Raw genomic sequence first — 55011 nt, 5'->3', positions numbered from 1 at the left:
ACGTGCGGAGCGCCGGCAGTCCGTAGCGTGCTCGTGAGGGAGCGGCAGCAGTTCCGCACCGATCGTCGTCGCACCGACCGGAGGAGCCATGGAGACCGACGCCGCCGTGCTCCCGTCACGTCGCGTCCGCGTGTACGGACGGCCGTTCGACGCGGACTCCTACGCCCTGCGGGACTTCCTGTCGCGCTCCGTGGTGCAGTTCGACTGGTTCCCGGTCGACGTCGACGGTGCCGGGGGCGCCGACCGGGTCGATCCGTCGCGGCTCCCGCTCGTCGTGTTCCCCGACGGCACGGAACTGGTCGCACCCACGCTGCGCGAGGTCGCCGACCGGCTCGGGTGGATCCACGCACCGCGCCGCCAGGAGTACGACCTGTCGATCTACGGCGCCGGTCCCGCCGGGCTGTCCGCGGCCGTGTACGCCGCCTCCGAAGGGCTCGACGTCGTCCTGCTCGAGCGGGACGCCGTGGGCGGGCAGGCCGGGTCGAGCAGCCTCATCGAGAACTACCTGGGGTTCCCCGAGGGGATCGCCGGAGCGGACCTCGCCGAGCGCGCCCGGGAACAGGCCGTCCGGTTCGGCGCCGAACTCCTGGTGATGCGCGAGGGTGTGCGCGGGGTCTTCCACGACGGCCGCATCCACGCCGACCTCGCCGACGGCGGCCACGTCGTCGCCCGTGCGAACATCTGCGCGACCGGTGTCGAGTGGCGTCGGCTCGGGCTGCAGCGCGAGCAGGAGCTGCTCGGCTGCGGTGTCTACTACGGTGCCGGGACGAGCGAGGCGGACGGCTGCGCCGGCGAGCAGGTCTTCGTGGTCGGCGGGGCGAACTCGGCGGGCCAGGCGGCGATGAACCTGTCCCGCTCCGCGGCGCACGTCACGATGCTCGTGCGGGGCGCGTCGCTGTCGGCCACGATGTCGGAGTACCTGAGCGCCAGGATCGCGGCCGCACCGAACGTGACGGTCAGGACGGGCTGCCAGGTCTCGGCGCTGCACGGGGACAGCCGACTCGAGTCGATCGAGGTCACCGACGGCGACGGCGCCACGGTGTCACTGCCGGCCACGCGGTTGTTCATCTGCATCGGCGGACGACCGGACACGAGCTGGGCCGAACAGACACCCATGCTCCGTGACCGGCTCGGGTACCTGGTCACCGGCCCGGACCTCGACGCCGTCGACGGCTCGCTCGAGCACTGGCCGCTCGAGCGGCGTCCCTTCTGGCTCGAGACGAACGTGCCCGGGTCCTTCGCCGCCGGGGACGTCCGCGCCGGGTCCGTCAAACGCGTCGCCGCAGCGGTCGGCGAGGGCGCCATGGCCGTGACCTTCGTCCACCGCCACCTGGCGACGAGCGACTGACCGAGGAGCCCCGTGATGCCCGACGAACCCGACACGACACTGCCGACCGCCGCCGAGTCGATCACCTCCCTGGACCGGCCGACCGCCTTCTTCAACGCCCTGATGACCGAGCACTTCGTCCTCGAGAGCGCGCGGAGCATCACGGTCAGCGAGTCGAGCAGCCGCTCCTCGCTGTACCTCACCACGCTCTCCAGCTCGCTCGTCGCCTTCGGGTTCCTCGCGCACACGCCCTTCGCGCTCGGGTTCCTCGGCGCGATCATCCCGGTGATCGTCCTGCTCGGTGCGTTCACCTACGAACGCCTCGTCGAGACCTCGCTCGAGGACGTCGCGGCACTCGCCGCGATGCAACGCATCCGTCGCTACTACGGCCGCCTGCTGCCCGAGGCCGACACGTACTTCCCGATGCCCCGCGGGCGGCACGCGGCCAACGAGCTGCTCGACATCGGCCGGGCCCCGTCGTGGTACCGGCTCCTGTTCACGATGTCGTCCGCGATCGCGGTGGTGAACTCGATCGTCGCCGGCGCAGGGGTCGCCATCCTGGTCGACCAGCTCGGCTTCGACGACCCGGGTTCGATCGTGTGGGGCGTCGGATCGGCGGTGGTGCTGGCCGTCGCACACCTGTCGTACCAGGTCCGCTCGCACACCACGATGCACGAGGTGATCGCCCGATCGGAAGCGCTCGACAGCGACCGCCGGCTGCCCTGACCGGTCGCGGACGGCCGCGACCGGCCGCGACCGGCCGCGACCGGCGTCAGCGTCGCTCGGCCAGCTGCTCCGACCAGTCGCGGGGGAGTCGGTCGGCCGGACCCGGGACCGACTGGGTCGTCGGGTGCGCCTGCGGGTCGGCGAGGCGGGGTCCGTCCACGAAGTCCTGCGTGACGAAGTCCCAGAACCACCCCTCGCCCGGCTCGAACGACTGCATGACCTCGTGCCCGGTGACCGCGAAGTGCGCGGTGGCGTGACGGTTCAGGGAGTCGTCGCAGCAGCCGACGTGTCCGCAGGCGGCGCACCGACGCAGGTGCACCCACCACGAGCCCGTCGCGTCGCACTCCACGCACCCCGCGCCGGACGGGGGGACGGACGGGGAGACCATGTTCGCGCGTGCACTCATGGTCCAACCGTGCGCCGCGCACCCACCCGGGCGCTTGAGTCAAACGGCGCTGGTACCGCGCGGTCGGAGTTCCTACGGTCGAACCGAGGACGGACGAGGAGCACGGTGCGGGAGACGACGGATGACGGGACCACGTCCCTGGCGACCCTCGCCGCATGGGCGCACCGGGCCGTCGACGATCCTCGACGCGGGCGACCGGCCGTCCACGTCCCGGTCACCGTCGCGGCCCTCGGTCGGCACGGCACCCTCGGACTCGGTGCGCTCGCCGGCGGCGACGCCGGACCCCGCGGCCTGGTCGTGTGCGAGCGCCGGTGCTTCCGGATGCTGCCGGACGGCACCGCGGCGGTCGCGGACGCGGCCGACGCGGTCGCGTTCGCCGTGGTCTCGACGTTCTCGCCCGACCTCGCGGTGACGGTCGCGTCCGTCGCTTCCGTGGCCGACCTGGAGGCCCGGATCACCACGGTCCTGCCGCCGCGCGACTTCGCGGTGGCCGTCTCGGTCGACGGCGTCTTCGACGAGGTCCGGACCGAGGACGGCGCGACCGGGACGACGGTGCACCGCGCGGTCGCGGGTCGCCTCGTCGGCTTCCGGACGCCGGGCCCGGGCGGGACCGGCGCCGACCTGCACCTCGCGTTCCTCGACGCCACCCGCACCCGCGCCGGAGTGCTCGCCGGGTTCGCGGGGTTCTCCGGACGGATCGAGCTCGGGTTCTCCACCGCGCCGCACCTGGCGGTCCGTGCGCTCGGCGCCGGGTTCGACGGCGGACCGGTGTGACCCGAGCGGTGGTCAGCCGGATCGGTGCTGCCGGAACCGTGCCGCGAGCTCCCGGCGAGAGGCGACGCCCCACTTCGCGTAGACGTGCCGGACGTGGCTCGTCACCGTGTGGGTCGAGATGAACAGGTCGGACGCGATCTGCTGCGTCGTCAGGCCGGCTGCGACCCGTTCGACGACCTGCGCCTCGCGGGCGGTGAGGCCCGAGATGCCCGAGATGCCCGGGTCGGCGGGGGTCGCTCGGACGGTGACACCGACGCTGCGCAGGTGCCCCCGCGACCGTTCGGCCTCGCGCAGGGCACCGGCACCGTCGAACAGCTCCGTCGCCTCCCGCCACACCTCGACGGCCGCGGGCACGGAGCGCCGCCGCAGGGCGCACCCGAGGTCCTCGAGCGCTGCGGCCAGCACGAGCCGGCGGTCGACCCGGCGCAGGCGCTCGACCGCGTCGCCGAGGCTCTCCACGGAGTCGTGGACGAGTCCGTGCACGTGCAGCCAGGTCCCGCCGCACAGGTCGTTGTCCGGGTTCGCCGTGGCCCTGCGTCGCGCCACACGTTCGATCCGCTCGAGTCGGTCCTGTCGGCCCCCACGGATCGCGATGCGCGCGAGGTGGACGTCGTCGGCGAAGTCGGCCGGGCTCGACATCGACGCGATCGGTTCCTCCAGGCTCCGCCACGCCACCTCGCTGCGGTCGACGGCGGCTCGGACGTCGCCGTGGGCGTCCGCTTCGAGTGCCAGCAGCCACGATCCCGAGCGCGCCGATGGGGGATCGGCGAGCAGGGCCTCGGCGAAGTGCCGCGTCCGGTCGGCCGCCCTGCGGTCCCCCTGCAGCAGCGCCGTACGGAAGAGGACGGTCCCGGCAGTGAGTGCCGCGAACCGACCGAGTTCCAGGTCCTCGGCCAGGTCGAGGACCGACTCGGCCGACGTCTTGGCGTCTTCCAGCCGGCCCTGGTCGAAGAGCACCCTCGTGCGCAGCATCATCCAGGCGGCGGTCGGGCGGGCCAGGTGGTTGCGCCGGGTCTCGATGGCGTTCGCCTCGGCGATGCGTCCGGCACGGTCGGTGTCGCCGAGTGCCCCCGCGAGGAACGCCACCCAGAGCCCCTCGGGCAACCAGGTGCTCGACGACCCCCCGGTGGCTGCGACCCGGCTCATCGCCGACGTGATCGCCTGCGTCGCGTCCGCGAACCGGCCCTCGTTGAAGGCGAGCACGGAGGCACTGGCCTCGAAGGTGGCGACGGCGACCGGGTCCGCGTCGCCGTCGACCGTCGCCCGGGCCTCCCGCAGTGCGGCGGCGAGGTCCGCGTGCCTTCCCGCCTGGGCGAGGTTCAGCGCGCGCACGGCGAGCAGACGCGACCGCACGCCGGCGCTCACGCCGGGCAGGGCCAGTGCGGTCTCGACCGTCCGCAGTGCTTCCGGCGTCGAGCCCTCGGTCTGCAGCCGCGCCAGGGTCAGGTGCAGGCGTGCGTCGTCCTCCGGAGCGAGGCGGCCCTGCAGGTCGTGGAGCAGCGCGCGGGCCTCGGCCGTCCGGCCGCTGTGCCAGAGCAGCGGCAGGACGTCGACGACGATGCCGGGCAGCGCCGGGGTGCCGTGCGCGAGGTCGGCGGCGCGGAGGGCGAGCGCCCCGGCCTCGGCGGCGTCCGTGCTCGCGAGGTCGATCGCCACCGTGCGCAGGACCTCGGCGGCGCGGACGTCCCCGCGCTGCGCCACCGTGGCGATGCGCGTGGCGATCGAGACCGGTGGGACACCCTGCCGCAGGAGTTCGTCCACCGCTTGCCTGAGCAGGTCGTCGCGGACGGCCGTGGGGATCATCGACTCCGCCGCCTCGCGGAGGACGTCGTGACGGAACGACAGGTCCGTGCCGTCGTCGACGAGCACCCCCGCCTCGATCGCCTCCTGCAGCCCGGGGAGCAGCCGCTGCGCCGGCTGGTCGAGCATCGCCGACAACGACCGCACCGAGAACGAGCGTCCCAGGGTCGCTCCGACCTGCACGAGCTGCTGCGTGGGCTTCGACAGGCGTCGGAGGCCCTCGCGGATCGACGCACCGAACCTCGCAGGCAGCGCGGCGCCCGGCATCGTGGCGACGCCGTCCGCGATCGCCAGCAGGCCTTCGTCGACGAGCCCGCGCACGAGTTCGGCGACGAGGATCGGGATGTGCTCCGTCCGTCGGGCAACACGCAGGACCGAGCCGTCTGGCGTCGCGCCGACCAGGTCGGCGATCATCGCGGCGGTGGCCTCCTCGTCCAGCGGGTCGAGGTCGACGATCCGTCCCGTCGCGGCGAGCTCGTCGACGGTCGCCGTCACCGGCGGGTCCTGGTGCTCGGTCCGGACCGCGACGACCCAGAGCACGGGGACGTCGGCGAGTCGGCGCGACAGCGATCGGAGCACCGCCAGGGACGTCGTGTCGCACCACTGCAGGTCGTCGACGACGACCACGACGCCGTCCGACGCCGCGGCCCGCTCCAGGTCGTCCTGGAGCTGCTGGAGGAGCCAGTACCGTGCCTCCGGGTCGAGCGTCACCGCGCTGAGCCGGACGCGGTCGGAGATCGGCCGGGGCCCGGCGCCGAGCGCGTCCATGATCGGTGCGAGCGGGATCAGGCGTGCGTCGCGGTCCGTGCGACCGACGGCCACGCGGAGGCCGGCCGCGGTCGCCTGGTCGACCACGTCCTCGAGCAGGCGCGACTTGCCGACGCCCGCAGCGCCGCGGACGACGAGCACGTCTCCCGCGCCCCGCGACAGACCGGCCAGGGCATCGGCGGCGACGCCCCGTTCGACGCTCCGGCCGCGGATCGGCAGCCCGTTGCTGGGCACGGCGGACACCGGCGCGGAGAACTCGTCTCCGCGGGGGAGCAACTCCTCGTCCGTCAACACGGCGGCCACCAGTCCTCGTCGGTGGCTGGAGTCTATGAACGGACCGTGCGCGGGCGACGGGCCCTGCCGTTACCCCGGCGGCGGGTTCCGGTGACGCTCCCGGGCCGTCCGCCCGGGGTGTCGCGGGTGGTGGCGGGAGCATCCGGGGTCCATGGGGCGGGCGGCCGGCGAAGGTGTCCCTGACAGGGTCACGTCCGTGCGTCGCCCGACGCGTCGCCTCCCAGTCGCAGGAGTGCATCCCGGAGTCCGGCCCGTGTCGTCACACCGAGCTTCGGGAACAGCCGGTACAGGTGCCCGCTCACGGTGCGCGGGGAGAGGTACAGCTGCCCGGCGATCTGCTTGTTGGTCAGTCCGGCCGCGGCGAGGGACGCCACACGGCGTTCCTGTTCGCTCAGGTCGACCGCCTCCAGCGCCGTCGGCAGCGGACGGGCGGCACCGGCTGCGCGCAGCTCGCGTTCTGCGCGGCCCTGCCAGTCGCCGGCACCGAGCACCTCGAAGGCGCGCGCCGCCAGCCGGAACTGGCCCCGGGCCTCCAGGGCGTGCATCCCACGACGCAACCACTCGCCGTACGCCAGACGGACGCGGGCCACCTCGAACGGCGAGACGTCGCCGTCGACGCTGGCCAACGCGTCCTCGAAGAGGGCGCGGGCACCAGGCGTCTCGTCGACGACCGCTCGGCAGGCGAGCAGCACCAGGGAGCGGCGCGGGGTCGGCTGGTCGGTGAACGCCCGTTCTGCCCGGGCCACCAGCGCGGCCCCGTGGTCGGCCAGGCGGAGCCGCGCAGCCGACTCCACCGCATCGAGCATCTCGATCGGTCCGTAGCTGCTCTCGAGCCACCGCCCCGCCCCGCCCGGTCGCGTCGCCGAGCGGCTGTGGGCCTCCTCGAACCGGCCCGTCGCGACGTCGAGTGCCGAGCGGGCGTGCTCCGCTGCCCGGGCGACCAGCGGCGTGCCGTGCTGCGCCGCCCACCGTGCTGCGCGGTCGGCCTTCCACGCCGCCCGCTCCGGCTCGCCCTGCACCGACAGGACCAGGGCCTGCAGCGCCTCCGTCAGCGCGACGAAGGTCCCCGCCTGCCAGCGCTCCGCTGCTCGGTGCACGTGGTCGAACGCCGCGCCCGCCGCGTCGAGCCGCCCGGCCTGGTAGTGCGTCACGGCGGCACGGCACGAGCTGAAGTAGTCGAGGAGCCCAGCGTGGCCCGCCCCTCGGAGCGCTGCCTCCACGTGGTCCCGGCGCGGATCCGTCGAGTCGAGCAGCGTCCACGCGATGTGCAGTGTTACGGCCTTCCACGGTTGCGTGTCGGCAGCGGATCCCAGCACTTCGCGGTACAGCGCGGCACGCTCGTGCTCGGTCCGGCCGGAGCCGTCCACGCAGTCCTCGACGAGCCGCAGCACCGGGTCGAGGTCTCGGTCCGCGGTCAGCGCCAGCGCCTCGTCCCACCAGGAGTCGTGCCCGCCGAGGTAGCAGAGCACGTGCAGCGTCGCGACCAGGACGTCGTCGGCGCCCGCCCGGTCGGGCTCCCCGAGCGCGGCCAGGACGCTCCGCCTGCCAGCGTGTACATCACCGGACCGGACCGCCCGGACGAACTCGACCGCCGCCACCAGCGACGGATCGGGTCGGGTGCCACGGCGCACGGCCCGTTCGGCTTCGGCGTCGACGAGTCCGAAGTCACCGGTGAAGGCGGCCGTGACGGCGACGGGGACGTCGGCCGACGGCAGCCGGGTGCCCGATCCGGCCCGGCCCTCGCCCACGGCGACCACCACGACCGTCCCGAGGTCCTGCGCCAGCGCGGCGAGCAGGTCGTGCAGCACGGACCTGGCGTCCTCGTCGAGCGCGTCGAAGTCCTCGACGAGGACGATGCTCGGGTCCGGCCGCGGTGCCCCCGCGTCGTGTGCCCGGACGAGCGCGAGCCACGGGGCCAGCGACGCGGCCTCGATGACGGGGTCACCGCCCACCGCGCGCCACCGGACGACCGTGTGGCCGTCCGCCCGGGCAGCGTCGGCGACGTCCGCGAGCGCCCGCGCCCGGGCGGACGCGTCCGGTCCGGTGACCACCACGAAGGGGTCGGTGTCGCCGGACGGCGAGCGCAGCGCTCGCCCGATGCCGTCGCCGTGCGCCGGTCGTGCGTCCGAGATGCTGATCGTCATCGTCGCTCCTGGATCGTCGGTCGTCCGCCGCCCGGGAGGCCCGTGGCGGCTGCTCCGGACGCTAGCGACGACGACGCGGTCACCACATCACCCCGTGGTCGCGCGGGCATCCCCCCTGCCGGAGCGGGTCATCCGACTCAGGCGCGACGAGGCGCCGGGTGGCGATGCTCGACAGGAGACACCCCACGGCACCGAACCGCACCGTCAGGACGGCTGCGGAGGAAAGGCGGACACCATGGCCTCCGTCCACGTCGCAGCCTGATGGTCGGCACACCGGGCAGCCGCGTGCCCATCGACGCGCAGAGCGTCGACGCGCCGCTGTCCCGTTCGGCGGTGTTCCTGACCCTCGACGTCGGCCCGGACGACGACGACCTGGCCGCGGTCCGCGACGTCCTCAGCGACCTCGACGGCCTGTTGAAGACGGTCGGGTTCCGTGCCCTCGACGCGCACCTGTCCTGCGTCGTCGGGATCGGGGCGGTGGCGTGGGACCGTTTCTCGCCGCACGCCCGTCCGGACGCGCTGCAGCCCTTCCCCGCCCTGACCGGGCCGGTCCACTCCGCGCCGTCCACCGGGGGAGACCTGCTCTTCCACATCCGGGGCGAACGCACCGACGTCTGCTTCGAGTTCGAACGCCTGCTGCTCGCCGCGCTCGGGGACCACGTCACCGTGGTCGACGAGGTCAGCGGCTTCCGGTACTTCGACACCCGCGACCTGCTCGGCTTCGTGGACGGCACGGCGAACCCGGTCGCGCAGGACCTGGCAGCCTCCGCACTCGTCGGTGCGGACGACCCGGACTGGGCCGGTGGCAGCTACGTCGTCGTGCAGAAGTACCTGCACGACCTGGCGGAGTGGAACGCCCTCGGGACGGACGCGCAGGAGCGGATCATCGGCCGGTCGAAGTCGGACAACGTGGAGCGTGACAGCGCCACCGAGGTCCGGCCGTCGCACAAGTCGCTCGCGACCATCGTCGACGACGACGGGGTCGAGCACGACGTCCTCCGCGACAACATGCCCTTCGGTCGCCCCGGCAGCGGGGAGTACGGTACCTACTTCATCGGCTACAGCGGTGAGCTCTGGGTGCTCGAACGGATGCTGGAACGGATGTTCGTCGGCGATCCACCCGGGACGTACGACCGGCTGCTCGACTTCTCGCGTGCGATCACCGGAGCGACGTTCTTCGCACCCGCACGCGATCGCCTGGTGGACCTCGCCGCGCTCGCGGCACCACCGTCGCCGTCCGTGGTGGCGGCTCCCGACGCCACCGGTCCCGGTCTCGGCATCGGTTCACTCCGCAGCACGGAAGGGCACACGCCATGAACCACCTCCTCCGCGAACTCGCGCCGTTCGGTGCCGACACCTGGGCGGTGCTCGACGCCGAGGCCCGTGACCGGCTGGTTCCGGCGCTCACCGCGCGGCGCATCGTCGACTTCGACGGACCGCGCGGCTGGCAGTGGTCCTCGGTGGACCTCGGCCGCACCGACGCGGTGACCGGCGGGGTCGCCGACGGCATCACCGCACGGCGCCGCAGGGTCCTGCCGCTCTGCGAGGTCCGTGCGACCTTCACCGTCGCGCTCGAGGAACTCGTGGACTCGTCCCGCGGCGCCACCGACGTCGACCTAAGCGACCTCGACGCGGCCGTGCTGCGGCTCGCGGCCCACGAGAACCGGGCGACGCTCCGGGGGTGGCCGGAGGGCGGCATCACCGGGGCCGGGCAGGCGTCGACCCAGCCCGCACAGTCGCACGACGGCTCACCGGGGTCGTTCCGGGCCGCGGTCACCGCTGCGGTCGCCGCGCTCCGCGACGTCGGGGTCGCCGGGCCGTACGTCCTGGCGTGCAGCCCGCGTGACTGGGCGGACATCGTCGAGACCGACGACGCCGGCACGCCCCTGCGTGAGCAGCTCGAAGGCATCACCGGCGGTCAGGTCGAGCGGGCGCCGGGCATCGACGAGTCGCTGCTGATCAGTCAGCGCGGCGGGGACTTCGTGTTCACCGTCGGCGAGGACCTGGCCCTCGGCTACCTGGGTCACGACGCCGTCGACGTCACGATGTACGTCGAGGAGACCTTCGCGTTCCAGGTGAACACCCCCGAGGCGTCCGTCGTCCTCCGCCGGTCACTCTGACGAGCCGCACTGACGCCCACCGGCGCCCACCTGCGCATCGCGCGGGTGGGCTGGCCGCCACCACACGACGCAACGGGAGGCCCGTGGCGGATCCGCCACGGGCCTCCCGTCCGTCTGCCGGTCGCCTTCGCGACCCGCGCCGATCAGTAGAAGTTGTTCGCCTGCGAGTGCCCCCACGCCGCGCACGGGGTGCCGTACGCCGAGCTGATGTACTGCAGGCCCCAGGTGATCTGGGTGGTGGCGTTGGTGCGCCAGTCCGCGGCGATCGTGGCCATCTTCGAGCCGGGGAGCGCCTGCGGGATGCCGGTCGCGCCACCGTTCGCGTTGACGGCCTGGTAGTTCCAGCCGGACTCCTTGGTCCACAGGTTGTCCAGGCACTGGAACTGGTCGGCACCCCAGCCGTACTCCGACGACGCGAGCGAGGTCGCCGTGGCCTTCGCGCCGGCGACGGTGTTGCCGGCGGCGAGCTTCCGGGCGGCCTCCGCTGCCTCGGCGGCGGCCTTCCGCTCGGCTGCGGCCTTCGCTGCGGCCGCGGCCTTCGCGTCGACGTCCCGCTTGTCCTGCGTGGCGCTCGCCTGCGCGACGTCGGTGGCCGACGCGACCGTCGTCGAGATCCGGTTCGTCAGCGCAGCGCCGGACAGGTCCGGGTAGTCGCTCAGGGCGTCGACACGCTGTTCGAGCGCCGAGGTGTCGACCTTGTCGTTCGCGGTCTGCATGACGGTCTGCGCCGTGGTGATCGTGGCGGCGGCCTGGGCGCGGTCGAGCGCGGTGCCGCGCAGGGCGGGCTCCGCGGTCGCCGAGGCGCTCGCGGTGCCGGTCGGCATGCCGAGGGCCTCACCGATGGCGGGCTGCGTGCCGACGGTCAGGGCGCCACCGGCGACGGCGAGGACCGCCGCGCCGCCGGCGATCAGCGTCGCGCGGTGCCGCAGGGCCCTGCGCATCCGGCGGGTGGGGGTGTTCAGGGCTTCACGTCGGGTCGAGGCCGTCGTGGTGGGGAGCTCAGGGGTGTGTCGCATCGGTTCCGCAGGTCGGCGGCTCGGTGGGGGAGGGACTCCCGCTCGCGCGACCGAGGTCGTACGGGCACGCCGGAGGCTGGCGGTGTCGGTGACACCGTCGGCGACGACGAGGAGTCCTCGAGCCGGTGAGGACCGGACGGTGGTGTGGGGCCCGTCCGTCCGCCTGGAGCAGCCGTGGGGTGGCCGCGGTCAGGCGGAGCCGACACCATGACCGGTCAGACTGGGCAGCGCGTCCAGGAACGCTGGCAGAACGGTCCGTCCACCGCTTGGTAACGGTTCGGTAACGGTCGTGCGGAGCCTAGAAGGTGTGAGGTTCCTGGGCGTGCTCGCCCTGGGCGACACGCTCGAGCGCGGCCAGGGCGCCGGCGATCGCCTGGACGTCCGACTCGTCGAGCTCGGCGATGAGCTCGGCGACGATCCCGGTGCGGTTCGCGCGGGCCCGCTCGACCGCTTCGATGCCCTCCGGCGTGACCGTCACCATGAACGCCCGGCCGTCGCGCGGGTCGGCCTCGCGCTGGATGAAGCCGCGCTGCTCGAGCTCGGTCAGGATGCGGGTCATCGTGGGCTTCGTGACCACCTCGATCCGCGACAGGTCGCCGGGGCGCAGGGGTCCGTGCCGTTGGATCGACGCGAGCGCCGACACGATGCCGTACCCGAGCGAGGCCGAGTCGGTGCGGGCCCGGCGGTTGATCCGACCGACCGCGGCGGCCAGGCGTGCGGCGACCTCGGTACGGTCCGTCGGGCGGGGGTTCATGTGCTGCTCCGGGTGCCTGGTTCAGGTGGTCGCCAGCGATGCTATCGGTCCGCGCGGCCCCGGGACTGGGAGCGTCACGCGCGTGCCCGGGCCACCGACCGGGAGGCCCGTGGAACGTCGACCGCCCGCCTCGCGTCGGCGAGACGGGCGGTTCCTGTACGCGGGTACAGGTGGACTCAGTGCTTCTCGCCCGGCAGCTGGTGGATCGCCTCGGTCGCGAGCTCGGCCGCGACGTTGTCGCCGGACTCGGTCGCCGCCCGGAGGCGCCGGAAGTCCTCGGTCATCCGGTCCCAGTCGACCAGCTCGTCGAGGTTCGGCAGCCGCAACCGGAACGCCAGGCCGTCCATCGTGTCGCGGCAGACACGCTGCAGGTTCTCGTTGCCGCACTCGGCGACGTACAGGGCGAAGACGTCGAGGGCGTCGTGGTTGACCGCGGCGACCTCGTGGGCCTCGAGCTCGGTGATCGTCTTGTCGAGCTGCGCGAGGATCTTCTTCCGGGCCGCCGACCCCAGGCGCGGGACCGCGAGTCGGACGACGCCACCGAACAGCACGCCGAGGGTCTGCATCGCCTCGACGACCTCGGTCGGGTCCGGCGTGGTGACGCGGGTGTACCGGTTCGGGGCCATCTCGATCAGGCCGGCGCGGGACAGCTGGCTGAGGGCCTCGCGGATCGGTGTGCGGGAGACACCGAGCCAGGAGATGAGCTCGTCGTCGTTCAGGCGTTCGCCGGGCAGGAGGGTGCCGTCCATGATCGCGTCGTGGATCTTGTGGCGGACGGTGTCACGGAGCAGCTGGTGCTCGGTCGGGGCGCTGCGGGGGACCGGCATGCGTTCTCCTTCGGGGGCGGTGGCGTCGGGGCGCCGGGCGAACGGGCACGGTCGGCATCGCACGTGCTCGCATCACCGTACCTGATATGACAACGGCGTTCCGATCGGCTCAGGGCGTGTCAGTGTGGACGTTCAGATGCAGGTGATCCGCGTCGCGTACGGCGTGTGCGTCACCCGTGTTCCGAGCGCTCTCCGAGCAAGCGCAGCGTGGCCGGGTCCTTGGCGCCGTCGTACCAGCGCTCGAGCACGGCGACGAACGGCTGCGGGTCGGCCGCGGTCCGGGCGAAGAGCGTCATCGACGACCGGAGCTTCACCGCGTCGATGCCCCCGAGCAGGGAGTCGGCGGAGTGGGCGGGGGCGTGGCGTGCGACGTCGGTCGCCGCGAGCAGACGGGGCCCGAGCACCGGGTGTGCCAGGTAGGCGCGGGCTTCGTCCGTCCCGGCGATCGCGTAGCGCACGGCTGTGGCGCTCCGCCCCAGGCCGGCGAGCTGCGGGAACACGAACCACATCCAGTGCGACGACTTCCGGCCCTGACGGAGTTCGTCGAGCGCGACGTCGTGGACACCCTGCTGGGCCCGGACGAAGCGGTCGAGGTCGAACGGGTCGTCGGCCTGTGCGTCGGAGCGTGCGTCCGTCACCGGACGACCCCGCCCCAGCCGTACCGGACGGTCGTGCCGTCGACCACGAGCAGGGAGTCCGGCGACCGGTCGAACAACCCCGGCATGCCGACGGCGTCGGGCAGGTCACCCTCGAGCCGGTCGAGCGTGGCCGAACGGGTGGTGAGCACCGGGTGCTGTCGCTGCCAGAACAGGGTCTGCGCCAGGTACCGCGCGTGGATGCCGGCGCGGGTAGTGAGCTCGGCGGCCAGCGGGGTGTCGACGACCTCGCCGGCGGTCACCCGCACCGAGGCCGCGTGCTTCGGCCGTGCCGCGCCGGTCGGGCGTTCCTGCCGGAGCGACCGCGCCCACCGCACCGGGTGCAGTGCGCGGGTCGGGTGCCGGACGGATCGGTGCGCCACCGCGTCACCGCGGCGACGGGAACGTGCGTGCGCGAACGTGTACGGCACGCCGAGCAGCGCGTGCGCGGCCACGATGGCGGGCACGTTCGCGGTGTCGACCGTGCGGTAGGTCACCCCGCGCCGCCCCTGGTCGTCCACCGTGAGCACCTCGATCGTGACCTCGGTCATGGTGCCGAGCCGCCCGGCAGACGGGAACGGCGGCACCCGGGTCTCCCGGAACACGTACGCCGACAGCCCCACCCAAGCGCTGCCGTCGACCACGTCCGGACGGGTCCCGCGGGGGACGAGCCGCTGCAGCGACGCCGGGTCGTGCCGCCAGTGCGCGAACACGATGTCCTCCCAGGCGTGCTGGGTGACCGGGCGATGCAGCAACGGCACCGCCGCGCGGGTCCACGACGGCTGGGTCACGGCTTCGGTGCGTGCCGACCGACGCGCACGCCCCACAGCACCAACGGCGCCTGCAGCGGGAGCCGCAGCACCGAGACCAGCCGCATCGCCCGGCTCGAGCGGGGGTGGTCGAGCAGGTCGTTCGCCATCTTCACGTTGGCCGGGAACACCGCCGCGAACAGCGCGGCGGCGGCCCACCCCGAGGCGCGGCGGGTCGCGGGGAACGCGAGCCCGGCGGCGATGCCGAGCTCGGCCACGCCGGAGGCCAGCGTGGTCAGCCGCGGGGGCAGCGCGTCCGGCACGATCCGGTCGAAGTGGGTCGGGCGCAGGAAGTGCATGGCGCCCGCTGCACCGAGGGCCACCGCCAGGATGGTGGCCGTGCGGTTGGCACGTCGGATCCGCTCACGTCGTCGCATGCGCCCCATCGTGCTCGCCGGTCCTCGGAACCACGTCAGTGCCCGTTCACGTCAGTGCCCGTTCACGTCAGTGCGGTCGCGACGAGGTCGAGGACCGCCGTCGCCACCTCGGCCTTCGTGCCGGAGGTCTCGCGGACCACCTCGCCACCGGGCACCAGGACCTCGATCGCGTTCTCCTCGCGCTCGAAGCCGGCCGACCAGCCGACGTGGTTCACGACGAGCAGGTCTGCGGGCTTCCGGCTGATCTTGGCGCGCCCGAGCTCGATCCGCGCGTCGCGGTCGGGTTCGGTCTCGGCGGCGAACCCGACGATGATCTGCCCCGTCCGCCGTGCCGCCACGAGGTCGGCGAGCACGTCCGGGTTCCGAACCAGCTCGAGCGTCATGCGCTCGCCCTGTGCGTCCTTCTTGAGCTTCTCGGTGAGCACCTCGGCCGGACGGTAGTCGGCGACCGCGGCGGTCATCACGACGACGTCGGCTTCGGCGGCGGCGGTGTGCACGGCCTCGGCGAGTTCGAGCGCGGACCCGACGGGCACCACGGTCGCGTCCAGCCCCGCGGTCAGCGAGCCCTCGACGTTCGCGGCGACGAGGGTCACGGATGCCCCACGACGGACGGCATCGGCGGCGATCGCGATGCCCTGGCGGCCGCTCGAGCGGTTGCCGACGAACCGCACCGGGTCGAAGGGCTCGCGGGTGCCGCCCGCGCTGACGACGACGCGGACGCCGGCCAGGTCGCCCTGTTCGCCACGGGCGCCGGTGCCAGCCCCCGAGCCGTCCGCGTCGCGACGGCCGGCCGGTGCGGGGTGCTGGTCGAGCACGGCGAGCGCGGCGGCGACGATGTCCTCGGGCTCCGCCATCCGACCGATGCCCGCATCGTCGCCGGTGAGTGCGCCGACGACCGGGCCGACCAGGTGGACGCCGCGGTCACGCAGCGCGGCGACGTTCGACCGGGTCGCGGGGTGCTCCCACATCTGCGGGTGCATCGCGGGGGCGACCACGACGGGAGCCTCGGTCGCGAGCAGCGTCGTGCCGAGCAGGTCGCTCGCCAGGCCGTGCGCCATCCGGGCGAGCGAGTCCGCGGTGGCGGGCGCGATGACGACCAGGTCCGCCCGGCGACCGAGCGCGACGTGGCGCACCTCGGCGACGTCGTCCCACACGCTCGTGGTGACGGGGTTGCGACTGAGGGCCTCGAGCGTCGGCAGTCCGACGAAGCGCAGGGCGCCCTCGGTCGGGACGACGTGCACGTCGTGGCCGCGCTTGACCAGGTCGCGGACGACCCCGACGGCCTTGTAGGCGGCGATGCCCCCGGTGATCCCCACGATGACGGTCAGGGCGCGCTCTGCTGCTGCGTTCACCTGGCTCACGCTACCGGGGCCACGTGCGAGGATCGACGGCATGTGCACCGTCGTCGTCCGCGTCGACCCCGGGTCCGCGTGGCCCGTCACCGTGCTCGCCCTGCGGGACGAGTCGCCCGAGCGTCCGTGGGACCCGCCCGCTGCCTGGTGGCCGGACCGCGACCCGGACCTCCGTGGTGTCCGTGACCGCTCCGCCGGTGGTGCGTGGCTCGCCGCGTCCGACCGAGCCGGCCTGGCCGTGGTGCTCAACCGCGCCGAACCCGTGACGAGCGTCGACGGCACCTGGACGACTCGTGGCGTGGTGCCGGTGGACGCCGTCGCCGACGACCTGCTGCCCGGTCACGACGGCACGTTGCCGACCACGCGGGCCTTCAACCTGGTGCGCGCCACGGCCGAGGGCGCCTCGGTGCTGACCTGGGACGGCGAACAGGTCCGCGCCACCGACCTCGGCCCCGGCGTCCACATGGTCACGCACGGTGCGGCCGACGACCCCGCAGCGCCACGCATCGGTCGGTGGCTCGAGGCCTTCCGTGCCGTCGACGCCCCGTCCGGCCCGCCGGTGCTCGGATCGTTCGACGAACTCCGCACCGTGGACTCCGGTGGTGACGCCGGGGACGGCTGGGGCGGCTGGTTCGGCGTGCTCGCGGAGTCCGCAGCGCTGCCGAGCGACCACCCCGACGCGATCCTCCGCGACGTGCACGAGGCCGAGGGCCACATGACGACCCTGTCGATCGTCGCCGCAGCGATCGCGCCGGGCCGCACCGTCCTGCAGCACGCCCGCCTGACCGAACCCGGTCGGCTGGACGGGTCGGTGGAGCTGCACCGCGCCTGACGTCGGCGGCGTGCCGGACCCGCCCCGGGCCTCCCGTCCGCGCCCCGCGCCCGCGTCCCGGCGCGCACGACGTCCGAGTGGTGCGAGGTTGCGTCCTCGGTGCGACCCGCGCCCCCTCGCACCACGTCCGGAACCTCGCACGGGTCGCGGCGCCCCTCGCACCGTGCGAGGGGCGCGACCAGCGCGGCTAGCGCGGCCAGCGCGACCCCCGCGGTCGCGGCTAGAGCGGTGGGCGCGTCCCGGTGAGGTCCTCGGCGACGGCCCAGAGCGAGCGGGCGAGGTCGGCGCTCCGCGCGGATCCGGGGATCGACACGGTGGTGGTCGGACCGGTCATGCCGAACGGACCCGAGGGGCCGTAGTACGCGCCGCCCACCGCGTTCGGCCCGACCGCCGCGTACAGCAGCGGCTCGGTGCCCTGCTCGACGGCCTGGGTGAACGGCAGGGCGCGGTTGCTCGACCGCACCGGCTTCGACCGACCGAGCGAGCGTCCCGCGGCCTGCAGGTTCGTCCGGGTGTAGCCGGGGTGGGCGGCGGTGCTGACCAGGGGCACGTCGGCCTCGACCGTCAGGCGGTGCAGGTGCAGCGCGAGCAGCAGGTCGGCGAGCTTCGACTGCGCGTAGGCGCGCCAGCCGTTGTAGCCGCGCTCCCACTGCAGGTCGGCGAAGCGGATCCGGCCGGGGATCGCGGCGAGGCTCGACATCGTGACGACCCGGGGCGCCTCGGCCAGGGGGCCGTCGGTGAGGGGCGTGCGCGCACGCAGCAGGGACGGCAGCAACAGGTTCGTCAGGGCGAACGGGCCGAGGAAGTTCGTGCCGAACTGCAGCTCGAAGCCGTCGACGGTCTCGAAGCGCTCCGGCGGCGCCATCACGCCGGCGTTGTTGACCAGGACGTCGATCGGACGTTCCTCGTCGACGATGCCGCTGGCGAAGCGGCGGACGCTCGCCAGGTCGGCGAGGTCGAGTTCGCGGACCTCCACGTCGGCTGCGGGGTGGGCGGCGCGGATGCCGGCGGCGGCGGTCTCGCCCTTCTCGGTGCTGCGGACGGCGAGCACGACGCTGGCGCCGGCTCCGGCGAGGCGCAGGGCGGCCTCTTGTCCGGTGCCGCTGTTGGACCCGGTGACGACGATGCGGCGTCCGGTCTGGTCGGGGAGGTTCGGCATGCGGGTGACCGTACTCGTCCGGGCTGGCCGACCCCGGCCGCGCGCCGCCCGGGCCCAGTCCCGGTCCGGCCGCTGACGCCGTGCGCGCACGCCGCCGCCGTGCTATGTTGATGCAAACGCATGGAAGTGCGACCAGGAGGACACCATGAGCAACGCATTCGGCACCGACCGTCCCTCGGACGTCCCGCCGCCCGCACCCGACCGGATCGGACCGCTGCAGCTCGGCCTCGACACCTTCGGCGACGTCACCGAGCGCGCCGACGGCAGCCTGCAGTCCGACGCGCAGAGCATCCGCGACGTCGTCGACCAGGCCGTCCTCGCCGACCAGGTCGGCGTCGACTTCATCGGCGTCGGGGAGCACCACCGAGCCGACTTCGTCGTCAGCGCCCCCGAGGTCGTCCTCGCCGCGATCGCCGCCAGCACCGAGCGCATCCGCATGGGATCAGCGGTCACGGTGCTGTCCTCCGACGACCCCGTCCGCGTGTACGAGCGCTTCGCCACCGTCGACGCCCTGTCGAACGGCCGCGCCGAGGTCATCCTGGGCCGTGGATCCTTCACCGAGTCGTTCCCCCTGTTCGGCTACGAGCTGAGCGACTACGAGGTCCTGTTCGAGGAGAAGCTCCAGCTCTGGGCGGCCCTGCGCGGCGGCGACGCCGTCACCTGGTCCGGCACGAAGCGCGCGGGCCTGGTCGACCAGGACGTCTTCCCGAAGCTCGAGCACGGCGCCATCCCGACCTGGATCGGCGTCGGCGGCTCCCCGCAATCGGTCATCCGTGCCGCGTCGTACGGCCTGCCGCTGTTCCTCGCCATCATCGGCGGGCAGCCCGCCCAGTTCGCCCCGTTCTCGCGCCTGTACCGCCAGGCCCTCGCGCAGCTCGACCTGCCGCAGCAGCCCATCGCGATGCACTCGCCCGGCTTCGTGGCCGCCACCGACGAAGAGGCCGCCGAGCGCTACTGGCCGTACCACAAGGCCGTCACCGACCAGCTCGGCCGGGAGCGCGGCTGGCCGCCCCTCGACGTCGCCGGGTACCGCGCGAGCCTGTCGGCCGGCGGTTCGCTCTACGTCGGCTCCCCGGAGACCGTCGCCCGGAAGGTCGCGCGCAACATGCGGATCCTCGGCGCCTCGCGCTTCGACATGCGGTACGCCACGGGTCGTCTGCCGCACGCCGACATGATGCGCTCGATCGAGCTCTACGGCACCGAGGTCGCACCCCGCGTGCGCGAGCTGCTGGCGCAGCCCGTCCCCGTCGCCTGACGGACGCCGGTCCGGTCCGGTCCGGTCCGGTCGGTCCGGTCCGCAAAACACCGGTGTTCGCGCTCCACACCACCCTTCGCGGGTGTTCGGAACGTGGACACCGGTGTCTTGCGTTCAGGTTCCGGCGGGCAGCGGGCGCGCGGGCAACGGCCGGGAGGCCCGGGGTGGCCGCCGAGATCGGCTCACGGGGGCCGCGGGTACGGTCCAGGGCATGTCGTCACGCCCCGACCACGCCTCCGGTCCCGCTGCTGGTCACGCCTCCGACTCCGTCGTCGAACGCCGGTTCCGCGGCCGGATCATGGGCGTCGGCACCACGTCGGGCGTCCGGATCGTCGTCGGGATGTGGGACCGCTCGCCGTTCGGCCCCTTCACGGACGTGTTCCTCGAACTCCCCGACGGCACCAGCGTGCTGCTCGCACCCGACGAGATCGTCGCCGCGTACGTCTCCGGCACCTACCGCTTCGACACCGTCTCGGTCGTCGACGTCCGCGCCCGCCGCACCGCCGGCGGCCTCGAGCTGTCCGCCGGGGCACTGCAGGCCTCGATCGACGTCGGCGGCATCTCGCCGCTCGGCCGGATCCTGCGCATCGTCCCGAAGCCGATCGCCCGCGACCCGCGCTGGCTCGCGGCGATCGACCCCGTGGCACGGCTGCTCGCGCCGGGGTCCGGCACGGCGGGATCGGCGGGCAACGGTCGCCGCGAGTACTACGGCGTGACCGGGGCGCACGACGTCACCGGCGTGCGGGGGACCTGGGCGGGGGAGCCGCTCGGGGGCCTGGCGCCGCTCGACCCGCCCGTGGCGTTCGGCTTCGCCTCGATGCCGAAGATCCCGCAGGTCGTCGACGTCGAGACCACCATCCGCGAACCCGCCTGACCCCGGCCTCCCTGCCGCGCGCCCGGCCCCTGTCCCACTTCGTGAGCAGGAACGGTCGGTTCGCCGGTGTGGAGGCGACATCGTGTGCTCACGATCCCGACGTCGTGGACAGCACGCGTGCCGGGCGGGGGCGGCGTGGCGGACGTGTGCCGGGCCTCCAGGCCGACCTGGACCGGACCACCTCGACGCGCGGGGCTGACGCGTCCAGCGCCGGAGGGGCACACTGGTCGGAACGGTACGGCCCCGTGCACCGACGGTCGCACGTCGAGCGGAGCGGGGCGCATGACGCAAAGGAGCACCATGACCGACACACAGACGGACCAGCGCGCCGCCATCTCGGACATCGTCCACGGCGCCCACACGGCACTGCTCACCACGGTGAGTGAGGACGGGAACCTGCACGCCAGGCCCCTCGCGGTGCAGGACAAGACGTTCCACGGGACCCTGCGGTTCCTGGTGCAGGACGGCAGCGAGAAGGTCGAGGACATCGCGCGGAACCCGCACGTCAACGTCTCGATCGAGTCGCAGGGCGGGTACCTGTCCATCGCCGGGACCGCGACCGTGACCCAGGACGACTCGGTCGTCGACGAGCTGTGGTCCCCGTTCGCCGAGGCCTGGTTCCCGGAGGGCCGCCAGGACCCGTCGATCCGGCTGCTGACGGTCGAGGGGGTCTCGGTCGAGTACTGGACCCAGGACACCGGTCCGGTCGGCAGCCTGGTGCAGATGTTCAAGGCGGCGCTCGGCAAGCAGAGTCAGCCGGACACCGGCGACCACGGCACGATCGAGCTCTGAGGCGCGACGCCTGAGACGCGACGCATGACGCACGACGCGCGACGCCGCCGTCCTGTCGGGACGGCGGCGTCGTGTCATGTCGGGGCGCGGGGCGCGGGGCGCGGGGCGCGGGGCGCGGTGTCGTGCCCGGTGCATGCTCGGGCTGCGCGTCAGCCGCTCACGGAGGGCCGAGCAGCCACAGCACCGCGACCAGCACCGGCTGCCCGGCCAACGCGGCCGTCACGAAGGTCCACCGCATCCAGGGCTTCGCGACCAGCTCGGGTGACCCGAACAGCGGCGCGAGCGGCATGAGCAGCCGCGGGGTCGAGGCCATCGGCAGCGACACCGCGAAGATGTACAGCGCGTACGCGGCCGAGTACAGCACCGTCGTGGGACCGAGCCGCAGCGTCGACCGGCGCAGCAACCAGACCGGGTACGTGACGAGCAGGAACACCACGATCAGGATCCCGCCCACGCCGAGCCAGCGCCCCGCGATCAGGAACCACGGCGTCAGCGGCACGAAGTCCACCCGGCCGATGAAGTTCACCCACCAGGACATCTCGGTCTCCAGGTAGGCGTTCGGCGTCCCGGTGACGTGCGAGGCGATCACCGGCCAGGCGAGCCCGGCGAGGACCATGGTCAGCCCCGCGGCGACGACCCGGACCTGCTCGCGGAGCGGGAAGCCCTCGAACACCCGGCCGGTCTCGCGCCGTGCACGGACCCACCGCACGAGTGCGACGACGCCGAGCACGAGCGGGATCGCCAGGGCGCCCGGGCGGGTGAACGCCGCGGCGACGCCGAGTGCCGTCAGGAGCCCGTAGCGCCGACGCTCCAGGGCGAGCAGCGCCCCGAACGACAGCGCGAGGAACATGCTCTCCGCGTACCCGACCTGCAGCAGGAACGAGAGCGGACCGCAGCTGAAGAAGAAGACCGCCCACATCGCCGCGGCGTGCCCGGCCCGGTCCCGCACCAGGCGGTGCAGCAGGTAGGTGGCGAGCAGTCCGGCGACGATCGCGACGAGCGGGGCGCCGAGTTCGAACGGCACCCCGGTCGAGGCGGTCAGCGCCCGGATCGTGAAGGGGAACGCCGGCAGGAAGGCCCAGGCGTTCTGTGCGACGTTGCCGGCGGCGTCGAGCGGCAGCGCGTCGGGGTACCCGTGCAGCGAGATCTGCTCGTAGTACTGCCCGTCCCACGCCACCAGGAAGGCGCCGAACCCGTGCTCGTTGCCCCAGATCGCGTTTCCCGGAAGCGCACGATCGATGAGCGGGTACGCGAGCGCGAGCCACAGGGTCGACAGGACCCGGCCGCCCGTCCAGACGAGCAGGACCGCCGCCCACGCCGGCAGGGAGGCCACGGTGTCCAGGACACGTCGTCGACCGCTGGCCGTGCCCGCGGCGACCACAGCGGCGCTGTCGGTGCGGCTCACGCGCGAGTTCCTCGGCGTTCGGGTGGTCGGGTCGGCACCCGGCCAGGGTAGTCGGCCCGAGCATGAGGATCGCCCGGAACCGCGCCTGGAGGCCCGTCCCGCGTCGTGCGCGCCGCGTCGCGCAAGGTGGGCGGCCGGTGCGGCGTCCGGCGGGCGGCCCGTCCGTGACGGCGCGGACGTCCGCGGGCATAGTCTCGGTGGGCGATGACGACGACGGCGACGACACCCAGACGACGGACGGGCAGCACGGCGGTCGCCGTGCTGGTGGCCGGGACCTTCTTCATGGAGCTCCTGGACGGCACGATCCTGGCGACCGCCGCCCCGGCCATGGGGCGTGACCTCGGGGTCGACTCCGCCGCGGTGGGCGTCGCGATCACCGCGTACCTCGTGACGCTCGCGGTGTTCATCCCGGTGTCCGGCTGGCTCACCGACCGGATCGGTTCCCGGACCGTCTTCGCCGGTGCCATCGCGCTGTTCACGATCGCGTCGGCCCTGTGCGCGCTGTCCACCGGGCTGGTCGAGCTGACGCTGTGGCGCATCCTGCAGGGCCTCGGTGGGGCGCTCATGGTGCCCGTCGGCCGCCTCGTCGTGCTCCGGAGCGCCGGGCGCGAACAACTCGTCACCGCCATCGCCATCCTGACCTGGCCGGCCCTCGCCGCACCGATCATCGCGCCGTTCATCGGCGGGGTCCTCGTCGAGACGCTGACGTGGCACTGGATCTTCCTCATCAACATCCCGCTCGGCGTCATCGCCTTCGTCGCCGCCCTGGTGCTCGTGCCGCAGGAGCGTGCGGCGCAGCGCGTGCCGTTCGATTGGTTCGGGTCGCTGCTCGCCTGCGTCGGGCTCGGCTCGCTCGTGGTGATGGCCTCGCTGCTCGCGCTGGAGGTCGTGCCGGTCACCGCGGTCGTCGTCTCCGGGGTCCTCGGCGCGGTGTGCTGCTGGCTCGCGATCCGGCACTTCCGCCGGGCTCCGCACCCGATCATGGGGCTCGACGCGTTCCGACTCGAGACCTTCCGGGTGTCGCACGCCGGCGGCAGCCTGTTCCGCCTGGCGGTGTCCGCGGTGCCGTTCGTGCTCCCGCTGCTGTTCCAGGACGCCTGGGGCTGGAGCGCCGTGCTCGCCGGGTCCGCGGTGCTGTGGGTGTTCGTCGGCAACCTCGGCATCAAGCCGATGACGACCCCGTTCCTCCGCTGGTTCGGCTACCGCCCGGTGATCATCGTGTCGTCGGCCGTCGCCGCGCTGACCGTGGTCGCGATGGCGTTCATGACCGAGGACACCCCGTTCTGGCTGCTCGCCGTGCTGCTCGTCGTCAGCGGTGCAGCCCGCTCCGTGGGCTTCACGGCGTACAACACGATCGCCTTCGCCGACGTCGAACAGGCCGACATGACCCCCGCGAACACGCTGTCGTCGACGCTGCAGCAGACCGCCGCGGGCTTCGGTGTCGCCGTCGCCGCCGTGGTCATCCGTGCGGCCTCCGGCCTGGGCGGTGACGGACCGTACACGGCCGCGTTCTGGGTCATCGCCGCCCTGCTCGTCGTCGCCTGCGTCGAGGGCATCCTGATGAGTCGCACAGCGGGCGACACCGTCCGCCCGGTCCGCCGTGTCCGCGCCTGATCCCGCCGCTGTCCGTTTCCGTCACGGTCACACGGACGAAACCCGGCAGGCGTTACAGTCTCAGCAACCGTCCGCGGTACCCGAGTACGGTGACCGCGGCAGGGTGACCGGAACACCCGGACAGGAAGGCAGCATGGCCGCGCCAGAGCAGCAGAGCACGATCGCATCAGAGCAGACCGTGCAGCCCACGCAGCTCCGTGTCGTCAGTTACAACCTCCGCGAGCACACCGCGAACAGCGAGCTCGCCGCACTGGCCGAGGCCTCCGAAGCCGACGTCCTGTGCGTGCAGGAGTGCGACAGCAACGACCTCGCACCGTCGATCGGCGGCCTCTCGCTCGCCGCGTCGACCCGCACCAACCGACTCGGGCTCGCGATCTACAAGCGCGACGACCGCTTCGAGGTGCAGGACTTCAGCATCCACTCCCTGCAGAAGTCGCTGCACGACCGGGTCCTCGCACCCGCGCACGAGCGGCTCATCGCGATGCACCTGCGTGACACCGAGGCCGACGCCGAGGTCGTCGTCGCCTCGTTCCACGCCTCACCGCTCACCGCGACGAACTCGCTGCGCCGCAAGCAGATCGAGGCGGCGCACCAGTTCCTGCGCGAGCTGGCGAAGGACGTCCCCGCGGTCATGGTCGGTGACTTCAACTACCCGTGGTTCCAGACGAACCTGCGCCGCAAGATCGAGCAGCACGGCTTCGCCCTGTCGCTGTCCGACCAGCCGACGTACCTGCGCTACCGCAAGTTCACCGGCCACTTCGACTTCGCGACGAGCGTCGGCCTGCACATCGCCGGCGTCGAGACCCTGCCGGCCGGCATCTCCGACCACCGCCCGATCCTGGTGCGTGCCCACTACGAGCACCCCGGCGAGACCGGCGCCGTCACCACAGTCGAGGCTCCCGCCGCCTGACCTACCGCTGCCGCTGGCCGCTCGTGCCGAGGTCGCTCGACGTGCCGCGGGTGTGGCGTCGAGTGGCCAGGATCTGTTGGTTGCGGGGGCGGCGGGCGACGGTTCGTGCGCCTTCGGCGGAGGTGAGCGGGGAGTCGTGACCGCTCGGCAGTCGGTGCCGAGCGGGTTGGCGGTTCCTCGGTGGCGTGTGCCGAGGTTGCTCGACGTGCCGCGGGTGTGGCGCCGAGTGGTCGGGATCTGTCGGTTGCGGGGGCGTCGGACGACGGTTCGTGCGCCTTCGGCGGAGGTGAGCGGGGAGTCGTGACCGCTCGGCAGTCGGTGCCGTGCGCGTCGTCGGGCGGCGGCGGCTCGTGCCGAGGCAGGTCGACGTGCCGCGGGTGTGGCGTCGAGTGGTCGGGATCTGTCGGTTGCGGGGGCGTCGGGCGACGGTTCGTGCGACCTTCGGCGGAGGTGAGCGGGGAGTCGTGACCGCTCAGCGCACGACGCTGGGCGCGTCCGTCGAAGCGGCGACGCCCTGGAGGCCCGGTGCCGGTCTCGTGGACTGGCACCGGGCCTCCAGGGCGGTGCACCGGCGCCCCGCGAGCCTTCGTCAGCGACGCAGCGTCGCGCGCGCCAAGCGGTTGCCGATGAACTGGCCGAGCTGCACGATGACGACGATCGCCGCCACCGAGACGTAGACCACCCACCAGTCGTAGCGCTGCGAGCCGTAGGTGATCGCGTACTCGCCGAGTCCGCCGCCACCGATCAGCGCGCCCTGCGCCGTCATGTCGACGATGCCGATGTAGATGAACGTGTACCCGAGGATCAGGGGGCCGAGGCCCTCGGGGATGAGCACCGTCAGCAGGATCGACACGGGGTGAGCACCCGAAGCCCGAGCCGCCTCGACGACGCCCGGGTCGACGGACAGCAGGTTCTGCTCGACGATCCGGGACACCGCGAAGGCCGCGGCCAACGAGATCGCGAAGGTCACCGCGGGGACACCGATCGTGGTCTGCACGACGACCCGTGACAGCGGCGCGATCGCCGCGAGGAAGATCACGAACGGGATCGGGCGGATCAGGTTCACGAACACGTTGAGCACCGTGTACGCGGTGCGGTTGCCGAGGACGTTGCCCGGCCGGGTCGCGTACAGCAGCAGGCCGAGCGCGAGGCCGATGATCCCGGCGATGACCAGCGAGATCAGCGACATCACGATGGTGTCGCGGATGGCGGCGAGGAAGACGTCGAACGTGTCGATCACGCTCTGGAACGAGTTGTTGTTCACGCGGCGGCCTCCTCGTCGGTCGTGACGCCGTCGGCGCGGAGTGCGGCGATCGCGGCGTCGATGGAGCCGGGCGCGCCGGACGCACCGGACGCACCCGACCCGCCGGGACCGCCTGGCCGGCCTGGCCCGCCTGGCCCGCCGCTGGCGTCGCTCAGCTCGTAGGTGAGCGACCCGATCCGGCGCTCCCGGATCTCGCCGACCCCGCCGTAGACGAGCTCGGCGGTGACCCCGGCGGCGCGGAACGCGGCGTCGATGCGGTTCTGCAGCCCGGCCTCGTCGGTGATCTGCACCGTGACGAGCCGACCCGGGTGGCGGTCCCGCAGGCGCCGGAGCGTCTCGGGGGAGGGCCGGTCGTGCAGCGCGGTGCGGACGAAGCGCTGCGCGGCGCCGGTCTTCGGAGTCGAGAACACGTCGTAGACGTCCCCGACCTCGACGACCCGCCCCTGCTCCATCACGGCGACCCGGTCGGCGATCTGCCGCACGGCGTCCATCTCGTGCGTGATGACGATGATGGTGACGCCGAGCTCCCGGTTGACCCGGCGGAGCAGCGCGAGCACCTCGGACGTGGTCTCCGGGTCGAGGGCGCTGGTCGCCTCGTCGGCGAGCAGCAGGTCGGGCGATGCGGCGAGGGCGCGTGCGATGCCGACGCGCTGCTTCTGGCCGCCGGACAGCTGCTCCGGGTAGGCGTGGGCGCGCTCGAGCAGGCCGACGAAGTCGAGCAGCTCGGCGACGCGACGGTTCCGCTCGGCCTTCGGCACGCCGGCGACCTTGAGCGGGTACGCGACGTTGCCGGCGATCGTGCGGGACCGGAACAGGTTGAACTGCTGGAAGATCATCCCGATGTTGCGACGCGCCAGACGGCGGTCCCGCTCGGGGATCGCCGTCAGTTCACGGCCCGCGACGGTCACCGTGCCGGAACTCGGCAGTTCCAGCGCGTTGACCAGGCGGACCAGGGTGGACTTGCCGGCACCGGAGTACCCGATGACGCCGAGGACCTCTCCCTGGTGCACGTCCAGGGAGACGTCCTCGACGGCCACCACGGTCTCGCCGGTGTCGGCGCGGCGGTAGTGCTTCGAGACGCCGCGGAGTTCGACGAGGACCGGCACTACTGCTTGGCCGCCTTCGCGTCCTGCTCGACCTGGGCGAGCTCGTCCTGCAGCTTCGAGGCGCTCTCGTCGCGGGCGACGGCCTCGGGCAGGTCCTTCGCGAAGGCCTTCTGCACGGCGTCGTCCTGGAACAGCTCCGCCAGCTCGAGGTAGGTCTTGTTGCCCTTGTCCTCGTCGCGGACGGCGAACACGTTCACGTACGGGGCGGCGCTCGCGCTCGAGGGGTCGTCCTGGTAGATCGCGTCCGAGATCGGCAGGCCGGCGGCGGTGGCGAAGTTGTTGTTCACGACGGCGGCGGCGACGGAGCCCTGCTGCAGCGCGTTCGCGGTCTGCGAGGCGTCGAGGGGCTGGACGTCGACCTTCTTCGTCTTGATGTCGTCCGCGGTGGAGAACGCCGAGCCGCCGTCCTTGAGCGTGATCAGGTCCGCCGCCTGCAGGATCAGGAGCGCACGGGCCTGGTTGATCGAGTCGTTCGGGATCGCGACCTTCGCGTTCGCGGGCAGCTCGGACGGCTTGTCGTACTTCGTCGCGTAGAGCGGCAGCGGGTACACGGCGGTCGAACCGATCGGCTGCAGGTCGTCGTCGGAGGTGACGTTGTAGTCCGCCAGGTACTGGATGTGCTGGAACTGGTTGATGTCCAGCTGGCCGTCCTTGAGGGCGGGGTTCGGCAGCGAGTAGTCCGAGAAGTTCGTCAGCTTGACGGTGACGTTGAGCTTGTCCTTCGCGAGCTTCGTGTACGTGCTCCAGTAGCCGAGCGACTTGTCCGCGACACCGATCGTGACGGTCTTCGGGGCGGCGTCACCGGCGGCACCGGCGTCGTTGCTCCCGGAGCGGACGGCTCCGACGATGACGGCGACGACGATCGCCACGACGACGATCGCGGCGGCGACGATCCAGCCGATCGGGCGCTTGCCCTTCGGCTTCTCGGGCAGTGCGGGGGCTGCGGACATGCTGGTGCTCCTCGTGGGCCGTGCGTGTGGGGGAGCCGCGGTGGTCCGCGGCGTGGAGACGAGTGTGACGTGCGGTCCACCCCCGGGGCGAGTTCCGTTCCGTCGTGTTACGCAGCACTCGACCCGTGCCGCCTGCGGGGGAGCACGCGCCCCGAAACGACTTGGTTGACTCGGACCGTGCGCAGCATCGAACTCGTCCTCGGTCCGGAGTCGGACGCCGCCGTGCGGTCCGCCTGGCAGGCCCTGATCGACGTGGACCTGCCGAGCCTCGGCCGGCACCCGTCGCCGTCGAACGCGCCGCACGTCACCCTGGCCGCCGGGGACACGCTGCCCGTGCCTGCGGGGTTCCGCACGTCGGTGCCGACCTCGATCCGGCTCGGCGGGCTGCTGCTCTTCCCCGCGGGTGCCGGTCGGTCGGTCCTCGTGCGCGCGGTGGTCGTCGACGCGGCACTCACGACCTTCCACGGCGAGGTGCACGCGGTCGCCCCCGGCGGCGTCGAGACGTCGGTGCCCGGGCACTGGTCGCCGCACGTCACGCTGGCCCGCCGGGTGCGTGACGAGGACCTGCCGCGCGCCGTCGCTGCGCTGCGCGCTGTGCCGCTGCCGGAGACGCTCGACGTCGGCGGCGTCCGGCACTGGGACGGCGAGACGCGGACGATCACGCCGCTCGCGTTCACGACCGACTAGCGGGGCACGCATCGGGTGCGTTCCCGCCTCTGGAACCAGGTTCCGGACACCGCACCGCGCGATCCCGTGGTGCCGTGTCCGGAACCTGGTTCCGGGGCACGGCCTGGAGGCCCGGCTCAGGTCCCGAGCACCCGCTCGCCGAACGCGGATGCGAACGTCCGCTCCGGGTCGGCCCGGGCGACGAGGTCGCGGAAGTCCGCCAGCCGCGGGTACAGCCCGGCGATCGCCGCGTGGTCGAGCGAGCTCATCTTGCCCCAGTGCGGTCGGCCGTCGAAGGCTGCGAGCCGGGACTCCAGGTCGGGCAGGAGCGCGGCGACCTCGCCCGGGTGCTTCTTCCAGGTGAACGCGATGCAGAGCACGTCCTCGCCCTGGGTCGGGCTGAGCCAGAGGTCGTCCGCCGACATCGTCCGGAGTTCGCAGACGTGCAGGTGCGGCTGGATCCGGTCGGCGAGCCCCCGGAGCGCATCGAGGGCGGCCGCCGCGTGCCGGAGCGGGACGAAGTGCTCGCTCTGCACCTCGGACCCGTGGCTCGGGACGGACCCGATCGGGAAGTGCGGCAGGCGGTCCCACCACGGGCCGACCGAGCCGTCGCGCGCGGTCCGGCGGTCGTCGCCGGGGGTGCCGGGCAGCCGGCGTGCGCCGGCCAGCGCTTCGGGCACCGGCACGTCCTCGGCGCCGTCGGGGACGCGTGACTTCACCAGGACCTCGGTGATCGCGTCGCCGAACACCGTGTAGGCGCACACCGAGTACGCGGCGGCGTGCACCTCGGCGACGTTCGCCGTGAAGGTGTCCCAGGGGATCGCGCCGTAGACGTCCTGACGCATCCGGTAGGCAGGTTCGACGTCGAGGGTCACCCGGGTCACGATGCCGAGCAGGCCGAGGTGCAGCACGGCACCGTCGAACGCGGGGTCCGTCCGGTCGATCGTCCGGGCGGAGCCGTCCGGACCGAGCACTTCGAACGCGCGCACCGCGGTGGCGAGCGACCCCAGTGCCGTGCCGGAACCGTGGGTGCCGGTCGCGACCGCACCCCCGACCGAGATGTGCGGCAGGGACCCCGTGTTGTGCAGGGCGAACCCGGCCCGGTCGATGTCGGCCGCGACGTCGCCGTACCGGGTGCCGGCCCCGAGCGTGACGGTGCGGTGCTCGGCGTCGACGACCAGGTCGGTGGGGATGCCGGTCAGGTCGAGCAGGGTGCCCGCGGTGTCGGCGACGTCGTTGAACGAGTGCCGGGTGCCGAGGCCGTGCACCCGATCGGCGTCGGCCACGACCTGGGCGGCCTCGTCGACCGACGACGGGCGGACGACCCGTTCGGCCGTGTACGTGACCGTGCCGGACCAGTTGAGCTCGCTCGTCGTCGACCGCATGGCGCCCACCCTGCCACGCGGGCCGGAGACGGGAGCGGGCCGGGCGCCGGTCCCGTCACGGGTTCGGCGTCCGGCCCTGCTCGTCGGTCAGTGCGCGAGGCTCGTCGGTCAGTGCACGGGCGGGGGCGTCGGCGCGCCTTCGGGCACCTCGGGCCGACGGACGAACACCGACGCCAGGATGCCGAACAGCGAGATGATCGCGCCGACCATGAAGGCGGTACCGACGCCCGACGCGGTGGCCACCTGGACCCCACGGGCACCGGAGCCCTCGACGGCGGTGGCCGCACCGATCGTCAGCAGCGTGACGAACAGGGCGGTGCCCGCCGCACCGGCGAGCTGCTGCGCCGTGCCGAGCACCGCGCTGCCGTGCGAGTACAGCTTCGGGGGCAGCCCACCGAGCGCCGCGGTGAACAGCGGCGTGAAGGTCAGGGCCAGGCCGATGCTCAGCACCACGTGCGCACCGAGGACGAACCACACGCTGGTGTCGACACCGACGGTGGAGAGCGCCCAGAGCACGGCGCTGACGATGATCGATCCGGGGATGAGCAGCACGCGCGGGCCACGGCGGTCGTAGATGCGACCGACGATGGGGGAGAGCAGGCCCATCAGCAGACCACCGGGGAGCAGCAGCAGGCCGACCTGCAGGACCTCGAGGCCGAGGACGCGCTCCAGGTAGATCGGCAGCAGGATGAGCGTGCCGAACATCGCCATGAAGCTCAGGCCCATCGCGACGATCGGCACCGTGAAGCCGCGGGTGCGGAAGGTGCGCAGGTCGAGCAGGGCGCTGTCGGTGCGCTGCAGGCGCGTCTGCCGGACGATGAACACCGCGAGGGCGACGGCACCGACGACCAGGGCGGTCACCGGGACGAGCGGACCGGTCGTGCCGGCTTCGCCGATGCTGGACAGGCCGTAGACGATGCCGCCGAACGCGAAGGCGGAGAGCACGACCGAGACGACGTCGATCGGCGCCTTGCGTGGCGTCGAGACGTTCTGCACCTTGACCATGCCGAGGATGAGCGCCGCGATCGCGATGGGCAGCACGAAGCCGAACAGCCAGCGCCACGAGAACGCGTTGAGGATCAGGCCGGAGATCGTCGGGCCGATGGCCGGCGCGACCGAGATGACGATCGAGATGTTGCCCATGATGCGGCCACGGTGCGCGGGGTCGACGAGGGTCAGGACCGTCGTCATCAGCAGCGGCATCATGATCGCGGTGCCGCTGGCCTGCACGATGCGGCCGACGAGCAGGACGGTGAAGCCCGGCGCGAGCAGGGCGATCAGCGTGCCGACCGAGAACAGGCCCATCGCCCAGACGAACACCGGTCGGGTGTTGAAGCGCTGCAGCAGGAACCCGGTGATCGGGATGACGACCGCCATGGTGAGCAGGAAGCCGGTGGTCAGCCATTGGCCGGTCGCGGCGCTGATGTCCAGGTCGTCCATGAGCCGGGGCAGGGCCACGCCCATGATGGTCTCGTTGAGGATGACGACGAACGCGGAGACGAGCAGCAGCCCGATCACGAGTCGGGTCTCGGCAGCGGACGGCTGCGAGACGCTTCCCGTGCGGGGGGCGGAATCGACGGCCTGGGTCATGCGGGTGCTCCTGGTGGGTCACGACGGGTGGAACGGGTGTGGCGCAGGACGCGCAGACAGGCCAACTCCCTGAGTGGATGCGATTATTCCGCTTCGCTCCGACATCCGCAGGTGAACGATCGGTGCCGAGCACGCCGGTCGTCGGCGCAGCTCCCACGCACGTCGGCTCAGTGCAGGATCGCGAACCCGTCGGCGTCGCCGTGCGGTACCACCGACCGCAGGCTGACGTCGGTCACGGTCGCCGACGGCGGCCCGGTGCGCAGGCACTCGACCAACGAGTCCACGGCGACCGAGGGTCCCTCTGCCTCGACCTCCACCGTGCCGTCCCAGAGGTTCCTCGCGTAGCCGACGAGGTCGAGCCCGTCCGCCTTCCGAGCGGTCCAGTACCGGAAGCCGACCCCCTGGACCGTCCCCGACACCACGGCATGCACCCTCGTCACCGTCGTCATGTCCTCCACGCTAACCGCGGCGGCCTCCCGGGAGTTTTCGGCCCCGTGACGATCTGTTTCCGGCTCGTGACGAGCGCACCGCGTCGGCAGTGATAGTGTCATCCCAACCCGAACACTTCGAGTCAAATTGACACTATCTTCATCATGGACGAAGCAGGCATCCGCGTCGCGGTCTCCACCGTGATCGTCGCACTGCGCCCGCACCCCGACACCGGGGCCCCGGCGCTGTGGATGCCGCTCGTCCGTCGCGTCGCCGAACCGTTCGAGGGTTCCTGGGCGCTCCCCGGCGGCTGGGTCGGCGACGACGAGGGCCTCGAGGACTCCGCGGCCGCCCGACTGCGCGAGACGACGAACGTCCAGCCGCGGTACCTCGAGCAGCTGTACGCGTTCGGTGATGTCGCACGTTCCCCGAGCCGCGTGGTGTCGATCGTGTACTGGGCGCTCGTGCACCCGGACGAGGCGAACGTCGTGCCCGACGACTGGAACGTCCGGTGGTTCCTGGCCGACGAGCACCCGCCGCTCGCCTTCGACCACGACCGCATCGTCGAGTACGCCCTGTGGCGGCTGCGCAACAAGATGTCGTACTCGCGGATCGCGCAGGCGTTCCTCGGCGACCGCTTCACCCTCGCCGAACTCCGGGGCGTGTACGAGGCGGTGCTCGGCCGAGCACTCGACCCCGCGAACTTCCGTCGGCAGGTCGAGAAGACCGACGCGGTCCTGCCGACCGACGAGACCACGAGCGGGGGCCGGCACCGTCCGGCCCGGCTGTACCGCTCGAACCCCGACCTGGCCTACGCGGACAACGGCCCGCTGCAGACCGGGGCCGATCAGCACCAGCAGCGGAACCGATAGGAAACCCCGTGTCCATCGCCACGACGATCGAACTCATCTCCAACGGCAGGGCCGCCGGCAGCACCTGCACGCCCGACCTCGCGATGCCGACGTGGGACTTCGACTCCCGCCCCGGGTACGGCCCGGGGTCGTCGATGTCCGACGTCATCCCGACGAGTGCCCCGCGCCAGGGTGTCCTGCCCGACGAGTACAAGACGGCCCCGACCGACGAGCTCCACGAGCGCATCGAGCGGGCGAAGGCCACCCTCGGCGACCGGGTCGTCGTCCTCGGGCACTTCTACCAGCGCGACGAGGTCGTCCGGCACGCGGACTTCCTCGGCGACTCGTTCCAGCTCGCGAACGCCGCCCTGACGAAGCCCGACGCCGAGGCGATCGTGTTCTGCGGGGTGCACTTCATGGCCGAGACCGCCGACATCCTGGCGCGCGACGACCAGCGCGTCATCCTGCCGAACCTGGCCGCCGGCTGCTCGATGGCCGACATGGCGGACATCGACAGCGTCGAGGCCGCGTGGGCGGAGCTGACGGCGGTCTACGGCACCGAGCCCGACGCCGACGGTCGCGTCCCCGTGATCCCGGTCACCTACATGAACTCCGCCGCCGACCTCAAGGCCTTCTGCGGTCGGAACGGTGGCATCGTCTGCACCTCGTCGAACGCCGCGACGGTGCTCGAGTGGGCCTTCGAGCGCGGGCAGCGCGTCCTGTTCTTCCCCGACCAGCACCTCGGCCGCAACACCGCGAAGGCGATGGGCATCAGCACCGACCTGATGCCGATGTGGAACCCCCGGAAGCCCGGTGGGGGCAACACCGCCGCGGAGCTGCTCGAGGCCAAGGTCATCCTCTGGCACGGCTTCTGCTCGGTGCACCGCCGCTTCACCGTCGACCAGATCGACCAGGCCCGCCGCGAGCACCCGGGCGTGCAGGTCATCGTGCACCCTGAGTGCCCGATGGGCGTCGTCGACGCCGCCGACCACGCCGGCAGCACCGACCTGATCCGGAAGACCGTCGCCGCGGCGACCGAGCCGACCACCTTCGCGATCGGCACCGAGATCAACATGGTGAACCGGCTCGCCGCCGAGTACCCGCAGCACACGATCTTCTGCCTCGACCCGGTCGTCTGCCCCTGCTCGACGATGTACCGGATCCACCCGGGCTACCTCGCCTGGGTGCTCGAGGCACTCGTCCGCGGCGAGGTCCTCAACGAGATCGTCGTCCCCGCCGACGTGCAGGCCGACGCCAAGGTGGCGCTCGAGCGGATGCTCGCCGCCAAGCCCCGCGGCTGAGACGCGGACCCGACCGAACGAGGGAGACCACCGTGCACGTCGTCATCGTCGGGTCCGGCATCGCCGGCCTGACCGCAGCGATCCGCGCCAGTGCCCTGCACGACGTCACCCTGGTGACGAAGGGGGCGCTCGCCGACAGCGCCACCGCGTACGCCCAGGGCGGGATCGCGGTGGCGCTCGGCGCCGACGACTCCGCGGCGCTGCACCAGGCCGACACCCACGTCGCCGCGGCGGGCAGCGCCGACGCCCGGGCCGTCGAGGTCCTGTGCACCGACGGTCCGGCCCGCGTCCGCGACCTGCTCGCCCTCGGGGTGCCCTTCGACCGGTCGTCGGACCCGGCGACCCTCGACCGGTACGGCGACGACCTCGCCCGCGGTCGTGAGGCCGCGCACGGCCGGTGGCGCGTCGTGCACGCCGACGGTGACGCGACCGGAGCCGCCATCGAACGCACCCTCATCGCGGCACTGCACCGCCGACACGTCACGATCCTGGAGCGCACGAGCCTGACCGACCTGGTCGTCCGCGGCGGCGTGGTCGTCGGCGTCGACGTCCTCGACCTGCTCGGGGAACCCCGCCGGCTCGACGCGGACGCCGTCGTCATCGCGTCCGGGGGAGCCGGACACCTGTACCGCGAGACGACGAACCCCCTGGTCGCGACCGGTGACGGGGTCGCCGCCGCCTGGCGCGCCGGCGCCGTCCTCGCCGACCTGGAGTTCGTCCAGTTCCACCCGACGCGGCTTGCCGTCCCCGGTGGCGGCCTGGTGTCCGAAGCCGTCCGCGGTGAAGGTGCCGTGCTCCGCGACGCCGCCGGGCACCGCTTCATGACCGACGTGCACCCGGACGCCGAGCTCGCCCCGCGTGACGTCGTCGCCCGGGGGATCGCCGCCGCGGTGCGCGACCAGGGCGGCGCGCCCGTGCTCCTCGACGCCACCGGCCTCGACGCCGCGTTCCTGGTCACGCGGTTCCCCGGACTCACCCGGGCCACCCGCGCCGCCGGGTTCGACTGGACCCGCGAAGGCGTCCCCGTCGCACCGGCCGCGCACTACTCGATGGGCGGCATCGCGACCGACGCCGAGGGCCGCACCAGCCTGCCCGGACTGCTCGCCGTCGGCGAAGCCGCCTGCACCGGGGTCCACGGCGCCAACCGGCTCGCCTCGAACTCCCTGCTCGAGGGACTCGTCTTCGCGGTCCGCGCAGCGGACGCGGTCGCCGCGCCCCGACCCGGCCTGCTCCGCCTGCGCGGGGACGCCGGTCTCCACGTCACCAGCGTGCCCGAAGCGGCCGACGCGATCCGGGCCTCTCCCCACCTGCTCGGCCGTCACGCCGCTCCGCAGGCTCCGCAGCGCGCCGGAACCGGCAGGCGTGGGCCCAGTCCGACCCTGCCTGGAGGCGCGACCCACCTCGACGACGACGGTGCCGTCCGGCAGGCGGTCCAGTCCGTCATGACGGACCGGGTCGGGCTGCTCCGTGACGCCGTCGGGCTGGCCAGCGCACGCCGCGACCTCGACGCGCTGACGGCGCCGACCGGCGGCGGCGTGCGCGAGCACGAGGACCGTGCGCTCCTCGATCTGGCCCGACTCGTCGCGCTCGCCGCCGAGGCCCGCACCGAGTCCCGCGGGGCGCACGCCCGCACCGACCACCCCGACACCGACCCCACCGCCCCGGCCTCGTACGCCTGGGTCGCCGACCACACCGACGAGCACACGGACGAACGCGCCGACGGCTCCGCAGCCGTCCCGCAGGAGGTACCCGCATGACCACCGACCCCGGTACCATCCCGCCGCACGCGCTCCGTCGCGTGATCGAGACCGCCCTCGAGGAGGACGCGCCCTGGGGCGACGTCACCAGCGAGACCCTGATCCCCGCCGAGGCGACCGCGACCGCGACCCTCGGCGCGCGCGAGCCGGGCGTGCTGAGCGGCGGGGCGGTGTTCGTCGCCGTGATGCACGCCGTCGACCCGGCGATCCAGGCCGTGGTGCACGTCGCCGACGGCACGCCCTTCGCGGCGGGCGACGTCCTCGCGACCGTGACCGGGTCGGCGCGGGCCGTGCTGCGGGCAGAACGGGTCGCCCTCAACCTGGTCCAGCGGATGTCGGGCATCGCGACGACCACCGCGGCCCACGTCGCGGCCGCCGCGGGCACCGCCGCGCGGATCGTCGACACCCGGAAGACGACGCCGGGCCTCCGAGCACTCGAGCGGTACGCCGTCCGGTGCGGTGGCGGACACAACCACCGCACCTCGCTCTCCGACGCCGTGCTCGCCAAGGACAACCACCTGGCGGTGCTCCTGGCCGGCGGGATCGGCATCGGCGACGCGATCGCCCAGGCCCGCCAGCGGCTCGGGCACACCGTGCACGTGGAGGTCGAGGTGGACCGCATCGACCAGATCGAACCCGTCGTCGCGGCGGGGGTCGACACGATCATGCTCGACAACTTCACCCCGGACGAACTCGTGACCGGGGTCGGGATCGTCGCCGGGCGCGCGCTCGTCGAGGCCTCGGGAGGCGTCTCGCTCGACACCGTCGCGGCGATCGCGGCCACCGGCGTCGACGTCATCTCGGTCGGGGCGCTGACCCACTCGGCGCGGGCGCTCGACCTCGGGCTCGACATCGACGTCGCGGTGCCCGAGCACGTCGCGGTGCCGACGGAGCACGTCGCGGTGCCCGTGCGGGACTAGTCGTGTTCTACCTGGACCGCGCCGCCACCACCCCGGTCCGCCGCGAGGTGCTCGAGGCGATGTGGCCCTACCTGACGGGGGTGTTCGGCAACCCCTCGTCGACGCACGGCGTCGGGGACGAGGCCGCGCGGGGACTCACCGCCGCACGGGCCGCCGTCGCCGGGGTGCTCGGGTGCCGGCCCGCCGAGGTCGTCTTCACCACCGGCGGCACCGAGGGGGCGAACACCGCGATCAAGGGGATCGCCCTCGCCGCGCCCCGCGGTCGGCACGTCGTCACGAGCGCCATCGAGCACGAGGCGGTGCTGGAGAGCTGCGCGTACCTCGCCCGCTTCCACGACTTCGACGTCACCGTGCTGCCCGTCGGGCCGGACGGCCGCGTCGACCCGGCGGTGCTGCGAGCGGCCCTCCGCGCGGACACCACGCTCGTCTCGATCGCGCACGCCGACAACGAGATCGGCACCGTGCAGGACGTGCCGGCGCTGGCGGCGGTGGCGCACGAGGTCGGGGCGCGGTTCCACACCGACGCCGTGCAGTCCGCGCCCTGGCTGCCGATCGGTCTCGGGGCCCTGGGCGTCGACGCGCTGTCGTTGTCGGGGCACAAGCTCGGCGCCCCGAAGGGCACCGGCGTGCTCGCCGTGCGCTCCGGCGTCCCGCTCGAGCCGCTGCTGCACGGCGGGGGACAGGAGCGGGGGCGGCGGTCCGGCACCGAGGACGTGGCCGGTGCCGTGGCGGTGGCGACCGCCCTCGGGCTGGCGGCGGAGACGGTGCGGTCGGGGGAGGGCACCGCGACCACCGTGCGCGACGCGGTGCTCGACGGCGTGCTCGCCGCGGTCCCCGGCGCGTTCGTCACCGGGTCGCGGGAGCACCGGCTGCCCGGGCACGCGTCGTTCTGCTTCCCGGGCGTCAACGGCGAGACCGTCCTGCTCGAGCTCGAGCAGCGCGACGTGGTGTCGTCGTCGGGCAGCGCCTGTGCCGCGGGCAGCACCGAGGCCTCCCACGTGCTCACGGCGCTCGGGATCCCCGAGGACGTGGCGCGCACCGCGCTGCGCCTGACGTTCGACGGGGCCCTGACGTCCGACGACGTCCCGGCCGTCGTCGGGGCCGTGGCCGACGCCGTGGCGACCGTCCGCGCCCTCGGCTGAGGTGTACTAGACGTTCTACTCCATCTCTGGGTACGTGTCCCCCCTTCTGCGGACAACCGATCTGCGTCAGAGTGTCGTCATGGCAAACGCGATGATGACCCGGACACGACGGGACGACCGCTTCCGAGCGGTGCAGCTCCTGCCGGCGCCGGCCACCCTCGTCGCGCTCGCCCTGGCAGCGCAGCACGACCTCGGCACGGCCCCGCTCGGGATCATCGCCGTGGTCGGAGCGCTCGCGACCGCCGGGAGTGCCCTGCTCCCGATGGTCCGGCCAGCCGCCGCCCACCGGTCGATGCCCGCACCGACCGAGACGGACCGGTACCGAGAGGACACCGAACACCCTTGAGGTCCACCACCGTGCGGTTCCCCTGAACCGAGCCGCGCGGTGGACCCAGACCGGATGTCGACCCCCTGATCGACGTCCGGCGCGGGGCGCGACGTTCCCCCTGTCGTCGTGTCCCGCCGTACACCGCGATCCCGCCGTGGGTCGACGTCCGCACCCCTGAGCGGCGTCGGTTCCCCTGCAGCCCACGGCGGGGTCCGGTTCCCCGGTAGCGTCGTCGCATGCCCTCGTACCGCGTGACCCTGGCGATCGGTGCCCTCGCGCCCGGCACGGCACCGGACGCCGTCCTGCCCGCCGCTGCCGCCCTGGTGCGCGAACACGCCGTGGTCGAGGCCGAGGACGTCCGGCTGCTCCGTGGCGTCCCGTGCGCGGTCGTGCGCTTCGAGGCCGAGGACGACCGTGTCGCCGCGGCCGTCCGCGATGCCGCCGTCGACGGGCTGCGGAGCGTGGTCGAGATCCGCTCCGACGTCGTCACCCGGCGCGAGGGCGGTCGCTGGATCCCGGTCGCCTGACGGGCTGGCGGTCGCCTGACGGGCTGGCGGTCGCCTGACGGTCTGGCGGTCGCCTGACCCTCAGACGGTGTGCGTCGCCGGCTCGGGGGTCCCCGGCCAGACGTAGTCCAGGTCGTCCGGCACGTCGGGGAACAGCTCCCGGTAGTGCTCCGGCGCCTTCTGCACGAGCTTCGACCGGTGCGAGACGTGCAGGGCCTCGTCGTCGTTCCACGGCGGGATCGGCACGTCGCCGCGCTCGTACGCCGCCAGGTCCTCCGGCACACGGCCCAGGTCGAGCAGGGTCTTCTCGAGACACGTGTCGGCGTACCCGCGCTCGGCCCAGACGCGGCAAGTGGCCTCCTGGTACGCCATCAGCGCCGGACGGTAGCCGCGCCACATCGCCGTCACCGGGTGGTGCTGCCAGCCGTAGTCGGGGAGCGTCAGCGCGCGCATCACCTGCAGTGTCTCGACCCGCTGCTTGCCGAGCCGCCGGTCGTCGAGGACCTCGGCGGATGCCCGGAAGTCGGCGTACGGCAGGAAGGTCTGCATGGCGCGGACGCTACCCCGACCGACTGGCACCCGACACATGTCGTCACGAACGTGCCGCTCGCCCCGGCAGCGTGTGAGCATCGACCGCATGAGCGGAGAACTGGTCGTCGGCGTCAGTGGCAGCCCATCGGACCCCTCGCGGACCTCGACCCTGGTCGCGGCGACGGTGGCTCGGTTGGCCGAGGAGATCGACGGCGCCCGGACCGAGACGATCGAGATCGGCCCGCTGCTGGCCGACCTCGGCGCGGCCTCGGGTCGCGAGACGATGTCCGACCGCACGCGCCGGGCCCTCGAGACGGTGGAGGCCGCGGACGTGCTCGTCGTCGGCAGCCCGGCCTTCCGGGCGGCCTACTCCGGTGCCTTCAAGCTGTTCTTCGACTGGGTCGGCCAGTACGACCTCGTCGACACCCCGGTGCTCCTGACCGCCACCGGTGGCAGCGACCGGCACGCCCTGCTCGTCGAGCACCAGATGCGCCCGCTGTTCGGGTTCTTCCAGTCCACCACCCTGCCGCTCGGGGTGTTCGGGAACGAGCGGGACTTCACCAAGCGCGAGGGTGGCTACGACATCGCGAGCGTCGACCTGGAGCTCCGCATCGACCAGGCCGTGCGCCGGGCCGTGCCGCTCATCCGCGGCGGCTTCGCCACCGCCGGCCTGAACGACGTGCGGCGGCCCGCCGAGTTCTGATCAGCGTGCCCGCGCCCGGCTCTTCCGGGCGTACCTGGTGCTTCCGGGCGTACCGGGTCGGAACTTCTCATCAGGTACGCCCGGAACCACCTTGCATCGCGCGTGCCATGGGAAGGAACGGGCGCGACCCAGCGTGACCAGATGGCGGACTGGAGGCCCGTGGCGACGCCGCCACGCGCCTCCAGTCCGCCCGCACCGCACGGAGACCGCCGGCGCGTCGCCGGTACCGGCGGCGTGGGCCCAGTCCGTGGCTCAGCCGAGCAGGGACGCGACGTGCGCGACCGCCAGGCGGTAGCCGTCGGCGCCCGCGCCGGCGATGACCGCCGTCGCGGCGGTGGCGACGTGGTCGACGTGGCGGAACGGCTCGCGCTTCCACGTGTTCGACAGGTGCACCTCGACGACGGGGACCCACAGGGCCTCCACCGCGTCGTGCAGCGCGACCGAGGTGTGCGCGTAGGCGGCGGGGTTGATGACGACCGCGGCGAAGTCGTCGAGGGCCTCGTGCAGCCACTCGACCAGCTCGCCCTCGCGGTTCGTCTGGCGGAAGTCGGCCTCGAGCCCGTGCACGGCCGCCTCGGTGTGCACGATCGCCTCGATCTCGGCGAGCGTCACGGTGCCGTACTGCTCCGGGTCGCGGCGCCCGAGGATGTCGAGGTTCGGGCCGTTGAGGACGAGGATGCGCGACGCGTCGGTCATGGGCCGAGCGTAGCGAACCAGGGGAGCGCTGCGCGGCTCGGACGATGCATGCGCTGGCTATGTGAACGGTCACAATTCGGTGTAACGTCTCCGTCCGGGTCGGCAGAGTTGTCGACTGCAACACACTGACGTGGAGATGTGAATGGTTCTCGCTGCAGCGAACGAAGGGATCCGGCTCGACTTGGGCTGGGTCGACTACCTGATGATCATCGTGTACTTCGCGGTCGTCATCGGGATCGGGTTCACCGCCCGCAAGCAGGTCCGGACGAGCATGGACTTCTTCCTGTCCGGGCGCTCGATGCCGGCGTGGATCACGGGCCTGGCGTTCGTGTCCGCGAACCTCGGTGCGACCGAGATCCTCGGCATGGCGGCCAACGGTGCCCAGATCGGCATGGCCACCCTGCACTACTACCTCGTCGGCGCCGTGCCCGCGATGGTGTTCCTCGGCCTCGTGATGATGCCGTTCTACTACGGCTCGAAGGTGCGCTCCGTGCCGGAGTTCATGCTGCGCCGCTTCGGCAAGGCGCCGCACCTGGTGAACGCGATCGCGTTCGCGGTGTCGAACGTGCTCATCGCGGGCATCAACCTCTACGCGATGGCCATCGTCATCGAGGCCATGCTCGGCTGGCCGGAGTGGCTGGCGATCATCGTCTCCGCCGGTTTCGTGCTCGTCTACATCACCCTCGGCGGGCTCTCGAGCGCGATCTACAACGAGGTCATGCAGTTCTTCGTGATCATCGCGGGGCTCATCCCGCTGACGATCGTCGGTCTGCACCGCGTCGGCGGCTGGGACGGCCTGTCGAAGGCCATCACCGAGACCCAGGGCGTGCAGCACCTGCAGGCCTGGGCCGGCACCGGCTTCGGCGACGTCACCAACCCGATCGGCGCCAACTGGCTCGCCATCGTGCTCGGCCTGGGCTTCGTGCTCGGGTTCGGCTACTGGACCACGAACTTCACCGAGGTGCAGCGCGCGTTCTCGGCGAAGAACATGTCCGCGGCCCGCCGCACCCCGCTCATCGCCGCGATCCCGAAGCTCTTCATCCCGGCCATCGTCGTGATCCCGGGCCTCATCGCAGCGGCCGTGGTGGGCAACCAGTTCGCCGACGGCACGCTGACCTACAACGACGCGATCCCGAAGCTCATCCAGATGTACCTGCCGACCGGTGTGCTCGGCATCGCGGTGACCGGTCTGCTGGCGTCCTTCATGGCCGGTATGGCGGCGAACGTCTCGTCGTTCAACACCGTCTTCACCTACGACATCTGGCAGCGCTACATCCGCCCGAACATGCCCGACCTGCACTACCTGAAGACCGGCCGCTGGGTCACCGTCGTCGGCGTCGTGGTCGGCATCGCGACCGCGTTCATCGCGGCCCAGGCGTCGAACATCATGACGTACATGCAGACGCTGTTCTCGTTCTTCAACGCACCGCTGTTCGCCGTGTTCATCCTCGGCCTGCTGTGGAAGCGCATGACGACGCAGGGTGCGCTCTGGGGCTACGTCCTCGGCATCGTGACCCCGACGATCACCTGGATCGCCTACCTGGTGAACCCGGACCTGTTCGCCACCGCGACCGCGGAGACCCTGTACGGCGCGATCATCTCGTTCGTCACCGTGCTGATCGTCGGCTTCGTCGTCTCGATGCTCACCAAGCCGAAGGACGAGAAGGAGCTCGGTGGGCTCGTCTACGGCGTCGGCAAGATCGACCTGCACGGCGACTCGGTCGCGACGGACACCGCCTGGTACCGCTCGCCCGCCCTGCTCGGCACCGTCGCGCTCGTGCTGTGCGTCGTCCTGTACCTCCCGTTCCTCTGATCCGCGAAGGAGACCACTTCTCATGAGTGACACCACCACCCCCGGCGCGATGACCGAGGAGCAGAAGGCAGCCCTCGTCCGCTCCACCCGCCGACTCGACCTGCGCCGCATCCTCGGCGGCCTGTTCGTGCTCTACGGCGTGATCACGACCATCGTCGGGATCGTGCACTGGAACACCGACCCCGAGAAGACCGGCGGGATCCACATCAACCTGTGGGTCGGGATCTCGCTGCTCATCGGCGGCGGCCTGTTCTTCCTCTGGGACCGCCTGAACCCGGTGCCCGCCGAGGACATCATCGGCCAGGCCGAGGCCGAGTCGCACCAGCGTGCCGCGGGCGAGGGACGCGAGCTGGCCTGAGGCCGCTCGGGTCGGGCTTCCCCGGCCTGACGCAGAACGACGAAGTCGCTGTCGGACGACAGCGACTTCGTCGTTTCCGGCCTGGGCTGCGCACGCCTTGACCGGAGCCGAGCACGGCGGGTAGCATTGATATGTCGATCGGGTGCTGCTCGGTCGAAAGTGATCCTCGGATGTCCTGCAGCCAGCGCGGGCCCGAGGATTTGCGCTTTCGGGGGCGTGCGTCAGGAAACCAGGATCGGGCTCGTCAGTCCGTGATCCCCGGCGAGGCCGGCAACATGAGCCCCGCAGGCGATGTCGGCCAACGCGAGGAGCGGCTCTTCGGACGGGTTGAGGTGCTCGAACCGCACTCCATGACCGACTCCACGATCGCGGAGCGCATCGAACATCGCCCGGTCATCCTTGTCCCGGGCGGGTCCGCGCGTCTCGAGGACCACGTGGCCGACCTTCCGCAGCTCGAGTTCGTGCACGAGGCGTTCGATACACCGTCTTCGCCGACGTTCCGTCCGTGCCACGGCGCCGTCGTACCGGACCACGATGACGGTCACCGCACGCCGGAGGAGATCGAGCCACGAGATGCGCTGAGCTGGCAGTGCCTCGTACCAGTGCAGCTTCCGCATGCGCCGAGGGGTCGCCCGTCGAACCGCCTCGCGAGCTTCTTCCTCGCCGTTGATCCGCATGATCACCGCGGCGAGGACGTACGCGGTGTGGTCCCGCCCACCACCCGGTTCTGACTCGTCCACGTAGGCCCGCATCACGCCAGCATATTGTGTACCGGTTGGTTCCCCCACGAAACGGTTGCGCGCTGCTCCAGGTGGGTCCAGGTTGAGCGTGACGAAAGGAACCGCCATGGACACGATGGTCTTCATCAACCTGCCCGTCACGGACCTCGAGCGCTCGAAGGCGTTCTACGAGGCGCTCGGGTACTCGATCAACCCGGCCTTCAGCGACGACACCGCGGCGTGCGTGGTGGTGTCCGGATCGATCTCCGTGATGATCCTGACGACGGCGAAGTTCGCCGAGTTCACCGACAAGACGATCGCCGACGCCGACACGATCGAGGTCATCAACTCGCTCAGCGCCCCGTCGAAGGAGGACGTCCACCGCATCGTCGACGCCGCGGTCGCTGCCGGCGGCACCGAGGACCGGCCGGAGATGGACCTCGGCTTCATGTACCAGCGGAGCTTCACCGACCCGGACGGACACCGCTGGGAGTACGTCTGGATGGACGAGCAGGCGACGCAGGACGGCCCGCCCGCCGAGTGAGCCAGGCGCTGTCGGCGGCGCCCGCCAGGATGGACGCATGAGCACCGAGCCCGTCGACGCCCCGTCCGTGCCCGACCTCGTCACCGGCGACGACGGCCTCGCCCGGCCGGTCTGGGCGTCGTCGGACGAGCTCCTGCGCGAGTACTACGACACCGAGTGGGGCATGCCCGTCCGCGACGAACGCGGGGTGTTCGAGCGGCTCTCGCTCGAGGCGTTCCAGTCCGGTCTGTCGTGGCGCACGATCCTCGCGAAACGACCGGCGTTCCGTACCGCCTTCGCCGACTTCGACGCCGACACCGTCGCGGCCTTCGGCGAGGACGACGTCGCACGGCTGATGGCCGACGCCGGGATCGTCCGGAACCGCGCGAAGATCCTCGCGACGATCACCAACGCGAACGCCACGATCGCCCTGCGGCAGGACGGTGGGCTCGCCGACTTCGTGTGGTCGTTCCGGCCGGCGACCACGCCCGAGCCGCGGTCCTCCGCGGAGGTCCCGACGAAGTCGGACGAGTCCCTCGCCCTGTCGAAGGCGCTGCGGAAGCGCGGCTTCGCCTTCGTCGGACCGACCACGATGTACGCCCTGATGGAAGCGCTCGGCATCGTCGACACCCACCTGATGGGCAGCCACCGGCGCGGGACCTCCGGCGTCTGGAGCTGACGGGCAGCCAGCGAGAACGGGAACGGGAACGGGAACGCCGGGACTATGGTCGCGACATGGCCGACGACATCCGGATCGCGTTCCTGCTGTTCCCGCACCTGACCCAGCTCGACCTGACCGGTCCGGCGCAGGTCCTCAGCCGCGTGCCCGGCGCACGCGTCGAGTACGTGGCGGCGACGCTCGACCCGGTGCCGAGTGACTGTGGCCTGTCACTCCTCCCGACGACCACGATGAGCGATGCCCGAGCGGCGGACGTGCTCGTGGTGCCCGGTGGTGACGGTGCCTTCGACGCGATGCTCGACCCGGACGTCGTGGCCTTCGTGCGGCGTCAGGCCGAGCACGCGACGTGGATCACCTCGGTGTGCACCGGTGCCTTCGTGCTCGGCGCCGCCGGGCTGCTCGCCGGCAGACGCGCGACCACCCACTGGGCCTCGAAGCCGATGCTCGAGGCCTTCGGAGCGCAGCCGGTGGACGCCCGGATCGCCCGGGACGGCGCCGTCGTCACCGCCGCCGGCGTGAGCGCGGGCATCGACATGGCGTTGTGGCTCGCGGCCGAGCTCGCCGGACAGTCCGCGGCCGAGGCGATCCAGTTGCAGATCGAGTACGACCCGCAACCGCCGTTCGACCACGGATCGGCTGAACGCGCAGACGCCGTCGTCGTCACCCGGGCCCGCGCAGCAGCCGAGGAATCGCGCGGCGCGAGGGTGACCCGCGCCGCCGCAGCCGTCCTGCGCTGACGCGGACCTTCGGACGGTCACGAATCCCCGCTGGCCTCCGCCGAGTGGTCACGACACGTCGATCCGGGCGCGGCCGGTCGACACTTCGTGACCGCCCGGGGCCATGCACGCGGGGTGTTGTGACCGGGCGGACCCGAGCCGCCGGCGTCAGCCGCAGCCGCCGCCGCCGCAGTCGCGCGGCCGCCGCGCGGGCTAGACCAGCGGCTTCCGCATCTGCGCCGACGTCACCTGGTACCCGAGCGCCGCGTAGAGCTCCTGCGCCCCGGTGTTGTAGCCGAACACGTTCAGCCCGATGCTCGTCGCACCGTTCTCAGCGGCGGCGCGGTGCCCGAGTTCGAGCGCCCGACGCGCGTGCCCGCGGCGCCGGTGCGCCTCGTCGATCTCGACGTTGAACACCCACCAATCGGTGCTGCCCGGCGTGAGCGGTCCGATCCACAGGTACCCGATGACGGTGTCGTCCTGGTCGATGACGTCCCACACGAGGTGCCCGTCGGCGGGAGACCCGCCCGGGAACCAACGGTCCCGCGACTGCTGTTCGTTCGCCTCGGCCTGCTCGCGGGTCTCGCCCGCCTGCATCCGTGCCTCGACGTACTCGGCCATCGTGCGCCGGAGCCAGGCCGGGAGGCGCGTGGCCGGCATCGGTGCCAGCCGCGTGTCCGTCATCGGTTGCCCTTGGAGCCCCGGCTCGGCTTGCCGCGCATCTTGCCGCGACCCGGCGTGGGTCCCTTGCCGGTGTTCGACTTCTTGCCGCTGCCGGACTTCCCGCTGCCGGGCGACTTGGCCTTGGCCTTGCCGCCGGCGCCGGCGGAGCCGCCCTTGGAGCCCGGCGCGCCTGACCCGCGTGACCCGCCCGACCCACCGGACGAGCCCTTGGCAGCCGACCCGGCCTTGGCGCCGCCACGAGCCGGACGCGAGCCGTCGTCGTCGTCGCGATCCGTGCCTCCCGGCTGGCGCGAACTGTTGGCGGTCCGCCCGCGCACCACGCCGATGAACTCCTCGGTGGTCTCGGTGGCGTCCTCGTCCCGCCAGACCAGTGCGATGCGCGTGCCCTCGGCGTTCATGAGCGGACGACCCACCAGGTCCTTGCGGCTGGCGGCGCGGAACAGCGACTGGGGGAGCACGACGACGCCGACGTTCGCCTCGACCAGGTCGAGCGAACCGTCGATGTCGGCCGGAACCGGGCCGGCGTCGATCACGTGGACCTCGGCGTCGGCGAGGTCGACCTCGGCGAGTTCGGCGAGGGGGGAGTCCTTGGGCATCGCGACGACGGCCGTCTCGGTCCAGAGCGGGATGGCGTTGTGCTGCTCGGACACGGGCATGCGTGCGAAGACCATGTCGGCCTCGCCCGCCAGCGTGTCGTCGACGTCGTCGGCGCCGATCGGCCGCAGCCGGAGCTCGACGGAGGGGAAGCGTTCCCGCCAGACACGGGCCCACTTTGCGGGGGAGACCCCCGGCACGAAGGCGATGGTGAGAGCCGCGGTCATGCAGACGAGCATAGGGGCCGTACCCTTGTCCTCATGGCGCAGGAACAGACCATGAAGCCCGAGACGGCTGCGAAGAAGCTCGGCATCTTGCTGACGGCCGCTCCGGAGTCCTTCCAGAGCGCTCCCCTCACGCGGACCGCCTTCGACGAGCTCCGGACCGAACCCCCGACCTGGCTCGAGGACCTCCGACGCGACGGCCCGCACCCGCGACCCGTCGTGGCGCAGAAGCTCGGGATCTCCATCTCCGGCCTGAGCCGTGCGGGGATCGACGACGCACTGACGACGGCGGACATCAAGACGCTGCTCGAGCAGAAGCCCGAGTGGCTCGTCCGTGAGCGTGCGACGCAGGCCGCCGTGCACGCCGAGAACGCCCGCGTGAAGCAGGAGCGCGCCGCCAAGGCCGCTGCCCGCGCCGAGGACTGACCCCACCCCGCACCACTCCGCCGCACCGAGGACGCCCCACGTGCACGAGACCGTCGCCGACGCCATGCTCGTCGTGCCGCAGTTCGCGTCGGTGTGCTGCATCGTCGGTGACCGCTACCGACCGCGCCCGGGCGTGATCGTGCCGGCGGGCGTGATGCTCGTCGCGATGCTCATGCCCGTCGTCGACGCCGGTGCGGTGTGGACCCTGTTCGCCGCGACCCTCCTGCTCCTGCTCGCGCCGTTGCCCGTGATGCGTCGCCGCCGCGCCGACGGTCGCCGCGCGGAGCCGATGGACGTCCACCGTGCGCTCTCCGCCGTCGTGATGGCCGGGATGCTGCTGATGGGTCACGCCTCGGGCGTCGCCGGCGACCACGCCGGGCACGGCATCGCCCTGTCCGCGGTGCTCGGCGCCGGCGTGATCGGCTACTGCGCGTTCAGCGGCTGGCTGCTCCGGTACGAGTGGGGCCGTGAGGACCGGCGGGCCGTCCGCAGCGGCGAGGTCTTCGCGATGACCGTCGCCGTGGTCGGCATGACCCTGGCGATGTAGCGGAGCCCGCGCCGGCGGTCGCGCCCCCCGCAGCCGGTCCGTCGAGTCCGTCAGTCGCGCGCGGCGCCGTCCGCCCGGGCATCCGCGTGCGTCACCCGCTGCTTCGCCGCCTGGATCGTGTCCTTCGGCACCGGCGGCACACCCCGCCGGATCCCACGCAGGCCGACGACGAACAGGATCGCGGTCACGATCGCGAACACGACGAACGTGATCCCGGTCGCCGCCCACAGCGGCAGCGCCAGGGCGAGCAGCGCCACCGCGAAGCCGGCAAGTGCGACCAGGGTGGTCACGGCGAACCCGACGGCCACCCCGGTGAGCACCAGCCCGGTCTTCGCACCGCTCGCGCGCTCGCCGATCTCGCGCCGCGCCGAGGCGACCTCGTCGCGGACGGCCCGCAGCACCGGCTCGAGGGCCTTCTGCACGAGTCCGGCGGTCACCGTGTCGCGGAACGACGGCCGTCCGGGAGCGGTGGTGTCGTCGTGGTCGGTGCTGCTCATGGGGTCTCCTGTCCGGGCGCGGCGGTCCGCGTCCCCTGACGGGACGCGACTGGTCCGATGATCGTCACGCCGGCTCGTATGCGCCCGGTGCGTTCCCAGGTTGTGCGACGGACGGGAGGCCCGTCCCGCGTCGACGACGCTGGACGGGCCTCCCGGGTGGTCGGGACCAGGGCCCTACTCGGTGACCTCCTCGAGGTCGTCGATCCCACGGGCGGCGGCCGCTGCGCGGCGGGCGCGCATCGACGGCGCGGCGAGCGCGGCGAGCACGGCCACGACCGCCACGCCGGTGCACGCCCAGAACCCGATGGTGAACGCGTCGTCGGTCGGCAGTCCCTGCGGCGTGCTGTGCGAGGTGATCAGCGCTGCGATGACGGCGGTGCCGACGCTCGAGCCGATGGTGCGGACGACCGTGTTGGCGCTGATGGCCTCACCAGTCTGGTTCGCGGGGACGCTCTCGATGATCGCGTTCGAGCAGGCGGCGAGGGCCATGCCGATGCCGATGCCAGTCAGGACGCCGGAGGCCACCACCTGCCACAGCTCGGCGTGTGCGATCGCGGGCAGCACGAACGCGGCGACGATGGCGAACCCGCCGATGAGCATCGGCGGCTTCGGGCCGACCTTGCGCACCAGGATGCCCGCGATGGGCCCGGCGACGACCATCATCACGACGGTCGGCAGCAGGAAGAGACCGGCCTGGGTGACGTCCTTGCCGAAGCCGTAGCCGAGCGCCGTCGGGAGCTGCAGGAGCGTCGGCACGAGGACGAAGGTGCCGAACATCGCGAACCCGAAGACGAGTGCGACGACGTGGGCGGTCCAGACCCCGCGGACCGCGAAGAGCCGGACGTCGATGAGCGGCTCGGCGACCCGGAGCTCGACGAGGACGAACACGACCAGTGCGACGGCGCCGAGGACCAGCAGGCCGATGGTCTTGCCGTCGCCCCAGCCCCAGGTCTCGCCCTCGCTGACGGCGAGCAGGATCGCGACGAGCGACACCGCCAGGACGAACGTGCCGGCCATGTCCAGGCGGCCGGGCTTCCGCACCGGGGACTCCGGCATGCCGAAGACGGCGCCGAGCAGTGCGATGACGACGAGCACGGCGGGGAGCCAGAACAGCCAGTGCCACGACAGGTGCTCGACGATGGGTCCGGCGGCGACGATGCCGACGCCGGCACCGATGCCGAAGATCGCGGACAGCAGGCCGATCGTGACGCTGACCTTCTCCTTCGGCAGCTCGTCACGCACGATGCCGATCGACAGCGGCATCACGGCTCCGGCGGCACCCTGCAGCGCCCGTCCGACGATCAGGACGCCGAGGTTCGGTGCGAGGGCGGCGAGCACGGCGCCGACGAGCAGGATCGACAACACCACGATCAGGACCTTGCGCTTGCCGATCATGTCGCCGAGGCGACCGAGGATCGGCGTGAGCACCGAGGCGGAGAGCAGGTAGGCGGTGAGCACCCAGCTCGTCGCACTGGTGGAGGCGCCGAGGTCCTGCCCGATGGTCGACAGTGCCGGGGCGACGAGCGACTGCAGGACGGCGAAGGACAGGCCGCCGAGGGACAGGTAGACGATGATCGCCGTGCTGTTCGGCCGGCGTCCGTCGGTGGTGGGGTGCGAGCCGGTCCGTGGGCTCTGCATGGTGTCGGTCATCGTGCTCCGTGTCGTCGTGGTCGTCGATGTAAACAATTGCTGACATGACGAGCGTACGCGCTCGGGTGAGCATGTCAACGCTTGCTTACATCCCTGTGAGGACCGATAGGCTGCGCTCCATGAGCAAGGACGCCGCGGCCACCCGACTCCTGCTCGTGCAGGCCTCCCGGCGTCGGTTCGCCTTCGACGGGTACCGCGGGACGACGGTGCGCGACATCGCCGGGGACGCCGGGGTGAACGTCGCCCTCATCAATCGGTACTTCGGCTCGAAGGAGGGGCTCTTCCGCGCCTGCCTCGACCGGGTAGTCCGCGACCTGGGGGCCGAGGAGACGAGCCAGCAGGGCCTCGAACGGGCGCTGACCGGGATCATCACGCACATCGTGCGCGCCCCGACCGACGACGACTCCCTGCAGCTCATGCTCCTGCTCCGGTCCTCCGGCGACGACGGTGCCGATGCCATCCGCCGGGAGACGCTGCGCCGGTACGCCGAACGGCTCGCGGGCACGGTCGGCGGCGCGGGGTCCGAGGAACTGCTCGTCCGTGCCGAGATCGCGCTGGCGGTGGTGCTCGGGATGTCGATGCTCCGTCAGTCCACCGCGGTGGAACCGCTGGCATCCGCCGACGACGCTGTCGTGTCGGCCGCGCTCGAGGACGCCCTCCGCGCCCTGCTCGCGCCGCCGCGGTAGCGTCGAGCCGTGTCCGACCGTCCCGCACGTCGCCCCGACCCCGCTCCGCGCCTCGACGAGGTCGACGAGCGCATCCTCTGGACCCTGTCGGCCGACGCCCGGATCCCGAACAACCGGCTCGCCGCCGCCGTCGGCATCGCGCCGTCGACCTGCCTGGCACGGGTCCGCGCGCTCGAGGACGCCGGGGTGATCCGCGGCTACCGGGCCGAGGTGGACGTCGCCCGGCTCGGGTTCTCGATCGAGGCGATGGTGTCCGTCCGGGTGCACGCCGCGGCCCGCCACGAACTGCGGGACTTCGCCAAGCGCCTGCTGCGGGTGCCCGTCGTGCAGGACGTGTCGTTCCTGGCGGGGGACAAGGACTTCCTCGTGCACATCGCGTGCGAGTCGACCGAGCAGCTCCGCGACTTCGTCGCCGACGAACTCAGCGGCGACCCCTCGGTGGCGACGACGCAGACGAACATCGTGTTCGAACGCCTCGTCGCCGACCGGGCCACCCAGGGCCGCTCGTTCGACGAACTGCGGCGCTGGCGGGCCTGACGCGCGGAACCCGGGTCAGCGCTTCCGGGTCATCGGGATGTGCGGGATGCGGTCCTCCAGGTACTCGTCGCCCGAGCGCACGAAGCCGAAGCGGCCGTACCACTGCTCCAGGTGCGACTGGGCACCGAGGGTGATGCTCGGCGAGCGGGACTCGGCGATCGCGGCCTCCATGAGCTGCGCGCCGAGTCCCTGGCCGCGGGCGTGCTTCGCGGTGGCGACCCGGCCGATGCGCTCGGTGCCGTCGGGCTCGCGGAGCAGGCGGAGCGTCGCGTCCACCGAACCGTTGCCGGCCCAGAACTGCACGGTGCCCGGCTCGAGGTCACGGCCGTCGATGTCGCCGTACGCGGCTTCCTGCTCGACGACGAAGACGTCCTGGCGGAGCCGCAGGATCTCGTGCAGCGTGACGATGTCCAGGTTGCGGGTCGGAGCGTTGAAGATCGAGACCACGGACGGCCCTTCCTGAGAATTTCTTCCGAAACAGGGTGTGTTCCGGACCGGATCGGCGTACATTGCCGGTCAACCACTCTACGTGCGCAGCCGAGATCGGGAGGTGAGCGCATGGACCACCCGTTGCGCGCACCCTGGCGCGCCGCACTCCGTATCGTCCTGCTGGGCGTCGGGACCCTCGCCGCCCTCGTGCTGCTGTCCCTGCTGCTCGGCGCGCGACCGGCCTCCGCCGCGACGACCTCGGCCGTCCCGACCGAGCAGCGCGGCCTCGTCGGCAGCGTCGTGGACGGCGTCGGTGGCACCGTGCAGGGCGTGACCGGCGAGGTCGGCAAGGTCGTCGGCGGCGTGACGGCTCCCGTCCGCAAGGCCGTGGCACCCGCACCCGCACCCGCACCTGCTCCTGCTGCGCCCGCTCCGGCCCACGCGCCCGCGCCCGCTCCGGCCCACGCGCCCGCACCCGCTCCGGTGCCCGCGGCGCCCGCACCTGCCCCGGCTCCCGCGCCCCCCGCCGCGCCGTCGAGCCCCGCTCCGGCCGCGACCACCCCGGCTGCCGCGCCCACCACGACCGCCCCCGCGGCCGGCGCGGCCACGCGCCCGGTGCGACAGGTCGTCGACCAGGTGACCAGTGCCTCCCGGCCGGTCACCGACACCGTCGCGAACGTCCTGCGCCCTGTCACCGGCACCGTGGAACGCATCACCGACACGCGCCCCGTGACCGCCGTCGTCGACACCGTCGACGACGTGGTCGGCAGCGTCCCGGTGGTCGGCACGGTCCTCGGCGACGACACCCTCGGCACCGTCACCGGCCCGGTCACGGGCCTCGTCGACGACACGCTCGGCTCGGTCGGCACGACCGTGGGCGCCGTCCCCGACGTGGTCGAGAGCGTCGTCCCGTCCGTCGGCGGCACCCTGCCAGGAGGCACGGCCCCCGTCGTCGACGTCCCCGCGCTCCCGGTGGGCGGCGGTTCGAACCCGTCCGCCGGGCCCGTCCCGTCGGTGCCGGTCGCGAACGCCCCCGTCCGGCCCGGAACGGTCCCCGTGCAGGGCACCTCGGCGCCCGCACGCGCCGTCGCGGCCGATGCCCTGGGCCCTCGCTCCGCCGGGCTTCGCCCGTCGGAGCCGGTCGCCGCAGTCGCCACGACGGTCACGGTCGGCCCGCTCGCCGCGGCCGTCGAGGCGCAGGACGCGACCCTCGGTGGGCGCGCGCTGCTCGTCCCCGCGGACGGCGAGGGCCACGGGCTCCCGTTCGACGGGGCCGACGCCGGTGTGCTCGGCGGCAGTGCCTCCTCGACCTCCGGCGGCGCAGCAGCCGTCGGCATCGTCGGCTCGACCGACGACGTCGTCTCCCTCGCCGCGGGGTCTCGCGGCACGCTCTCCGACGACGCGGTCCCCGCATCCGTCGTCGGCGAGCACGACGTCGCCCCTGACTGAGATCGGTGCGCCTGTCCGCCACGGCAGGCACGCACACATCCCGGCTGCGTCCGCGGTCGGTGACGATCTCGATCAGGGAGTACGACCATGAACAAGTACGTCTCCAGAGGGCTCTGGTTCGCCCTCTTCGTCGGCGGGCTCACGCTCGGCGGCACGGCTGCGGCGAACGCGGCCACGACATCCGGTGCCGACGGCATCGTCTCGGGCACCCAGGTGGCCCCCGCCGTGGACGCCCCGGTGTCCCTCGGCGGCAACGCGATCGCCGTGCTCGGCGACGCAGTGTCGACGGCGACCGGGTCCACGCCCGCCGCTCCGGCTCCGGCTACGACCGCTCCTGCCCCCAGCACCTCGGGCGAGGACGGCACACTCTCGGGCACCCAGGTGGTGCCGGACGTCGCGGCACCGGTGACGGTCGCCGGCAACGCCGTGGCCGTCGCCGGTGACGCCGTCTCGGCCGCCGCACCCGCGGCAGCTCCGACGCCTGCGGCACCGGCACCGGCACCGGCTCCGGCTCCGGCGCCTGCCGCCCCTGCCACTTCCGCTCCGAGCACCTCGGGCGAGGACGGCACGGCTTCCGGCACCCAGGTCGCCCCGACCGTGACCGTCCCCGTGACGGTGGCCGGCAACGGGATCGGCGTCCTCGGCGACGGCACCTCGACGTCGACCGCCCCGGCGGCGACCACTCCGGCGCCGGCTGCCGAAGCACCGTCGGCACCCAGCACCTCGGGCACCGACGGACTGCTCTCCGGCACCCAGGTGACCGGCCTGGTCGACGTCCCGGTGACGATCGGTGGGAACGGCATCGGCGTCCTCGGTGACGGGACCGCGACGGGCACGACGCCCGCCGCGGGCTCGGGTACCGCGACCGGGACTGCACCGGCGGCCGGTGGTTCGACCTCGGGTTCGGACGGCACGGCCTCGGGCACGCAGGTGTCCCCGGTGATCTCGATCCCGGTCACGGCGGCGGACAACGGCATCGGACTGCTCGGGACGGGCACCTCGACGGGCACAGCGCCCGCCGCGGGCACGGGGACCGGGACCGCTCCGGCGGCCGGTGGTTCGACCTCGGGTTCGGACGGCACGGCCTCGGGCACGCAGGTGTCCCCGGTCGTCGACGTCCCGGTGACGATCGGTGGCAACGGCATCGGCGTCCTCGGCGACGGCACGAGCACCGGCGGCACGACGGCTCCGGCCACCGGCACCACGACCCCGACGACCGGCGGTTCGACCTCCGGCGACGGCGGCCTGCTCTCCGGCACCCAGGTCACCCCGGTGATCAGCCTGCCGATCACCATCGGCGGCAACGGGATCGGCATCGTCGGTGACGGCACCAGCACCACCCCCGGCACCGGCACCGGCACAGACCCCGGTACGGACCCGGGCAC

The 55011-nt window shown here is 72.7% G+C and carries 57 protein-coding genes; 31 read left to right on the top strand and 26 right to left on the bottom strand.

Going from position 1 to position 55011, the window contains the following annotated elements:
• Positions 1-88: 88 nt before the first annotated feature.
• Positions 89-1348 (top strand): NAD(P)/FAD-dependent oxidoreductase, encoded by a 1260-nt coding sequence (locus BIU89_RS14650; RefSeq protein WP_071247607.1) that lies wholly within the window; start codon positions 89-91, stop codon positions 1346-1348.
• Between the two features lie 15 nt (positions 1349-1363).
• Positions 1364-2053 (top strand): hypothetical protein, encoded by a 690-nt coding sequence (locus BIU89_RS14645; protein ID WP_071247604.1) that lies wholly within the window; start codon positions 1364-1366, stop codon positions 2051-2053.
• A 46-nt stretch (positions 2054-2099) separates the two neighbouring features.
• Here the strand turns inward: BIU89_RS14645 and BIU89_RS14640 are convergent, their stop codons facing one another.
• Positions 2100-2459, bottom strand: coding sequence for a UBP-type zinc finger domain-containing protein (locus tag BIU89_RS14640; RefSeq protein ID WP_071247601.1), 360 nt, complete (start codon positions 2457-2459; stop codon positions 2100-2102).
• 105 nt (positions 2460-2564) lie between these two features.
• On the opposite strand from BIU89_RS14640, the gene BIU89_RS14635 reads away from it, so the two are divergent.
• On the top strand, positions 2565-3233 hold the full coding sequence (locus BIU89_RS14635; protein ID WP_071247597.1) for an acetolactate decarboxylase: 669 nt from the start codon (positions 2565-2567) through the stop codon (positions 3231-3233).
• Positions 3234-3245: 12 nt separating this feature from the next.
• Here the strand turns inward: BIU89_RS14635 and BIU89_RS14630 are convergent, their stop codons facing one another.
• Both BIU89_RS14630 and BIU89_RS14625 read right to left on the bottom strand, forming a co-directional pair.
• Complete coding sequence (locus BIU89_RS14630; RefSeq protein ID WP_071247594.1) at positions 3246-6104, bottom strand: helix-turn-helix transcriptional regulator; 2859 nt, start codon at positions 6102-6104, stop codon at positions 3246-3248.
• A gap of 179 nt (positions 6105-6283) precedes the next feature.
• Positions 6284-8239, bottom strand: a complete 1956-nt coding sequence (locus BIU89_RS14625) for a LuxR family transcriptional regulator (RefSeq protein ID WP_071247591.1) — start codon at positions 8237-8239, stop codon at positions 6284-6286.
• A 285-nt stretch (positions 8240-8524) separates the two neighbouring features.
• On the opposite strand from BIU89_RS14625, the gene BIU89_RS14620 reads away from it, so the two are divergent.
• Positions 8525-9556 (top strand): Dyp-type peroxidase, encoded by a 1032-nt coding sequence (locus BIU89_RS14620; protein ID WP_441294461.1) that lies wholly within the window; start codon positions 8525-8527, stop codon positions 9554-9556.
• Entirely contained in the window at positions 9553-10359 is an 807-nt protein-coding gene (locus BIU89_RS14615) for a family 1 encapsulin nanocompartment shell protein (protein ID WP_071247588.1), read from the top strand. The genes BIU89_RS14620 and BIU89_RS14615 overlap by 4 nt, the downstream gene beginning before the upstream one ends.
• Before the next feature lie 143 nt (positions 10360-10502).
• On the opposite strand, the gene BIU89_RS14610 is transcribed toward BIU89_RS14615, so the two are convergent.
• From BIU89_RS14610 to BIU89_RS14580, 7 genes are all read right to left on the bottom strand, one after another.
• Positions 10503-11375 carry a phospholipase gene (locus BIU89_RS14610; protein ID WP_139179227.1) on the bottom strand — a complete coding sequence of 291 codons (873 nt, stop codon included), beginning with the start codon at positions 11373-11375 and terminating at the stop codon, positions 10503-10505.
• Positions 11376-11673: 298 nt separating this feature from the next.
• Entirely contained in the window at positions 11674-12129 is a 456-nt protein-coding gene (locus tag BIU89_RS14605; protein ID WP_071247586.1) for a MarR family winged helix-turn-helix transcriptional regulator, read from the bottom strand.
• Positions 12130-12305: 176 nt separating this feature from the next.
• Positions 12306-12956: a GntR family transcriptional regulator gene (locus tag BIU89_RS14600; protein WP_071247584.1), complete on the bottom strand. Its 651-nt coding sequence runs from the start codon at positions 12954-12956 to the stop codon at positions 12306-12308.
• Positions 12957-13126: 170 nt separating this feature from the next.
• Positions 13127-13594: a DUF1810 domain-containing protein gene (locus tag BIU89_RS14595; protein ID WP_071247581.1), complete on the bottom strand. Its 468-nt coding sequence runs from the start codon at positions 13592-13594 to the stop codon at positions 13127-13129.
• Positions 13591-14382 (bottom strand): YqjF family protein, encoded by a 792-nt coding sequence (locus BIU89_RS14590; RefSeq protein WP_175475037.1) that lies wholly within the window; start codon positions 14380-14382, stop codon positions 13591-13593. The genes BIU89_RS14595 and BIU89_RS14590 overlap by 4 nt, the downstream gene beginning before the upstream one ends.
• Positions 14379-14777 carry a DoxX family protein gene (locus BIU89_RS14585; RefSeq protein ID WP_071247576.1) on the bottom strand — a complete coding sequence of 133 codons (399 nt, stop codon included), beginning with the start codon at positions 14775-14777 and terminating at the stop codon, positions 14379-14381. Before BIU89_RS14585 ends, BIU89_RS14590 begins: the two co-directional genes overlap by 4 nt.
• A gap of 62 nt (positions 14778-14839) precedes the next feature.
• Positions 14840-16105: a bifunctional phosphopantothenoylcysteine decarboxylase/phosphopantothenate synthase gene (locus BIU89_RS14580; RefSeq protein ID WP_071247912.1), complete on the bottom strand. Its 1266-nt coding sequence runs from the start codon at positions 16103-16105 to the stop codon at positions 14840-14842.
• Between the two features lie 64 nt (positions 16106-16169).
• Here BIU89_RS14580 and BIU89_RS14575 point away from each other — a divergent pair, with 64 nt between their 5' ends.
• Positions 16170-16961, top strand: a complete 792-nt coding sequence (locus tag BIU89_RS14575; RefSeq protein ID WP_071247574.1) for an NRDE family protein — start codon at positions 16170-16172, stop codon at positions 16959-16961.
• A 220-nt stretch (positions 16962-17181) separates the two neighbouring features.
• On the opposite strand, the gene BIU89_RS14570 is transcribed toward BIU89_RS14575, so the two are convergent.
• On the bottom strand, positions 17182-18120 hold the full coding sequence (locus tag BIU89_RS14570; RefSeq protein ID WP_071247571.1) for an SDR family oxidoreductase: 939 nt from the start codon (positions 18118-18120) through the stop codon (positions 17182-17184).
• Positions 18121-18265: 145 nt separating this feature from the next.
• Here BIU89_RS14570 and BIU89_RS14565 point away from each other — a divergent pair, with 145 nt between their 5' ends.
• From BIU89_RS14565 to BIU89_RS14555, 3 genes are all read left to right on the top strand, one after another.
• Positions 18266-19375, top strand: coding sequence for an LLM class flavin-dependent oxidoreductase (locus tag BIU89_RS14565; protein ID WP_111233255.1), 1110 nt, complete (start codon positions 18266-18268; stop codon positions 19373-19375).
• A gap of 211 nt (positions 19376-19586) precedes the next feature.
• The gene (locus tag BIU89_RS14560; protein ID WP_083404391.1) at positions 19587-20249 is read left to right on the top strand and encodes a hypothetical protein; all 663 of its coding nucleotides are present in this window, start codon (positions 19587-19589) and stop codon (positions 20247-20249) included.
• Positions 20250-20549: 300 nt separating this feature from the next.
• Positions 20550-21041, top strand: a complete 492-nt coding sequence (locus BIU89_RS14555; protein WP_071247568.1) for a pyridoxamine 5'-phosphate oxidase family protein — start codon at positions 20550-20552, stop codon at positions 21039-21041.
• Between the two features lie 157 nt (positions 21042-21198).
• On the opposite strand, the gene BIU89_RS14550 is transcribed toward BIU89_RS14555, so the two are convergent.
• Positions 21199-22446 carry a hypothetical protein gene (locus tag BIU89_RS14550; protein ID WP_083404389.1) on the bottom strand — a complete coding sequence of 416 codons (1248 nt, stop codon included), beginning with the start codon at positions 22444-22446 and terminating at the stop codon, positions 21199-21201.
• A gap of 204 nt (positions 22447-22650) precedes the next feature.
• Here BIU89_RS14550 and BIU89_RS14545 point away from each other — a divergent pair, with 204 nt between their 5' ends.
• The gene (locus BIU89_RS14545; protein WP_071247565.1) at positions 22651-24060 is read left to right on the top strand and encodes an MFS transporter; all 1410 of its coding nucleotides are present in this window, start codon (positions 22651-22653) and stop codon (positions 24058-24060) included.
• A 133-nt stretch (positions 24061-24193) separates the two neighbouring features.
• Positions 24194-24970: an endonuclease/exonuclease/phosphatase family protein gene (locus tag BIU89_RS14540; RefSeq protein WP_051596881.1), complete on the top strand. Its 777-nt coding sequence runs from the start codon at positions 24194-24196 to the stop codon at positions 24968-24970.
• 589 nt (positions 24971-25559) lie between these two features.
• Here the strand turns inward: BIU89_RS14540 and BIU89_RS14535 are convergent.
• From BIU89_RS14535 to BIU89_RS14525, 3 genes are read right to left on the bottom strand one after another with little or no spacing between them, the layout of a single operon-like run.
• Complete coding sequence (locus BIU89_RS14535; RefSeq protein ID WP_071247562.1) at positions 25560-26234, bottom strand: methionine ABC transporter permease; 675 nt, start codon at positions 26232-26234, stop codon at positions 25560-25562.
• Complete coding sequence (locus BIU89_RS14530; protein ID WP_071247559.1) at positions 26231-27340, bottom strand: methionine ABC transporter ATP-binding protein; 1110 nt, start codon at positions 27338-27340, stop codon at positions 26231-26233. Before BIU89_RS14530 ends, BIU89_RS14535 begins: the two co-directional genes overlap by 4 nt.
• Positions 27340-28290 carry a MetQ/NlpA family ABC transporter substrate-binding protein gene (locus BIU89_RS14525; protein ID WP_071247556.1) on the bottom strand — a complete coding sequence of 317 codons (951 nt, stop codon included), beginning with the start codon at positions 28288-28290 and terminating at the stop codon, positions 27340-27342. The genes BIU89_RS14530 and BIU89_RS14525 overlap by 1 nt, the downstream gene beginning before the upstream one ends.
• Positions 28291-28467: 177 nt before the next feature.
• Between BIU89_RS14525 and BIU89_RS14520 the strand changes: the two genes are divergently transcribed.
• Positions 28468-28977 (top strand): 2'-5' RNA ligase family protein, encoded by a 510-nt coding sequence (locus BIU89_RS14520; RefSeq protein ID WP_071247552.1) that lies wholly within the window; start codon positions 28468-28470, stop codon positions 28975-28977.
• A gap of 116 nt (positions 28978-29093) precedes the next feature.
• On the opposite strand, the gene BIU89_RS14515 is transcribed toward BIU89_RS14520, so the two are convergent.
• From BIU89_RS14515 to BIU89_RS14505, 3 genes are all read right to left on the bottom strand, one after another.
• Complete coding sequence (locus tag BIU89_RS14515; protein ID WP_071247549.1) at positions 29094-30341, bottom strand: D-arabinono-1,4-lactone oxidase; 1248 nt, start codon at positions 30339-30341, stop codon at positions 29094-29096.
• A gap of 108 nt (positions 30342-30449) precedes the next feature.
• Entirely contained in the window at positions 30450-31931 is a 1482-nt protein-coding gene (locus BIU89_RS14510; RefSeq protein ID WP_027466292.1) for an MDR family MFS transporter, read from the bottom strand.
• 167 nt (positions 31932-32098) lie between these two features.
• Positions 32099-32380 carry an acylphosphatase gene (locus tag BIU89_RS14505; protein ID WP_071247546.1) on the bottom strand — a complete coding sequence of 94 codons (282 nt, stop codon included), beginning with the start codon at positions 32378-32380 and terminating at the stop codon, positions 32099-32101.
• 144 nt (positions 32381-32524) lie between these two features.
• Here BIU89_RS14505 and BIU89_RS14500 point away from each other — a divergent pair, with 144 nt between their 5' ends.
• The 7 genes from BIU89_RS14500 (at position 32525) to BIU89_RS14470 (ending at position 39186) form a co-directional block, all read left to right on the top strand.
• Complete coding sequence (locus BIU89_RS14500) at positions 32525-33232, top strand: NUDIX hydrolase (RefSeq protein WP_071247543.1); 708 nt, start codon at positions 32525-32527, stop codon at positions 33230-33232.
• An 8-nt stretch (positions 33233-33240) separates the two neighbouring features.
• Positions 33241-34512: a quinolinate synthase NadA gene (gene nadA, locus BIU89_RS14495; RefSeq protein ID WP_071247541.1), complete on the top strand. Its 1272-nt coding sequence runs from the start codon at positions 33241-33243 to the stop codon at positions 34510-34512.
• A 32-nt stretch (positions 34513-34544) separates the two neighbouring features.
• On the top strand, positions 34545-36269 hold the full coding sequence (locus BIU89_RS14490; protein WP_071247538.1) for an L-aspartate oxidase: 1725 nt from the start codon (positions 34545-34547) through the stop codon (positions 36267-36269).
• Positions 36266-37189: a carboxylating nicotinate-nucleotide diphosphorylase gene (gene nadC / locus BIU89_RS14485; RefSeq protein WP_071247535.1), complete on the top strand. Its 924-nt coding sequence runs from the start codon at positions 36266-36268 to the stop codon at positions 37187-37189. Before BIU89_RS14490 ends, nadC begins: the two co-directional genes overlap by 4 nt.
• 2 nt (positions 37190-37191) lie before the next feature.
• On the top strand, positions 37192-38331 hold the full coding sequence (locus tag BIU89_RS14480) for a cysteine desulfurase family protein (RefSeq protein ID WP_071247532.1): 1140 nt from the start codon (positions 37192-37194) through the stop codon (positions 38329-38331).
• Positions 38332-38410: 79 nt separating this feature from the next.
• A complete protein-coding gene (locus BIU89_RS14475) occupies positions 38411-38677 on the top strand; it encodes a hypothetical protein (RefSeq protein WP_111233264.1) in 267 nt (88 codons plus the stop codon).
• A gap of 218 nt (positions 38678-38895) precedes the next feature.
• Positions 38896-39186 carry a hypothetical protein gene (locus BIU89_RS14470; protein ID WP_071247526.1) on the top strand — a complete coding sequence of 97 codons (291 nt, stop codon included), beginning with the start codon at positions 38896-38898 and terminating at the stop codon, positions 39184-39186.
• A 60-nt stretch (positions 39187-39246) separates the two neighbouring features.
• On the opposite strand, the gene BIU89_RS14465 is transcribed toward BIU89_RS14470, so the two are convergent.
• Positions 39247-39714 carry an MSMEG_6728 family protein gene (locus BIU89_RS14465; RefSeq protein ID WP_071247521.1) on the bottom strand — a complete coding sequence of 156 codons (468 nt, stop codon included), beginning with the start codon at positions 39712-39714 and terminating at the stop codon, positions 39247-39249.
• Between the two features lie 88 nt (positions 39715-39802).
• On the opposite strand from BIU89_RS14465, the gene BIU89_RS14460 reads away from it, so the two are divergent.
• Entirely contained in the window at positions 39803-40399 is a 597-nt protein-coding gene (locus BIU89_RS14460; RefSeq protein ID WP_042538253.1) for an NAD(P)H-dependent oxidoreductase, read from the top strand.
• Between the two features lie 252 nt (positions 40400-40651).
• Here BIU89_RS14460 and aroQ read toward each other — a convergent pair whose 3' ends face one another.
• A complete protein-coding gene (aroQ, locus tag BIU89_RS14455; RefSeq protein ID WP_027466301.1) occupies positions 40652-41095 on the bottom strand; it encodes a type II 3-dehydroquinate dehydratase in 444 nt (147 codons plus the stop codon).
• Positions 41096-41237: 142 nt separating this feature from the next.
• Between aroQ and BIU89_RS14450 the strand changes: the two genes are divergently transcribed.
• On the top strand, positions 41238-42908 hold the full coding sequence (locus tag BIU89_RS14450; protein WP_071247518.1) for a sodium:solute symporter family protein: 1671 nt from the start codon (positions 41238-41240) through the stop codon (positions 42906-42908).
• A gap of 22 nt (positions 42909-42930) precedes the next feature.
• Positions 42931-43266 (top strand): hypothetical protein, encoded by a 336-nt coding sequence (locus tag BIU89_RS14445; RefSeq protein ID WP_071247515.1) that lies wholly within the window; start codon positions 42931-42933, stop codon positions 43264-43266.
• Between the two features lie 221 nt (positions 43267-43487).
• On the opposite strand, the gene BIU89_RS18250 is transcribed toward BIU89_RS14445, so the two are convergent.
• On the bottom strand, positions 43488-44132 hold the full coding sequence (locus BIU89_RS18250; RefSeq protein WP_139179221.1) for a DUF3800 domain-containing protein: 645 nt from the start codon (positions 44130-44132) through the stop codon (positions 43488-43490).
• Between BIU89_RS18250 and BIU89_RS14435 the strand changes: the two genes are divergently transcribed.
• The 3 genes from BIU89_RS14435 to BIU89_RS14425 are packed head-to-tail and all read left to right on the top strand — an operon-like array spanning position 44113 to position 45924.
• Positions 44113-44529 carry a VOC family protein gene (locus BIU89_RS14435; protein ID WP_071247509.1) on the top strand — a complete coding sequence of 139 codons (417 nt, stop codon included), beginning with the start codon at positions 44113-44115 and terminating at the stop codon, positions 44527-44529. The genes BIU89_RS18250 and BIU89_RS14435 overlap by 20 nt on opposite strands.
• A gap of 37 nt (positions 44530-44566) precedes the next feature.
• The gene (locus tag BIU89_RS14430) at positions 44567-45187 is read left to right on the top strand and encodes a DNA-3-methyladenine glycosylase I (RefSeq protein ID WP_071247506.1); all 621 of its coding nucleotides are present in this window, start codon (positions 44567-44569) and stop codon (positions 45185-45187) included.
• Positions 45188-45243: 56 nt separating this feature from the next.
• Entirely contained in the window at positions 45244-45924 is a 681-nt protein-coding gene (locus BIU89_RS14425; RefSeq protein WP_071247503.1) for a DJ-1/PfpI family protein, read from the top strand.
• 192 nt (positions 45925-46116) lie between these two features.
• Here the strand turns inward: BIU89_RS14425 and BIU89_RS14420 are convergent, their stop codons facing one another.
• Positions 46117-46587 carry a GNAT family N-acetyltransferase gene (locus tag BIU89_RS14420; protein WP_083404388.1) on the bottom strand — a complete coding sequence of 157 codons (471 nt, stop codon included), beginning with the start codon at positions 46585-46587 and terminating at the stop codon, positions 46117-46119.
• Complete coding sequence (locus BIU89_RS19065; RefSeq protein WP_175475036.1) at positions 46584-47408, bottom strand: LysR family transcriptional regulator substrate-binding protein; 825 nt, start codon at positions 47406-47408, stop codon at positions 46584-46586. The genes BIU89_RS14420 and BIU89_RS19065 overlap by 4 nt, the downstream gene beginning before the upstream one ends.
• Before the next feature lie 33 nt (positions 47409-47441).
• Between BIU89_RS19065 and BIU89_RS14410 the strand changes: the two genes are divergently transcribed.
• Both BIU89_RS14410 and BIU89_RS14405 read left to right on the top strand, forming a co-directional pair.
• Positions 47442-47831, top strand: a complete 390-nt coding sequence (locus BIU89_RS14410; protein ID WP_017888549.1) for a DUF5997 family protein — start codon at positions 47442-47444, stop codon at positions 47829-47831.
• Between the two features lie 40 nt (positions 47832-47871).
• Positions 47872-48378: a hypothetical protein gene (locus tag BIU89_RS14405; protein WP_017888550.1), complete on the top strand. Its 507-nt coding sequence runs from the start codon at positions 47872-47874 to the stop codon at positions 48376-48378.
• A 50-nt stretch (positions 48379-48428) separates the two neighbouring features.
• On the opposite strand, the gene BIU89_RS14400 is transcribed toward BIU89_RS14405, so the two are convergent.
• Both BIU89_RS14400 and BIU89_RS14395 read right to left on the bottom strand, forming a co-directional pair.
• Positions 48429-48875, bottom strand: a complete 447-nt coding sequence (locus tag BIU89_RS14400) for a phage holin family protein (RefSeq protein WP_083404387.1) — start codon at positions 48873-48875, stop codon at positions 48429-48431.
• Between the two features lie 174 nt (positions 48876-49049).
• On the bottom strand, positions 49050-50525 hold the full coding sequence (locus BIU89_RS14395; RefSeq protein WP_071247493.1) for an MFS transporter: 1476 nt from the start codon (positions 50523-50525) through the stop codon (positions 49050-49052).
• Between the two features lie 119 nt (positions 50526-50644).
• Here BIU89_RS14395 and BIU89_RS19060 point away from each other — a divergent pair, with 119 nt between their 5' ends.
• Both BIU89_RS19060 and BIU89_RS14385 read left to right on the top strand, forming a co-directional pair.
• The gene (locus BIU89_RS19060; protein ID WP_071247490.1) at positions 50645-51211 is read left to right on the top strand and encodes a TetR/AcrR family transcriptional regulator; all 567 of its coding nucleotides are present in this window, start codon (positions 50645-50647) and stop codon (positions 51209-51211) included.
• 9 nt (positions 51212-51220) lie between these two features.
• Complete coding sequence (locus BIU89_RS14385) at positions 51221-51748, top strand: Lrp/AsnC family transcriptional regulator (RefSeq protein ID WP_027466312.1); 528 nt, start codon at positions 51221-51223, stop codon at positions 51746-51748.
• Positions 51749-51763: 15 nt separating this feature from the next.
• Here BIU89_RS14385 and BIU89_RS14380 read toward each other — a convergent pair whose 3' ends face one another.
• Positions 51764-52195, bottom strand: coding sequence for a GNAT family N-acetyltransferase (locus BIU89_RS14380; protein WP_071247487.1), 432 nt, complete (start codon positions 52193-52195; stop codon positions 51764-51766).
• 111 nt (positions 52196-52306) lie between these two features.
• On the opposite strand from BIU89_RS14380, the gene BIU89_RS18680 reads away from it, so the two are divergent.
• Complete coding sequence (locus tag BIU89_RS18680; protein ID WP_071247484.1) at positions 52307-53626, top strand: hypothetical protein; 1320 nt, start codon at positions 52307-52309, stop codon at positions 53624-53626.
• Between the two features lie 87 nt (positions 53627-53713).
• Positions 53714-55011: hypothetical protein (locus BIU89_RS18675; RefSeq protein WP_071247481.1), on the top strand; the 1298-nt coding region annotated here is incomplete at its 3' end.

The sequence above is a fragment of the Curtobacterium sp. MCBA15_005 genome (assembly GCF_001864855.1).
Lineage (GTDB): Bacteria > Actinomycetota > Actinomycetes > Actinomycetales > Microbacteriaceae > Curtobacterium > Curtobacterium flaccumfaciens.
This window is presented reverse-complemented; position numbering and strand designations above follow the sequence as displayed.

Coding starts and splice junctions, on each gene's coding strand:
- BIU89_RS14605 (WP_071247586.1), bottom strand. CDS start 12,129: ATGAACCCCCGCCCGACGGACCGTACCGAGGTCGCCGCACGCCTGGCC.
- BIU89_RS14475 (WP_111233264.1), top strand. CDS start 38,411: ATGGCAAACGCGATGATGACCCGGACACGACGGGACGACCGCTTCCGA.
- BIU89_RS14615 (WP_071247588.1), top strand. CDS start 9,553: ATGAACCACCTCCTCCGCGAACTCGCGCCGTTCGGTGCCGACACCTGG.
- BIU89_RS18680 (WP_071247484.1), top strand. CDS start 52,307: ATGGACCACCCGTTGCGCGCACCCTGGCGCGCCGCACTCCGTATCGTC.
- BIU89_RS14555 (WP_071247568.1), top strand. CDS start 20,550: ATGACCGACACACAGACGGACCAGCGCGCCGCCATCTCGGACATCGTC.
- BIU89_RS14645 (WP_071247604.1), top strand. CDS start 1,364: ATGCCCGACGAACCCGACACGACACTGCCGACCGCCGCCGAGTCGATC.
- BIU89_RS14470 (WP_071247526.1), top strand. CDS start 38,896: ATGCCCTCGTACCGCGTGACCCTGGCGATCGGTGCCCTCGCGCCCGGC.
- BIU89_RS19065 (WP_175475036.1), bottom strand. CDS start 47,408: ATGACCGCGGCTCTCACCATCGCCTTCGTGCCGGGGGTCTCCCCCGCA.
- BIU89_RS14525 (WP_071247556.1), bottom strand. CDS start 28,290: ATGTCCGCAGCCCCCGCACTGCCCGAGAAGCCGAAGGGCAAGCGCCCG.
- BIU89_RS14640 (WP_071247601.1), bottom strand. CDS start 2,459: ATGAGTGCACGCGCGAACATGGTCTCCCCGTCCGTCCCCCCGTCCGGC.
- BIU89_RS14585 (WP_071247576.1), bottom strand. CDS start 14,777: ATGCGACGACGTGAGCGGATCCGACGTGCCAACCGCACGGCCACCATC.
- BIU89_RS14430 (WP_071247506.1), top strand. CDS start 44,567: ATGAGCACCGAGCCCGTCGACGCCCCGTCCGTGCCCGACCTCGTCACC.
- BIU89_RS14650 (WP_071247607.1), top strand. CDS start 89: ATGGAGACCGACGCCGCCGTGCTCCCGTCACGTCGCGTCCGCGTGTAC.
- BIU89_RS14540 (WP_051596881.1), top strand. CDS start 24,194: ATGGCCGCGCCAGAGCAGCAGAGCACGATCGCATCAGAGCAGACCGTG.
- BIU89_RS14410 (WP_017888549.1), top strand. CDS start 47,442: ATGGCGCAGGAACAGACCATGAAGCCCGAGACGGCTGCGAAGAAGCTC.
- BIU89_RS14570 (WP_071247571.1), bottom strand. CDS start 18,120: ATGCCGAACCTCCCCGACCAGACCGGACGCCGCATCGTCGTCACCGGG.
- BIU89_RS14505 (WP_071247546.1), bottom strand. CDS start 32,380: ATGACGACGGTGACGAGGGTGCATGCCGTGGTGTCGGGGACGGTCCAG.
- BIU89_RS19060 (WP_071247490.1), top strand. CDS start 50,645: ATGAGCAAGGACGCCGCGGCCACCCGACTCCTGCTCGTGCAGGCCTCC.
- BIU89_RS14445 (WP_071247515.1), top strand. CDS start 42,931: ATGAGTGACACCACCACCCCCGGCGCGATGACCGAGGAGCAGAAGGCA.
- BIU89_RS14450 (WP_071247518.1), top strand. CDS start 41,238: ATGGTTCTCGCTGCAGCGAACGAAGGGATCCGGCTCGACTTGGGCTGG.
- BIU89_RS14610 (WP_139179227.1), bottom strand. CDS start 11,375: ATGCGACACACCCCTGAGCTCCCCACCACGACGGCCTCGACCCGACGT.
- nadC (WP_071247535.1), top strand. CDS start 36,266: ATGACCACCGACCCCGGTACCATCCCGCCGCACGCGCTCCGTCGCGTG.
- BIU89_RS14435 (WP_071247509.1), top strand. CDS start 44,113: ATGGACACGATGGTCTTCATCAACCTGCCCGTCACGGACCTCGAGCGC.
- BIU89_RS14545 (WP_071247565.1), top strand. CDS start 22,651: ATGACGACGACGGCGACGACACCCAGACGACGGACGGGCAGCACGGCG.
- BIU89_RS14565 (WP_111233255.1), top strand. CDS start 18,266: ATGAGCAACGCATTCGGCACCGACCGTCCCTCGGACGTCCCGCCGCCC.
- BIU89_RS14575 (WP_071247574.1), top strand. CDS start 16,170: ATGTGCACCGTCGTCGTCCGCGTCGACCCCGGGTCCGCGTGGCCCGTC.
- BIU89_RS14510 (WP_027466292.1), bottom strand. CDS start 31,931: ATGACCCAGGCCGTCGATTCCGCCCCCCGCACGGGAAGCGTCTCGCAG.
- BIU89_RS14420 (WP_083404388.1), bottom strand. CDS start 46,587: ATGACGGACACGCGGCTGGCACCGATGCCGGCCACGCGCCTCCCGGCC.
- BIU89_RS14425 (WP_071247503.1), top strand. CDS start 45,244: ATGGCCGACGACATCCGGATCGCGTTCCTGCTGTTCCCGCACCTGACC.
- BIU89_RS14400 (WP_083404387.1), bottom strand. CDS start 48,875: ATGAGCAGCACCGACCACGACGACACCACCGCTCCCGGACGGCCGTCG.
- BIU89_RS14560 (WP_083404391.1), top strand. CDS start 19,587: ATGTCGTCACGCCCCGACCACGCCTCCGGTCCCGCTGCTGGTCACGCC.
- BIU89_RS18250 (WP_139179221.1), bottom strand. CDS start 44,132: ATGAAGACCATCGTGTCCATGGCGGTTCCTTTCGTCACGCTCAACCTG.
- BIU89_RS14465 (WP_071247521.1), bottom strand. CDS start 39,714: ATGCAGACCTTCCTGCCGTACGCCGACTTCCGGGCATCCGCCGAGGTC.
- BIU89_RS14600 (WP_071247584.1), bottom strand. CDS start 12,956: ATGCCGGTCCCCCGCAGCGCCCCGACCGAGCACCAGCTGCTCCGTGAC.
- BIU89_RS14500 (WP_071247543.1), top strand. CDS start 32,525: ATGGACGAAGCAGGCATCCGCGTCGCGGTCTCCACCGTGATCGTCGCA.
- aroQ (WP_027466301.1), bottom strand. CDS start 41,095: ATGACCGACGCGTCGCGCATCCTCGTCCTCAACGGCCCGAACCTCGAC.
- BIU89_RS14625 (WP_071247591.1), bottom strand. CDS start 8,239: ATGACGATCAGCATCTCGGACGCACGACCGGCGCACGGCGACGGCATC.
- BIU89_RS14515 (WP_071247549.1), bottom strand. CDS start 30,341: ATGCGGTCGACGACGAGCGAGCTCAACTGGTCCGGCACGGTCACGTAC.
- BIU89_RS14395 (WP_071247493.1), bottom strand. CDS start 50,525: ATGACCGACACCATGCAGAGCCCACGGACCGGCTCGCACCCCACCACC.
- BIU89_RS14460 (WP_042538253.1), top strand. CDS start 39,803: ATGAGCGGAGAACTGGTCGTCGGCGTCAGTGGCAGCCCATCGGACCCC.